The following is a 57,009-nucleotide window of genomic DNA, read 5'->3' on the forward strand; positions in this document are numbered from 1 at the left end:
AATCTGCCATCACATGCCTGACAACGAACCGGAGCCGGAACGATGAAACGTCTGTGGACCGCCCTTAGCCTTGCCGCCTTGCCCGCATGGGCCGGTGATCTCGAACCCCGCGAAGGATGGCAGGTGCATCCGACGAACAAGACCTATGACGAGCTGGTCCAGGACACGGCGGTGGCAATCAAGGACAACGGACTGATCGTTGTGACGCAGGCCGGGCCGACCAAGGCGGCGGCGGCGCGCGGCATCACCATTCCGGGCAATCGCGTTATGGGCGCTTTCAACAACGACTATGCGGTCCGCGTTCTGGAAACTTCGACCGCGGCCATGATCGAAGCACCGATCCGTTTCTATGTGACCGAAAACGAGGACGGCAGTGCGACGCTGTCCTATAAGACACCCAGCCACGTCTTTGCGCCCTATCTGGATGAGGGCGGCGATGCGCTGACGGTCATCGCACAGGAACTGGACGAAAAGTTTCAATCCGTCGCGGAATCGGCGTCAAAATAGTCACACCGGCGTGAAGTCGCTTGCACCTTCCTGCGCACTCCGCAATCTGCCAGTCGTGAATGAACGGAGCGTTCGAGATGCAGGAAACCATGCCCCGCGCGGCGGATCTTTTGGCGAAACGGCTGTATGAGGCGGGCTGTCGTCACGCTTTCGGCATGCCGGGCGGCGAGGTTCTGACTCTGGTCGACGCCCTGGAACAGGCTGGTATCCGGTTCCATCTGGCCAAGCACGAAAATGCCGCCGGTTTCATGGCCGAAGGGGTTCATCACCGTGACGGCGCGCCTGCAATTCTGGTGGCCACGCTCGGCCCCGGCGCCATGAACGGCATCAACGTGGTCGCCAATGCGTTTCAGGATCGGGTTTCGATGATCGTGCTGACCGGCTGCGTCGACGCGGATGAGGCGCTGACCTATACCCATCAGGTGATGGACCACGGCCAAGTCTATCGCTCGATCACCAAGGGAACTTTCATGCTGACCCCGGACGGGGCCGATATCGTCGCCGACAAGGCGGTGTCGCTTGCAACGCAGGCCCGCCCCGGGCCGGTGCATATCGACGTGCCGATTTCGGTGGCCGACGCCCGCGTTACGGTCCCCAAATTGCGGCGGCGGGCCCCGGCCGCGCCGGTCCTGCCCCGGGGAACCTGCCTGGAAAAGGCCCGCCGTTGGGTGGCCGAAGCCGAACGCCCGATTGCGATCATCGGGCTGGACACACTTTATGACGGATCGCGTCCGGTGTTGCGGGCGTTTCTGGAACATTTTCAAATACCGTTCCTCACCACCTACAAAGCCAAGGGCATCCTTCCCGAAGATCACCCGCTGTGCCTGGGTGGCGCAGGCTTGTCGCCGCTGGCTGACAAACACCTGCTGCCGCTGGTCGAACGATCCGACCTGATCCTCTGCCTCGGCTACGACCCCATCGAAATGCGGCCCGGCTGGCGCGAGGTGTGGGATCCGGATGAGCAACGTGTCATCGACATCTCTGCAGTTCTGAACGATCACTATATGCATCAGGCCAGTCTCAGCTTTGTGGCGGATACCGCCGCAACGCTTGAGGAGATGGCCAAGGGCGTCCCGGCACACGACACATGGCCCAGCGGCGAGCCGGACCAGACCCGCAAGGCGCTCGCGCTCGCGTTCCCGTCCGATGACGACTGGGGGCCGGCGGGCGTCATCGCCGAGACGCGCGCCGCCCTGCCCGCGAATACACTCGCCACGGCAGACAGCGGCGCACACCGCATCCTTCTGTCACAGATGTGGACCTGTTCGGAACCGCGCGGGCTGATCCAGTCTTCGGCGCTCTGCACCATGGGGTGTGCGGTACCGATGGCGATCGGGCTGAAGCTGGCCGAACCCGACCGCCCCGTGATCAGCTTTTCAGGAGATGCCGGTTTCCTGATGGTAGCCGGAGAACTGGCAACCGCCCGCGAAATGGGCGCCAACCCGATCTTTCTGGTTTTCGTCGACGCCTCTCTGGCTTTGATCGAACTGAAACAGCGCGGCCGCCAGATGAGGAACCGGGGCGTGGATTTCGGCCACCACGACTATGCCGCGATGGGCCGCGCCTTTGGCGGTTATGGCCACACGGTACGCAACCGCGCCGAGTTGCGCGTTGCTTTGGAAGACGCGAAGCAGGCCGACCGCTTTACCGTCATCGCGGCGGAAATCGAACGCGGAGGATACGATGACCGCATCTGAAGGACCGCTGAAAGGCGTCAAGGTTCTGGATCTCAGCCGCATTCTGGCCGGGCCGACCTGCACGCAATTGTTGGGCGATCTGGGCGCGAGCGTCATCAAGATCGAAAACCCCGCGACCCAGGGCGACGACACCCGCCAATGGGGGCCGCCATATGTCGCGGATGCCCAAGGCAACCGCTCGGATCTCAGCGCTTATTTCATGTCCGCCAACCGCAACAAGAAATCCGTAGCCATCGACATTGCAACGCCCGAAGGGCAGGCCGAAATCCGGAGGCTGGCGGCGCATGCGGATATTCTGATCGAAAATTTCAAACCCGGCGGTCTGGCGAAATACGGGCTGGACTATGACAGCCTGTCCAAAGACCTGCCCGGGCTCGTTTATTGCTCCATTTCCGGCTATGGGCAAACCGGTCCCAACTCGGCCAAGCCGGGCTATGACTTGATGGCGCAGGGCTATGGCGGGATCATGTCGCTGACCGGAGATCCGGACGGCGCCCCGATGAAAGTCGGTGTCGGCATCGCTGACGTGATGTGCGGGATGTACGCGACAGTCGGCATTCTGGCGGCGCTTCGTCACAAGGAACGAACCGGCGAAGGGCAACAGATCGATCTTGCGCTGGTCGATGCGCAGGTGGCCTGGCTGATCAACGAGGGCGTGAACTATCTGACTTCGGGCCAGGTGCCGCAGCGCCGGGGCAACGGGCATCCCAATATCGTGCCCTATGATGTCTATGAAACTTCGGATGGCCACGTGATCCTCGCGGTCGGCAACGACGGCCAGTTCCGGCGGTTCTGCGGCTATGCCGGGCTGGACGCACTGCCCGACGATCCGCGTTTTGCCACCAACCCGGCGCGGCTGGAAAACCGCGAGGCCTTGAACGCCCGGCTGCGGCCCGAACTGGCGCGGCGCAGCACCCGCGACGTCATCGCCGGCCTCGAAGCGCTCAGGGTCCCGGTCGGGCCGGTCCGGTCGCTGGATCAGGTATTCGGATCGGATCAGGTCGCCGCGCGGGGGATGCGGGTCGACATGCAAGCCGAACCCGCCGGGGTGCATCTGATCGGCAATCCGCTGAAGCTTTCGCGCACTCCGGTTTCCTATCGACACGCCCCTCCGGTTTTCGGGGCCGACACCGATCGCATCCTGAACGCCGAAAACCCGTTCGAGGATTGAAACACAAATCCCCTCATAAGCAGGGGTTCGCTGAAACATGCCGTTGAATCGGCGGATTATTTCACGAATTCGACACACGTCCTTTCACCAATTCGCGAGCGGCGTCGATACTGGTACGGGGGTCCAATAGAGTTTGTTAAGGCAATCACAGCCCTAACACGCAATTGGATTGGACCCTCGCATGAAACAAGACGTATTTGGACAAATGAACAGCCTGCACCACGCGGACAGCGTCGAGGCGTGGGATGGCGTTCTGCTGGGGTTCATGTCGCATGCGGCGGTCACGCCGCAACATCTGGGCAGGGTTCTTGAACTGGAACCCAACTTTGCGCTGGGACATGCGGTCAAGGGTCTGTTCATGCTGCTTCTTGGGCGGCGCGAGTTGTTTTCCATCGCTTCCGATGCGCTGGCCACGGCCGAGGCCGCAATGGCCGCGCAACCGGTTTCGGAACGTGAACGTCGTTTTGTTGAGGCGTTGCGCCTGTGGCTGGCCGGAAGCCCGTCCCGGGCGATCGGCGAGTTCGAAGCCGTTCTGGGCGATCACCCTCAGGACACGCTGGCGATGAAGCTGAGCCACGCGGTACGATTCGTTCTGGGCGATCCCGAAGGCATGCGCCGCTCGATCGAACGTGTGATGCCCGCATACGATCCGGACCATCCGGGCCGCGGTTATCTGCTGGGCTGCCACTCGTTTGCACTGGAAGAAACCGGCGCCTACGAAAAGGCCGAGATTGCCGGCCGGCAAGCGCTGTGGATGGTGTCGGACGACGCCTGGGGTCTGCACGCGGTGGCCCACGTTCACGACATGACGGGCAACGCCTCGCAGGGGCTGGAATGGCTGTCGGGGCGCGAGGCGGCCTGGGAACACTGCAACAACTTCCGCTATCACGTCTGGTGGCACAAGGCGTTGATGCATCTCGATCTGGGCCAGATCGATCAGGTCCTCGAACTTTATGACACCGAGGTTCGCAAGGACCGGACCGACGACTATCGCGATATCTCGAATGCCACGTCGCTACTGACCCGCCTGGAACTGGAAGGTGTCGATGTAGGGGATCGTTGGCAGGAATTGGCCGACCTCAGTGCAGCCCGAACGGAGGATGGCTGCCTGATTTTCGCCGACCTGCATTATTTACTTGCTTTGACAGGTAATAATCGTGATAGCGCAATCTCGAAAATGCTTCAGCGAATCCACCGAGATGCAAAGCTGGCCAATGATGATACAACACGCCGTATGGCAGACCCGGGAGTCGCGGCAGCGCATGGGTTGGAAGCTTTTGGGAACGCCCAATACGGGGTTGCCTTCGATCATCTGGCGGCCGCCCGTGGCTCGATGATACTTGCCGGCGGGTCGCATGCTCAGCGGGATGTGTTCGAACGGATCACCATCGACGCTGGACTTCGAGCAGGCAGACTGGATGCGGTCGAGCGTATTCTTGACGACCGCCGCGCCAAAAGATCAGGGGGTGAGGACAATTACGCCCTTGCCCGCCGCGCCTTGATCGACGCGGCACGTGGCGGAGAAGACGCGCAAAGCGTTCCCGCCGAATAAACCAAAGAACCTGGAAGGACAAGGAAGGCATGGCGACAATTTCGCCCGCAACTGACTTTGCACCGGCTGTGGCCCGTTCCAATGCCGTGGCCGGAACACGCGACCCGCGACTGGATTTCTATCGCGGCATCGCGATGTTCATCATCCTGATTGCGCACATACCGAATGATCCTTGGGCAAAATGGATTCCGGCGCGGTTCGGGTTCTCGGATGCCACCGAAATCTTTGTGTTCTGTTCGGGCATGGCCTCGGCCATCGCATTTGGCGGCGCCTTTCTGCGCAGGGGCTGGTGGATGGGGACTGCGCGCGTCGCGTTCCGGACCTGGCAGGTTTACTGGGCGCATATCGGCCTGTTCTTCTTTGTCGCCATGTCCATGGCCGCTCTGGACATGTCCGGATACTTCGAAAGCAGCTATGTCGAGTCGCTGAACCTGCAGCATTTCTTCGACGACCCGATGCCGCAGATTGTCGGGATGTTCACCCTGACTTATGTGCCGAACTATTTTGACATCCTGCCGATGTATCTGGTGGTTCTGGCGATGATGCCGCTGATGATGGGGCTGAAACAGATCGGGTTCTGGGCGGTTGCGGCAGCGTCGGTGGGCATCTGGCTGATCGCGCAGACCGGGGCGCTGGCACTTCCGGCCGAACCGTGGTCGGACCGGCAGTGGTTCTTCAACCCGTTCGGCTGGCAATTGCTGTTCTTCACCGGTTTTGCCTTCATGCGCGGCTGGATTCCGGCGCCGCCCGTGTCAAAAACACTGATCTGGATCTGTGCTCTGTTCGTGATTTTGTCGGCCCCCTTCGGATCGTGGAAAGTGTTCCTGTGGGTCGATGCCTGGAACGGCGATCTCGCCGACCAGATCCGCAAGACCTGGCCGCTGACCGAAGAGTTCCGCAGCAAGACCGAGTTCGGCCTGTTCCGTTACCTGCATTTCCTGTCGCTGGCCTATCTGGGCTGGGTCGTGGCCGGTGAGCACGGCTCACGGCTGGTCGCCACGGGCAACAGCCTTGGCGCGCAGGTCTGGCGTTTTCTGCTGACCGTCATCACCAAGGTGGGACAGCAATCGCTGGCTGTGTTCGTATTTTCGATGGCCGCTGCGCGCCTGATCGGTGTGGTCATGGATCAGACCGGGCGGGATATCGGCTCGGTACTTATTCTCAACTTGATCGGCTTTGCCATGATCATCGGCGTCGCTTACGTCGCCGCCTGGTTCAAGTCGCATCCTTGGAAAGCCAAGCAATGAATTTCTCGCGTCGCGCATTTCTGGCCTCGACCTCGGCTTTTGCCCTGTCCCCGGCTGCCTTTGCCGCCGGTCTGGCGGCACCTTTCAACCACGACATGGTTATTGACGAGGCCCGGGATCTGGCCAGCCGCCCCTATGGTGAACGCGCCACGGTGCCCGGGGCGTGGCAGAAGCTGAGCTATGAGCAATACCGCTCGATCCGGTTCCGGCTCGATCATGGTTTGTGGTACGGAACGGACACGCCCTATAACGTGGATTTCTTTGCGCCCGGTCTCTATTTTCCGCGTGCGGTCAAGGTTTTCACGGTCGAAAACGGCATGGCCTCGCCGGTTGCTTTCGATCTGTCGATGTTCGACAAATCCGACGAAGTTCCCGAACTTCCGGTGGACGAAACGCTCGGGTTTTCGGGCCTGCGCCTGCGCACCGAGATGCACCGCCCCGGCAAAACGGACGAATTCTGCGTGTTTCAGGGGGCCAGCTATTTCCGCGCCATCGGATTGAACGAGGCCTATGGCCTGTCGGCGCGCGGACTTGCGTTGAAAACCGGCGATCCGGATGGCGAGGAATTTCCCGAATTCATCCGGTTCTGGCTGGAACGCCCCGCCGTGGGTCAGCGCAACATGGTCGTTCATGCGCTGATGGACAGCCCCAGCGTGACCGGGGCCTATCGGTTCGACATCACGCCCGGACAGGACTGCGGCATGGAGGTCAGCGCGACCCTGTTTGCGCGCGAGGAACTGCCCCATGTGGGCATCGGCCCGCTCACGTCGATGTTCCTCTACGATCAGACCAACCGCACCCGGTTCGACGATTTCCGCCCCGCCGTTCACGACAGCGACGGGCTGATGATCCGCAACGGCGCCGGAGAGGTGATCTGGCGCCCGCTGGCCAATCCGAAAACCCTGCAGGTTTCGTCCTTTGTCGATATGAACCCGCGCGGTTTCGGTCTAATGCAAAGGGCGCGCGAGTTCTCGGATTTCGCCGATCTGGAAGCGCATTATCACAGACGCCCCGGTGTCTGGGTCGAACCCATGGGAGACTGGGGCAAGGGAACGGTGACGCTGGTCGAAATCCCCGCGGATCAGGAAATCTATGACAATATCGTCGCCTATTGGCGACCCGCCGAGGCCTATGCCCCGGGCAGCCGGATCGAGCTGTCCTATCGTCTGATCTGGGGCGAGGAGCCCGAGCGCACACCGATACCGCGCGTGATCAACACGGCGATGGGCGACAAGACATTCGGGTCGGGCCGTCTGGTGGTGATTGATTTCGAGGCCAGCGAGATGTTCGACGACCTCGACGCCGTGCGTGTCATCGTGCAGTCCCCGCATGTCGAAACTGCGCCTCCGGTGCTGCAGCGCAACCCCGATACCGGCGGCGCGCGCCTGGCATTCTCGTTCGAACCGGGCGAGCGCGACCATGTCGAGCTGCGCGCGCAACTGCGCCTTGACGATGCTCCCGCCTCCGAGGTCTGGCTGTACCGGTGGACCGCATGAACCGCGACCTGCAAATCATGACGCCCGAGGCGCCGCTGCCGATGCCGGCGCAGGATTTCGGCAGCGACTTCCGCGATGCCAAGGCGCCCGGGGATCGGCCAGCGCGGTCCATCGCATTGTGGCGGGCGCTCGCGTTTTCACCCGCAATGGCGGCGACGCTTCTGTTGTTGTGGATCATGCAGGACTGGTTTTCAGGCGAAGGCATCAGCGTGACCGAGGCCGTCCTGCTGGCCCTGATCTCTTTCAATTTCTTCTGGATCACCTTCACCGTCAGCACCGTGATCCTCGGTATGATTTCATTGGCACGCCAGGGCACGCCGAAGAGACAGACCAGGCCACAGCCTTTGCGCGTTGCGCTGCTGATGCCGGTCTATAACGAGGTTCCCTGGTATGTTCTGGGCAACGCGCGTTCAATGCTCGAAGAGTTGCGCGCGAGCGGCGGGGCGCACCGGTACGCGATGTTCATCCTGTCCGACACCCGCGACCCTGCCATTGCCTCCGAAGAGCAGGCCAGCATCGAGGCGCTGCGCACGACGCTGGCCCCCGATCTGGAACTGTACTATCGCCGCCGCGAACAGAATACCGACCGCAAAGTGGGCAATATTGCGGACTGGGTCAGCCGCTGGGGTGGCGACTGGGACGCGATGCTGGTGCTGGACGCCGACAGCCTGATGACCGGCCGCGCCATCGCCCGCCTGACCAACGCACTGTCCCGCGACCCGGGCGCGGGTCTGATCCAGAGCTTTCCGCAATTGATCGGCGCGCAGTCGGTCTTTGCCCGGATGCAGCAATTCGCCAACGGCGTCTATGGCGTGGCCTTTGCCGAGGGCCTGTCACGCTGGTGCGGGCAGGAAGGCAACTATTGGGGCCATAACGCCATCATCCGGACCGAAGCTTTCGCCAGCAGCGCCGGGCTGCCAAAACTACGCTCGCTGACCGGTGGTGAAAAACTGATCATGAGCCATGATTTCGTCGAGGCGGGCCTGCTGCGCCGCGCCGGGTGGACCGTGCGCTTTCTGCCGCGCATTCGCGGTTCCTACGAAGAAACACCCCCCACCCTGATCGACCATGTCCTGCGCGACCGCCGCTGGTGCCAGGGCAACCTGCAGCATCTGAAACTGCTGGGCTCGCGTGGGTTCCGTCCGATCTCGCGCTTTCACATGTTCCACGGCGCGGTCGGCTATCTGATGTCGCCGCTTTGGTTTGCACTGCTATTGATGTGGGCGCTGATCGGCGAAGGCAGAGACGCCTCTGTCCTGCACTATTTCAGTCCCGACAACCCGCTGTTCCCGCAATGGCCCGAGATGACCGAGACGCGTCATGTGCTGATCATTCTGGTAATGTACGCGATGCTGCTTGCCCCCAAACTTCTGGGCATCGCCGCCCTGCCACTGAGCGGGGCGCGTTATGCCGATTTCGGCGGCGGCTTGCGCTTTGGTGTTTCGTTCGTGTCGGAACTGATCCTGTCGATCCTCTATGCGCCGATCCTGATGGTGCAACAGATGATCGCCGTCTTCCGCACCGCGTTGGGTCTGCAAAAGGGCTGGTCGCCACAGGCCCGCGACGGTGGCAGCTACAGCCTGAAAACGCTGCTGATCTGCCACGCGCTGGAATCCGTTAGCGGTCTGGCGCTGAGTATCGGCATCCTGTCTGGTCTGGTGTCGGTCTGGCTGGCCCCCATCGCCATCAGCCTGGCGCTTGCCGTGCCGCTTTCGGCGCTCAGCGGTGTATCGGCCGGCTCTGCGCGGCGCCTGCTGAGCATGCGTGAGGAATTCCGCGAACCGGCAATCACCCGCACCGCGCGCCGTCATCGCGGGGAACTCAAGGCGCTGCTGGAAGGTAAGGGCAATATGGCCCCGGCGGAATGATCAGCCGCCCGGCAGCCCTTCGTACCAGTCGACCATCATGTCCGCCCAACCTTCGGGCACGGTATGCCCGCCGGGAAAAAGCGCCAGCTCCAGCGCGCTGCCCTCGGCGCAACGGCTCCATTTGCGGCGCAAGAACTGGCCGGTCTTGCTGAAACCATCGGGGATGTTGTCCACGCATTCATTCGCCGCGCGCCAGATCTCCAGCCCGGCGAAAATGTCGCCCTGCTGAAAACGCCCGCCGCCCAGAAATCGGCCCTCCAGCGGCACCACGTTGTCGGTCCAGCCGTGAGTGTGAAACAACCGAACAGGCCCTTCGCAGCTTTCCGGATGCGGGCGCCAGAACCCGCCCGACACCGGAGCATAGGCCGAAAACGTGTCCGGAGCATCGCACGCCAGGTAGTTGACCAAAAACCCTCCGGCGGAAAACCCGGACAGTACCACGCGCTCATCGTCGACGCCAAATCGTTGGCCGGCATCCTCGACGGTCGATGTCAGGAACGCGGCCTCGTCGCGCCCCTCCGGATCCCGGCCGGGATAGAAATTCCAACCGCGCCTGCGATTGGGCCGCTCTTCTCCCATCGGCGCCATGACCGCAAAACCTCGCTCAAGAAGCGGCTCGACCATATGTCTGATTTTCATGACGCTGCTGCCGCTGCCGCCATAGCCGTGTAGAAAGATCACCAGGGGCGGGTTCTGTTGTTCCGGCAATTCGATGAGATAGTCACCCAGTTCGGTTTTACACACGCCCACTTCGGGACCGCAATCGGCCCGGGCCGACGATGCCGTCAGCGCAAGGCCCATAGCCAGACCGAGCGCCCGGATCATCCAGTCTCTCCGTAATATTTGCGAACCGGCAAACCGGACCGGACCCAGCCGGGACCTGCGCGCGAGCCAAGCATGCCTTCGGGCACGTCGAGAACCATGGAAAATCCCGCCTGCGTCAGCATGTTGCTCAACCGGGCCGAACGCACACCCCGCGCGCAAATCAGGGCGATGGGGCGAGTTTTCCTGCCCGCCGCGATACCGGTCAAAGCGTCGATGAAATCCGTACGCCGCATGTCGAGCGGGATGGCCCCTTCGGCGATGCCCGATGCACCCCACTCGCCGGGGGTTCGAATGTCTATCAGCAATATCTCGTTGTCTGTCGCCTTTTGATGAGCCTCGGATACGCTGAGTTGTCCACCACCATAGTCTTCGGGAATCAGTCTGTATTCACGCACGCCCCAGCCAACCGCCAGCGCTGCAACCACCGTCAACACAAGGCGGCGCGACAATTTCGGGGACCTGATCATTTCAAAACCACATCTGAAACTCGGCTTTTCCGTCAGTCTTTATCTAGCACATCCAAAATCCGCGCGCGCCCGAACAACGCCATTCTACGATCAAGAACGCGTCATCAACTCCGGCTTGGTTGGACTCATCCTCCTGCCTCCTTGGCTCTAGAAACCCCGGCGTTTCCCTTCGAAACTGGACACTCGGGCAAAAATCTTTACTGATTTCCTTAAATTTGCGCGCAACACCCGGAGGCTATCGTTGTCACTGTTTCTCATCGCGGCCCTTCCCTTTCTCGGAGCGGTCTTTCCAGCATTGCTGATCCGCGCCGGCCGCAACGCCGCCGCGTCGAGCGCAGGGCTGACCAGCTTTCTGGCCCTGACAGGGTTGTTGATTCACGTACCGTCGGTGATGCGGGGGGAATTGGTGACGGCCCGGTTCGACTGGATACCGGGCCTGGGACTGAACGCGAATTTCATGCTGGACGGGCTGGGATTGCTGTTTGCGTCCCTGATCCTCGGGATCGGCCTGCTGATCATCCTATATGCGCGATTCTATCTGTCGCGCGAAGACCCGATGGGACAGTTCTATTCCTATCTTCTGCTGTTTCAGGGCGCGATGGTCGGTATCGTCCTGAGCGACAACATATTGTTGTTGATCGTGTTTTGGGAGCTTACCTCACTCAGTTCCTTCCTTCTGATCGGGTATTGGAAACATCTGCCCGCAGGCCGTCAGGGTGCGCGCATGGCGCTGGCGGTAACCGGATCGGGCGGGCTGGCGATGATCGCGGGAATGCTGATTCTGGGCAATATCGTGGGCTCCTATGACCTGAGCACGATCCTGCAGAACAAGGATGCCATCCAGTCGTCACCCCTCTACCTGCCTGCGCTGATTCTGATCCTGCTGGGCTGTTTCACCAAATCGGCGCAGTTCCCGTTCCATTTCTGGCTGCCGCACGCCATGGCCGCGCCGACGCCGGTTTCCGCCTATCTGCACTCGGCCACGATGGTAAAGGCGGGTCTGTTCCTGATGGCGCGGATGTGGCCGGTTCTGGCGGGCACGCCCGAATGGTTCTATATCGTCGCGACCACCGGGCTTGTGACAATGGTGATCGGTGCAGTGATCGCGCTGTTCAAGGATGATCTCAAGGCGCTTCTGGCCTTTTCCACCGTGTCTCATCTGGGTCTGATCACCATGCTTTTGGGCTTTGGCACCCAGATCGCTGTCGTCGCCGCCGTATTCCACATCATCAACCACGCCACATTCAAGGCCGCGCTTTTCATGACGGCAGGCATCGTCGATCACGAGGCCCACTCGCGCGACATCAAGCGGCTGGGCGGGCTGCGGCACCTGATGCCGATCACCTTTACCATCGGCACCATCGCCGCCCTGTCTATGGCGGGTCTGCCACCGCTGAACGGATTTCTCAGCAAGGAAATGATGCTGGAGGAAACCGTCCACACGGTCTGGTACCACTCGCATTATCTGGTTCCCGGACTCGCACTGTTGGGCGCATTGTTTTCGGCGGCCTATTCGTTCCGTTTCATCGTGCATGTGTTCCTGGGCCCCGAACGCGACGACTATCCGGCCAAACCGCACGATCCCGGTGTCGGCATGTGGCTGTCACCCGCGTTTCTGGTGGTGCTGGTCATCGCCATCGGCCTATTTTCCAAGGCGATGGTCGGCCCGCTGGTGGCAATTGCCTCGATCGCTATTATCGGCGATGATCACCTGCCCTACTATTCGCTCAAGATCTGGCACGGCTTCACCCCTGCGCTGTACATGTCAGCCGTGGCGACGGTCGGCGGTCTGGCCCTGCTGTGGCAGCATGGAACGCTGGAGCGAATCTGGAACGGGCTGCCGCGCCCCGAAGCCAAAACTATATTCGACGCGGTTATCGGCGCTTTCACCGCCCTGAGCCGCAGGATCACCGACGGGCTGCACAATGGTGTGCTCAGCCGCTATGCCGTCATCTTTGTCGTCTTCACGGTCGGGCTTGGGTATTATGCCTATTCCAGTGGCAGTATCGGAGCGCCCACACGTGTGCCCCTGCCCGCCCCGATCATCCCGATCATCGGCTGGGTCTGCCTTATCGGCGCGACGATGGCGATCATGTATTTCCATCGCAACCGCCTGCTGGCGCTGGTCCTGATTGGCGTCGTGGGCCTGATCGTGTCGATGGCGTTCAACTATCTTTCTGCCCCCGATCTGGCGCTCACCCAGATCTCGGTTGAAGTGGTGACGATGATCCTGCTGCTGCTGTCGCTCAACTTCATGCCGACGGTGACGCCCTGGGACAGCTCGTCCCAAAGACGATGGCGGGATGCGGCGATATCAGTCGTGGCCGGGCTTGGAGCGGGCGGTCTGATCTATGCGATGATGATGCGCGATTTCGCCTTTCCGACCATCTCGGAGTTCCACCTCGCCAATTCCTACAAGGGCGGCGGCGGCACCAATGTCGTCAACGTGATCCTGGTGGATTTCCGCGGTTTCGACACGTTCGGCGAGATCATCGTGCTGGGCATCGCGGCCCTAGTGATCTATGCCCTGACCGAGGCCGTTCTGGCCACCAAGGTTCGCGCCTATCTGCTGAACCGCAAACCGCACTGGCCACAGTCGGGCGACTCGCACCCATTGATGATGGTGGTAGTCACCCGCGTGATGATGCCCATCGCGCTGATGGTCGGTGCCTATATCTTCTTTCGCGGCCACAACCAGCCCGGCGGCGGCTTTATCGCGGGTCTGATCGTCGCGATTGCCTTCCTGATGCAATACATGGCCAGCGGTTTCACCTGGGCGGCCGAGCGGCAGCGGTTCTACTACCATGCCACCATCGGCTGGGGTGTTCTGATCGCCGCAGCGACCGGCCTTGGTGCCTGGTTCAACGACATGCCGTTCCTGACCAGCGACTATGGCTATCTGCACTGGCCGCCGCTGGAAGAGTTCGAATGGGCCACCGCCATGCTGTTCGACATCGGCGTGTTCCTGGCCGTTCTTGGGGCGGTCATGCTGGCGCTTGAAAGCCTGTCACGCTTTGCCTGGCAGCCGGGCATCGCCCAGAAATACCCGATGGATATCAACCCGATGCGCGACGAACTTGAAAACACCCAGGGATCGATTGAAAGGGAGGAGGCCTGACATGGAAGCTCTAGTCGCATCCGCCGTGGGCGTCATGACCGCCGCAGGCGTTTTCCTTATCCTGCGCCGGCGCACCTTCCCGATGATCCTTGGGCTGTCGTTTCTGAGTTATGCGGTGAACATCTTTCTGTTCACCACGGGCCGGCTGGCAGTGAACGCCCCGCCGGTGCTGAACAAGTACGAAGAGGTCACTTATACCGACCCCCTGCCGCAGGCGCTGGTGCTGACGGCCATCGTGATCTCGTTCGGGATGACGGCGGTGATCGTCATCATTTCGCTGGGTGCCTATCTGTCCTCCAGGGACGACCATATCGACATGACCGCTCAGGACAGCGTGGACGCGGCAGGAGAAGAGGCATGAATCACTGGATCGTCGCCCCGATCGTTCTGCCCGCGATCCTGGCCCCGTTCATCATCATGGTCCTGCGTCACCATCTGGATCTGCAGCGTATCTTTTCCATCGCGGGCGCGGTCGGCCTGCTGGGCATCGCCCTGACGCTCACCGCCCAGGCCGCGACCGGAGACATCCAGATCTACGAGCTTGGCAACTGGCCCGCCCCTTTCGGCATCGTGCTGGTGCTGGATCGGTTGTCGGCCATGATGGTTCTGCTGACAGCGGTTCTGGCGCTGCCGGTGCTGCTCTATGCCATCGGCTCCGGCTGGGACAAGCGCGGCAGGCATTTCCATCCGCTGCTTCAGTTTCAGCTGATGGGGGTCTGCGGCGCGTTTCTGACCGGCGACGCCTTCAACCTGTTCGTGTTCTTCGAGGTGCTGCTGATCGCCTCTTACGGCCTGATGGTGCATGGGGGCGGCCCGGTCCGGCTGAAAGCGGGCGTGCAATACGTCACCTACAACCTGCTGGGTTCGACCCTGTTCCTGTTTGCGCTCGGAACGCTCTATTCGGTGACCGGCACGCTCAACATGGCCGATCTGGCGGTGAAGGTCGCCGAACTGCCGGTGGAAGACACCGCCCTGCTGCGGGTCGGCGCGGTTTTGTTGTTGTTGGTATTCTGCATCAAGGCCGCCGTGCTGCCGCTGCATTTCTGGCTGCCCGCCAGCTATGCCAACGCGCCGCTGCCGGTCGCCGCGCTGTTTGCCATCATGACCAAGGTCGGAGCCTATTCGATCCTGCGCATCTACACGCTGGTATTCGGCCCGGAGGTGGCAATCACCAGCGGGCTGGTGGGCGACTGGCTGTTGCCGGCGGCGGTGCTGACGCTGGCAATCGGCACCATCGGCATTCTCGGCGCGCAGCACATCGCGCGCCTTACGGCCTTTGCGGCCATCGCCTCGATGGGAACCCTGCTGATCGCCGTCTCGCTGTTCAACGCCGAAGCGGCGGCCTCCGGGCTGTACTATATGGTGCATTCGACCTTTGCGACCGCCCTGCTGTTCCTGGTTGCCGATCTCGTGATGGAGCGCCGCGGCGGTGCCATCGATTGCAAAGCGCCCATGCCACAAAACGGTCTGATCTCGTCTCTGTTTTTCGTTGGCGCGATTGCCGCGGCCGGCATGCCGCCGCTATCTGGATTCGTGGGCAAGCTGCTGGTGCTGGACGCAGTGCGTGACGCCACCGAATACGCGCTGATCTGGACGGTGATTCTGATCAGTTCCTTTGTTACCATCGTGGGACTTGCCCGCGCAGGTTCGCTGATCTTCTGGAAAAGCTATGAGGCAGCGGGCCTCGACGAGGCGGCACCGGACCCGCAAGCCGAGCCGGAAGTGCCCGCACCGAATGCGCCCTCCTCAACCGGGCTCGCATTCACCTCGGTGTTCGGAGTGCTGGCAGCGCTGATGTTGCTGACCCTGTTTTCGGGGCCTGCGCTGGATTATGCATCTGCCACGGCAGCGCAGCTTTTCGCGCCGCAAGGCTATGTCGATGCCGTTCTGAATGGAGGCCAGGGATGAAACTGTTGCGCCGGATATTTCCACACCCGCATATGTCGATCCTCCTGACCATCGTCTGGCTGTTGCTGGCCAACGAACCGTCACTGAACTCGCTGTTGTTCGGCCTGTTTCTTGGGGTCGTCATTCCGTTCATCACGCAACCCTACTGGCCCGACCGTCCCAAGTTGCGGAATTGGCCAATGGTGGCCGAGTACATCCTTGTCGCACTCTACGACATTATCATGGCGAACATCGCGGTCGCCCGGATCGTGCTGTTCAAGCCTGACGCCGACCGCCAGCCCGCCTGGATCTGCATCCCGCTGGAGCTGCGCACGCCCGAGGCGATCACGGTGCTGGCGGGCACGATCACCATGACTCCGGGCACCGTCAGTTCGGACCTTTCAGCGCAGGGGCACTACCTGCTGGTTCACTGCCTGGACGCCCCCGACCCGGACGCGGTGCGCGACGAGATCAAGCACCGCTATGAACGCCGCCTGAAGGAGATTTTCGAATGATCACCTATGCAGTCTACTTCACCTTCGCCTGTTTCGGCGCGGCCACCATAATGTGCCTGTGGCGCATCATCACCGCCGACGGGGTGGGTACGCGGGTTCTGGCACTGGACACGATGGTCATCAACACCATCGCGCTGCTGGTGCTGTATGGCCTGACCCTGGGCACCGAGATCTTTTTCGAAGCCGCCATGATCATTGCCATGCTCGGCTTTGTTTCCACCGTGGCCTATGCGCGCTTCATGCTGCGCGGCAATATCATCGAGTGAGGCGGCCATGGCATCCCTGTTTGAACTGCTGATTGCACTTTTCCTGATCGTCTCGGGTATTTTCGGTTTTGTCGGCTCCTACGGCATGATCAAGCTGAAAGACCCGATGTCACGCCTTCATGCGCCGACCAAGGCGACAACGCTTGGTGTGGGTGGCGTGCTGCTGGCATCGATCTTTCACTCGATCCTGATCGAGCACCACCTGTCGCTGCATGAGCTGCTAATCACCCTGTTTCTGTTCCTGACCGCACCGATCACGGCCCTGTTCATTGCCAAATGGCACATACACCGCCATGAACGTCCCGAAAGCCTGCCTTCCGTCGGCGAGGATGGCGTCTGGGCCACCCATGCCATCGCGCAAGACGAAGACGCACAGGACCGGACAACCAACTGACGCCCATGCAAACACCGCATCTGCCCCTGACCCGCGATCTGGTTTTGATTGGCGGCGGGCATACCCACGCCCTCGTTCTGCGCAAATGGGGCATGAACTCTCTGCCCGGCGCGCGGCTCACGGTCATCAATCCCGGCCCGACCGCGCCCTATTCCGGTATGCTGCCCGGATTTGTCGCCGGCCACTATGAGCGGTCAGAGCTGGACATCGATCTGATTCGTCTGGCCCGGTTCGCCGGGGCGCGGGTTATTTTGGGCCATGTTCGGGGCATTGATACCAAAAGCGGCGAAGTGCACGTGCCGGGGCATTCGCCCGTCGGATTCGACGTGGCTTCGGTGAATGTGGGCATCACCTCCGGCATGCCGGCCCTGCCCGGGTTTTCGGATTTTGCCGTTCCCGCCAAACCGCTTGGCCCGTTTGCGGCGCGGTGGGCCGAGTATCTGAAGGGCAGCGGTCCCGCTTCGGTTGCCGTGATCGGCGGTGGCGTGGCCGGGGTCGAACTGGTGATGGCGATGGCCTATGCCTTGCGCAGCCGTGACCGTACGGCGAAGGTCACGCTGGTCGACGCGGCAACGGCCCTGACCGCGACCCGCCCCAGGGCTGCCTCGCAAATCCGGCGCGCCATGGCAGATCTGGACATCGAAGTAATCGAGAATACCGGTGTCGAACGCGTCGAACAGGGTCACCTGACGCTCACCGACGGGCGCAGGATCGAGGCCGAATTCGCGACCGGCGCGGCGGGCGCGCGTGCCTATGGCTGGATCGCCGAAACCGGGCTGGCCCTGCATGACGGATACATCTCGGTAAACGGCTATCTGCAATCCAGCGAACCGGCCATTTTCGCGGCGGGCGACTGCGCCCATCTGGCCGAAGATCCGCGCCCAAAGGCGGGCGTTTATGCGGTGCGCGAGGCTCCGGTTCTGTTCGACAATTTGCGCGCCGCGCTGGGGTCGGGCCGGATGCGCCGCTATGTACCGCAAAAGGACTATCTCAAACTGGTGTCCCTGGGCGGCAAATCGGCGCTTGCCGAGCGGTTCGGAACCTCGGTCAACGGGCCGCTGATGTGGCGATGGAAAAACCATATCGACCAGAAATTCATGAACCGGTTCCGCAACCTGCCTCAAATGCCGCTGCCGCCCCTGCCGCGCCGCCACGCGGCGGGTCTGCAAGACGCGCTTGGCCAAAAACCGATGTGTGGCGGCTGTGGGGCTAAGGTCGGGCGCGGCGCATTGCGAGAGGCGCTGAGCCGGCTGCCGGCCTCAGAACGCCGGGATGTGACGCCCCTGCCCGGAGATGACGCCGCCCTGCTGGCAACCGGCGGAGCGCGTCAGGTCATGACAGCAGACCACCTGCGCGCGATGACCAAAGATCCGGTCCTGATGACGCGCATCGCGGCGGTGCACGCATTGGGCGACATCTGGGCGATGGGGGCGCAGCCGCAGGCAGCCACCGCCACCCTGATCCTGCCCCGCATGTCTGCCGGGTTGCAACGGCGTACCATGGCCGAGATCATGGCCACCGCAAGCAGTGTCATGCGTGACGCCGGGGCCGAGATCGTCGGCGGCCACAGTTCGATGGGCGACGAGATGACCATCGGCTTTACCGTGACCGGTCTGTGCGAGCGCGACCCCGTGACCTTGTCCGGCGGTCGCGCGGGCGATGCGCTGATCCTGACAAAGCCGCTGGGCAGCGGCGTGCTGATGGCGGCCGAGATGGCGGGAAAGGCCGATGGCGCCTGGGTTGCCGCCGCCTACGATCAGATGGTCCGGCCGCAGGCCGACGCCTCCCGCATCCTGACTTTGGCCCATGCCATGACCGATGTGACCGGGTTTGGCCTTGCCGGGCACCTGCAGGGCATGTGCGAGGCTTCGGGCTGTGGCGCCGAGCTTGATCTGAACGCGATTCCGGTCCTTCGGGGCGCGCCGGAACTGTCTGGCCTGGGAATCAGATCCACCCTGTTTGCCGACAACCGCGCCCTGACCCCCGAACTGCCCGAAGGCGGCAAGGCCGATCTGCTTTACGATCCGCAAACAGCGGGCGGCCTGTTGGCCGCCGTCCCGGCGGCGGACGCTGAAAGATTGCTGCACGAGTTGCGGCAGGCCGGGTATCCCGCGACGATTGTTGGTCGTTTGACCGACAGGCCGGGTCTGACGCTTCAAAGCTGAGACACGATTTGCGCGATCTGTTCGGCGGCCCGGTCAAGACCCGTCTCGTCCAGCGATTGCGCCGTGACCCGTGCCAGTGCCTCGCTGCCGCGCGCCTTGCGAGACTTTGAATAAGCCGGGTCATAGTGCTGTTCCATCAGCAGGCGCGTCAGCCCGCGCCTGTCGCCCACGTCGATCAGGTCACACCATGCGTCCACCACATCATGCCCCCGGTGATACCGCAACGGGCTAAGGCGGTCGCGCAACCGGTCGGCATCCGAAAGGATGTCGTCATAGGCCTCGACCAGATAGGCCGTTCGTACCTCGATCGGGGCCAAAACCTCGATCCTGGGCGCGGCGCACAAGGCCGACCAGAGACTGGGCGGCAGGATTCGTTCGCCCACCTTGGACGATTCCGCCTCGACCACCACCGGACGCGCAGGGTCCAATGCGCAGAACGCTCCGGCAAGGGCGGATTCGAACGCCTTCTGGCTGGGTTGTCCGCCGGGCATTTCCCCCAGCAGCGATCCCCGGTGATTGGCCAGACCCTCCAGATCGACCACCTGCACGCCGCGCGCGCCAAGCCGCGCCAGAAGCTCGGTCTTGGCGGTACCGGTATACCCGTCGAGCGCCACCAGCCGGTGCGGCAGCGGATCGTCATAAAGATAGCGCTTCACCAGCCGCCGATAGGTGCGATAGCCGCCCTCGATCACCTCGGCCCGCCAGCCGATCTGCTGCAGCATCCAGGTGAACGAGCCCGACCTCTGCCCGCCCCGCCAGCAATAGACCAGCGGGCGCCACTGGCCTTCATGGTGGCTGAGATGCTGTTCCACATGGTTTGCGGCATTGCGGAACACCAGTGCCGCGCCCAGCTTGCGGGCCAGAAACGGGCTTTGCTGCTTATAGATCGTCCCCACCCGCGCGCGTTCCTCGTTGTCGAGCACCGGCAGGCTGATGGCTCCGGGCAGGTGATCCTCGGCGTATTCAGCCGGGCTGCGCACGTCGATCACGGTGTCGAAACCATGGGCGTATAGCTCGGGCAGGGAGTTGAATTTCAGCGCCATGCTGTCGGTCTATCCCGCTTGCCGGCAAAGGAAAAGAGGCACTTGGCCGCGCGTCAGCCGGCGTCGGCCCCCAGCGGTTCGATCAGTTCCGGCCCGCTGGCCCGGTTTGAGTTGACGGCAACGTCAACCCGATGAAAATCAAGCACATTATCGCCCGCCGGCTGCATCAGGCGCGCCGCGCCCTTGCCCGTTTCACCCAGCCACAAGGGCCAGCTTTCGCTTTCCAGAACAACAGGCATCCGGTGGTGAATGGCGCGCATACGTGAGTTGGCGGGCGTAGTGACGATGGCGCAGGTGCTTTCGCGGGCCTCGTCCGGCCCCCAGTCTTGCCAGACCCCGGCAAAGGCGACGGGGGCGCGGTCCCGGCGATGGATGTACCACGGCAGGCGCCGACCCTCTTCGGTCTTCGTCCATTCATAGAATCCGGTGGCCACGATCAGGCAGCGGCGCTGGCGGCAGGCGGCGCGAAAGGCGGGTTTCTCGGCAATGGTCTCGGCGCGGGCGTTGATCAGCAGTGGACCCGAACTGTGCGATTTGTACCAGTGCGGGAGGAAACCCCATCGCATTTGTACCAGTTGCCGGCCGGTTTCTGCGGCGCGGACCACATGAATTTGATTGGTCGGGCAGACGTTGAAATTCGGCACATGCGGCAGCGCGTTCGCCGGCTGCGCCGCAAACAGCTGCGCCATCGCGTCGCTTGGCAGGGTTATGGCAAATCGACCGCACATCCCCGCAGCTTAGTGCCGGAAGCCGCGAATGCAATTCCCCGGCTCACAGGATTTCTCTTGCACCCGCCCGTGATTGCCGGTGTAACCCGTGTCATGACACTCGATAACGATCTGAAATCCACTGTGATGCTGCTCAACCAGGGGCGGCTCAAACCTGCTCTCAAGGGGGCGAAGGCGGGTATGAAGCGGCACAAGTCCCACCCGGCCTTCCCAAATATCGCGGGCATCTGCCTGTCGGGGCTGGGCAAGCACAAGGATGCGGTGCCGTATTTCAAAAAGGCGCTCAGCCTTGATACCGGGTTTCACGATGCCCGCAAGAACATGGCGCAAACGCTGGTGTTTCTGGGGCGGGCCGAAGCCGCGATGCCGATGCTGGACAAGGTTTTGCAGGCCCGGCCCAAGGATACCGGTGCGCTTTACATCAAGGCGCAGGGGTTGATGGCGCTGGGGGACAACACCGGCGCGATGGAATGCGTTACTGCGGCGCTGCGCCTCGACAAACGGAACGCCCGCGCCTTGCGGCTGCGGGGGGTGCTGCGCAAGGCCATCGGCGACTACGAGGGCGCTGTTGCCGATTTCGAGGCGCTTTTGGCGATGAACGCCAATGATGTGGAAACGCTGATCGATATCAGCCTGCCGCTTGCCCGCCTGATCCGCAGCGACGATGCGACAGCAGCTGCACGCAAGGCCGTGGCGCTGGCCCCTGACAATATCGAGGCACGCCATCGGCTGGCGACGCAGTTGCTGGCCAATGGGGACACTGAAGGGGCACGAGCGGAATGCGAAGCGGTTCTGGCAATGGCCCCGAATGATCCGGTGGCGCTGGAAACACTGGCGCGGATGAACAGCGCCGCCGAAAACGCGGAACTTGGCCCCCGGATCGATCAGGCGATCCAGACCTTGTCCAGGGACGCCTCCGACCGGCCCTATTTGCATTTTGCCCGCGCCCGGGTTGCGCAACAGGCGGGCGACATGCCGGGTTTTGCCGAACATCTGGGCAAGGCCAACGCGGCGATGGCGGCGAAAACCCCATACGACGCCACCGAAACGGCGCGATCTATGGCATCGGTGCAACAGCGGTTTCCGGATGAAGGCTCTACGGTCTCACCACTGGAATCAGCGACCCCCCATCCGGTCTATGTTGTCGGCATGCCGCGTTCGGGCACGACCCTGACCGAGGTGCTGCTATCTGCCCATCCCGACGTGGTGTCTTTGGGAGAGCGCGCGGTGCCTGCCCTGCTGCTCGACCGGTATTTGACTGATGAGGCCCCGTTCGATGCGGACGCGGCCCGCGCCTATGCCGAGGCGGACAGCGCGCGCCTGCCGGATTTTGCGCGCAAGGCGCAGGTCTATGTGGACAAGATGCCGGAAAACTACCGCCTGTTGGGCTTTCTCGCCAAGGCGCATCCCGAGGCGCGCATGGTCCAGCTCAGGCGCGATCCGCGCGATGTCGCGCTGTCGATCTGGCAGGCGCATTTCGGCGGCGCCTCGATGACCTATGCCTATGATCTGGCGGCGATGGCCGACAGGTTCAACTTTCACGCCCGCGTCATGGCGCATTGGCATCAGGTGATGCCGGGCCGGATACTGGAGCTGCGCTACGAGGATCTGGTCGCCGATATCGAGGGCCAGACCCGCGGGCTGGCGGAATTCTGCGGTCTGGACTGGGTCGAGGACATGGCCCATCCCGAACGCCACGAAGGGCAGGTTCTGACTTTCAGCGATACGCAACTGCGCCAGAGCGTGCATTCCCGCTCGGTCGGAAAGTGGCGCAAGCATGCGGACATGCTGGCGCCGTTCATCGACGGGCTGGACCCCGGGCTGTGGCCCGAGATCCAAGGATAAGATCGGGATCTGTTGATTTTCCTGCGATTGCCTGTTTCGAGGCTCTAGTCATTTACTGATTGTGAATCTTGACCCAAAATTAGCAGTCTTTTCTTTCAAGGTAGTGATGTTCGCTATTTATTACTTTTTGCCAGTCCTTTTTGAGAATAATATCGCGGAGAAACGGGGCATGACACTCGCGGGGTCTCGCATAAAAATTGCGGCGATTTATCGCATATATCGGAAACAGTGTTTCATCATTCTCAAACTCAACCGTCATCACAACAATGTATGTATACTTACCTTCTTCTGGCAAATCTTCAGGACCAAAGCCAAGTTCTACTACCAATTCGCTTTCCAGCACCTCAATAAACTCATCCACCAAAAATACCATTAGGTCGAAATCAGAGAGGCGTTCTGAAGGGTGGCTAAAATCTATCTTAGAACCCGCATCCAAATCTGACGTTTCCTGCGCGAGCTGTTTAGATACTCCGGTAATAAGAACCCTAACCGGTCGGCCGAGCTCGATTGAACGATCAGTGCTTTCGGATGCAAGAACATCATTAGCCCCTTCAAAAAACACCCCCCAGAAAATGGCAAGTGCAACAAATTTTGATTTCAAAATCGTTAACGTGAGACTGTGCAACTGATACACTCCCCAAAAATTCTAATAAAGATTATTCTTCTCACTCATTTCACTGTTCATCTTTTTCCTTTGAGTATCTTTTTATCCAAAAATATTGTACCCAACAAATAAACGGGCGGCCCTATCCAGATAAAGATCGGCACAACTTTGCTCGCAAAACTTCCAATGTAGAAATCGGGTTCGAAAATTTCATAGTACAGCAAACCCAAGAAAGATTTCAGAACCCAAATAGTCGGTCTAAGCGGGCTCTTTTTATATGGCTTGTCAAAGAAAAACTCTTTGCACTCTGCTATGAACGACTTCGATTTAGCCATGAACTGCGTCTATGCTCCGCCTTTAAAAACATCGACTTACCGGTCGACGCCTGCTTATAGTCCTCGCGCTGCTTGCCATGTGACTTCGGGAAGATGCGGAAAGCTCGGCGATCTGCTTGCCACCCAGCCAGCAAAGATCGCTCGTGCAACGGCTCCATATTTCGGAGCCGTGCAACAAATTCGATGCATCCTGAACCAAAATCACTTCTGAATGATGCGCCCGTCCACATAAGGTTGATAGGGCGCGTTTTTCGCCAGGTACTCCGCCGTCACATCAGCCAGATCGGGACCGAAGTCATATGCGTTCTTGTCGTCGCCCGCGAACATGTCATAGCCGTCGCCGCCGTTGCGGACATAGTTGTTGGTCACGACAAGATAGGTCGCCGCCGGATCAATCGGCACAAAGCCGTCGCCGCTGGCCACCATCACCTCGACCACCCGGCCCTCGTTCGGTGCGATGGACGGGTCCCAGGTAAAGGTCATGCCTGCCACCTGCGGGAAGCGGCCCTTGACCTCTTCAACCTGGCTGACGCCGTTTTCCAGCGCGTCGATGATGCCCTGGCCGCTGATCCGGAAGGTCGACAGCGTGTTCTGGAACGGCAGTACCGTCAGCACCTCGCCCATCGTCACGTCACCGGGATCGATCGAGGCGCGCAGCCCGCCCGAGTTGGCGATGGCGATGGTCACGCCCTGATCGGCGACCCGGTCCAGCATGGCGTCGGCCACCAGATTGCCCATCTCGCATTCCTGCACACGACAGACCGAACGGTCGCCCTGAATCGGTGCGGCGGCGCTGGCGACGACCTTGTTGCGGATCTCGTCCAGCGGTTGCGCCAGTTCGCCGATACGCGCGACTGTTGGCTCGTCCTCGGTCACTGTGGCGTCCATGACCAGCGGCTCGCCCACGGCCTCGGTCACGTTGCCTTCGTCGTCGAAGGTGACGTTCAACTCGCCCAGAAACTTGCCATAGGCATAGGCCTGAACGATCTGCACGCCGTTGACCACGGTCGGATAAGGACCGACCGCCTTTTTCGACACGTTGGACAGCAATGTATTGGAATGCCCGCCCACGATCACGTCAACGCCGCTGGTTTCCGCAGCGATGCGCTTGTCGGCGGCATAGCCGGAATGGCTGAGCACGACGATCTTGTTGACGCCCTCGCCCGTCAGCCTGTCCACCTCGGCCTGCACGGCGGGCACCGGATCGGTGAAGGTGATGTTGGGACCCGGCGAGGCGATCTCGGGCGTGTCGATGGGCGTGAGGCCGATCAGGCCGATCTGTTCGCCGCCCACCTCGATCACGGTGGATTTCCTGAGCACGCCTTCCAGCAGTTCCTCGCCACTGAAATCGGCGTTGGACATCAGGATGGGAAAGTCGATCGCGTCGATGAAGCCGCGCAGCACCTCGGGGCCATCGTCGAATTCATGGTTGCCCACGGTCATCGCGTCATAGCCCAGCTTGTTCATCATCTCGGCCGCGACCTTGCCCTTGTAATAGGTATAGAACAGCGACCCCTGGAACTGGTCGCCGCCATCGACAAGGATCGAGTTTCCGGCCTGCGCCCGCGCTTCCTGAATCGCAGTCACAAGGCGCGCGGTACCGCCAAAGCATTTGCCCTCGGCATCGTCCTCGGCATCACAGGCGCTGTCATATTTGTTGATCGGCTCGAAACGCGAATGAAAATCGTTGGTGTGCAGAATGGTCAGTTTGTATTCGGCGGCTGCCATGCCGGCGGTCAGGCCCAGCGCGGCAACCGAGGTCAGAAATCGGAAAAACATGTGCATGACTCCCTATTTTCGTTTTCCTTGGATCGTGCGCCGGGTCTTTGGCAGAGTCAAAGGGTCTGTGCGGGCGACGTAGGGGGAATTGCGGCTTGATATTGCCCCGGCCCCGAGGCATCAGGGCGCCATGCTGATCTACAAGATTTTCCGGGCCGAGGAATGGGCCGCGTTGCAGGCCGAAGGCGAAACGTCCGGTGCGCCGGTGGATGTGGCCGACGGATTCGTACATTTCTCAACTGCCGCGCAGGCTGCCGAGACCGCGGCAAAGCACTTTGCCGGGGCCGAGGGCCTGACCCTGCTGGCATGCGATTCGGATGCCATGGGCGATGCGCTGAAATGGGAGGTCTCGCGCGGCGGCGCTCTGTTTCCGCACCTGTACCGGCAGATCAGAATGAGCGATGTGATCTGGTCGCGCGCCCTGCCTTTTGACGGGGAGACCCACCAGTTTCCCGAAGGGATGCAATGACCCTGCGCGCCGAAATTCAGGGCAAAGGACCACACGGATGAAACTGACCGAGAAACTGGGGCTTGCCGCCCTGCACCGGATGGATCCGGAAACCGCGCATGGGCTGTCCATCAAGGCCCTGAAGATGGGGCTGGCGCCTGCGCCCGGGCCGGTGACCTCATCCCGGCTGCGCACATCCGTCGCCGGTCTCGATCTGCCCAACCCGGTGGGGCTGGCGGCGGGGTTCGACAAGAACGGTGAAGTGCTGGGGCCGCTGTCGCGCGCCGGTTTCGGCTTTATCGAGGTCGGTGCGGTGACGCCGCGCCCGCAACCCGGCAACCCCAAACCGCGCCTGTTCCGGCTGAGCGAGGACCGTGCCGCGATCAACCGTTTCGGCTTCAACAACGACGGCATGGAGGTCATGGCCAGACGGTTGGCGGATCGGCCCCGGGACGCCGTGATCGGCCTCAACCTCGGGGCCAACAAGGACAGCGACGACCGCGCCGGCGATTTCGCCAAAGTGCTGGCCCACTGCGCCGAATACCTTGATTTCGCGACCGTGAACGTGTCGTCCCCCAACACCGAAAAGCTGCGCGACCTGCAGGGCAAGGCGGCGCTGAGCGCATTGCTGGCCGGGGTGATCGAAACCCGCGACGGGCTGGCGCGCCCGTTGCCCGTGTTCCTCAAGATCGCCCCGGACCTGACCGATGACGAGTTGCAGGACATCGCCGGGGTGGCGTGCGAAACCGGGGTGGATGCGGTGATTGCCACCAACACCACCCTGTCGCGCGACGGGCTGCAAAGCGCCCACAAGGGCGAAACCGGCGGTCTGTCGGGTGCACCACTGTTCGAGAAATCGACACGTGTTCTGGCCCGGCTCAGCCAGTTGACCCAAGGCAGCCTGCCGCTGATCGGGGTCGGCGGTATCAGCAGCGCGGAACAGGCCTATGCCAAGATCCGTGCGGGCGCGTCGGCGGTGCAGTTCTATACCGCGATGGTCTATGGCGGCCTGTCGCTGGCCGCCGATATCGCGCGCGGGCTGGACGAATTGCTCAAACGCGACGGGTTCGGCACCGTGGCCGAGGCCGTGGGCACCAAAACAGAGGACTGGCTATGATCGAATACTGGCACAATCCCCGCTGTTCGAAATCCCGCGCCGGGCTGGCGTTGCTGGAGGAACGCGGAGTGGAAATCACCGTGCGCAAATACCTTGAGGACGCGCCCAGCCCTGATGAGTTGAGGGCGGCGCAATCTGCGCTTGGGCTTCCGGCCATCGCGATGATGCGAACCGGCGAGAAGGTGTTCAGAGAGCTTGAGCTGTCGAAAACGGATGCTGACGAGGTTCTGCTGGCCGCGATGGCGGATCATCCGATCCTGATCGAACGCCCGTTGGCGCTGGCGGGCTCCAGGGCCGCCATCGGCCGTCCGCCCGAGGCGTTGCTGGACTTGCTGGACGATCCGTCCGCCTGACCCAGGGCGACAGTTACCAGAGTTCGGGTTTGTTCAACGCCGCCACGCAGCGCGACGGGCCTGCCAGCGGCACCTCGCCCCGCCCCGTCAGGGATTGCCCCAGCCAGCCATGCGGCTGAGACAATTCAAGCGGCGCCTGCGCGAAATCTTCGGTGATCCGCCGGAACCCGGCCTGTGAATAATAGTCAGGATCGCCATAGGTCGTGACATAATCGACACCCCGCATGCGCAACTGGTCCAGCCCGTGTGCGATCAGCCGCTGTCCGATGCCCTTCCTCTGCTGGTCCGTCCTGACCGCCACGGGCGACAGGATGAACACCGTGTGCGGATCATCCGCATAGAACAGACGGGAAAAGCAGATGCAGCCGACCAGCGCCTCGTCCGTATGGGCGGAAAAGACGAACAGGTCTTCGCCCGGTGTCGTGGCCATCAGATCGGTCACCAGCGCGCCGATGAGCCTGCCCTCTTCCTCGCCCTCGGAAGCGGCGAAGGTGGATTGAAACAGATCGGCAATCTGCCGCTCCCGCCCGGTATGGCCCGATTGAAATTTCATAACCGATTTCCTTTCCCCGACCGGTTTTCGGCAAGAATGCCAATGTTCTCGGCGCTTTCCATCACGCCACCTGCGCCTCCAGACGCGGATACCGAAGACCCAGCGTCAGGCCACGGCTGATGTTGAGCACCATCAGCGCGGCCCAAAGCCCGTGATTGCCCAGCAGCGGCACCAGCAGAAACAGCGCCAGAACGTAGATGATGACCGACTGGATCATGGCGATGCGCATATCGCGGGTCCAGGTCGCGCCGATATAGATGCCGTCGAACATCCAGCTCGCCACCCCCAGGACCGGAGCGAGCGCCGCCCAGACCAGATACTCCCGGGCCGCCAGACGCACCTCGGGCGAGGTGGTCATGACATCGATGATCGTCGGCCCGGCGGCAAAGAACGCAATGCCCAGCACCAACGCGCCGCCCACCCCCCATTGCGAGGCGATGACCCCGGCGCGGCGAAGCTGGTAGCGGTCTTTCGCGCCCACCGCGCTGCCAACCAGCGCCTCGGCGGAAAAGGCGAAACCGTCAAGCGCAAAGGCGGTGATTTCGAGGAATTGCAACAACACCTGATTGGCGGCGAGGTTGACGTCGCCCAGATCGGATCCGACGAACAGAAACGTCGTGAAAGAGGCCGTCAGCAGTACCGAGCGCACCATGATGTCGGCATTCACCCGTACCATGCGGCGCAGGCGCGCGGGGTCAAAGATGCGCGCCCAGTCGCGCCACTGCTCGCCCGAAAACGCCTCGCGGCACAGCCAAAGGCCCAGCGCCAGCCCCGTCCATTCGGCGATCAGGGTGGCAATTGCGACCCCTTCCACACCCCAGCCCAGCCCCAGAACGAACCACAAGTCCAGCAGGATGTTCAGGCCGTTCATCCAGACCTGCAGGATGAACACGCCCCGTGTTCTTTCGATGGCGATCAGCCAGCCGGTGACGGCAAAAAGCGCAATGGTGGCCGGGGCGCCCCAGATGCGGATCTCCAGATAGTCTCGGGCCAGCGCTTCGACCTCGGCGCTGGCGGGGGCCAGCGCGAATGCCCCCCAGAACAGCCCCGCCTGCGCCGCAATGAAAACCAGCCCCGCCGCGAAGGCCAGGATCAGCCCGCGCATCAGCAGCGCCCCGGCCTCGGCCACTTCGCCCGCGCCGCGCGCCTGCGCCACAAGCCCCGTGGTGCCCATGCGCAGAAAGCCGAACACCCAATAGACAGCGGCCAGAATCACCGCGCCGATGCCGACCGCGCCGATGGGCGCCGCCGTTCCCATCTGACCGACCACGCCTGTATCCACCGCCCCGAGGATCGGCACCGTCGCGTTTGACAGCACGATCGGCAAGGCGATCTTCAGCACCCGCCGATGTGTGATGGGTGCCGAGGCGTCTTTCATCCGTCGTCAGGCTTTCTCGGATCGCGGTTGCGGCATCAGGAAATGGCCGGTCGCCTGCGCGAACATCCTGGCATGATTGTCCTGCCACGCCTCGACCCGGACCGAGGCATAGCGCCGGCCCGAACGGCTGATGAAAGCGCGGGCATAGGCATCGCGCGGCAGCCCCGAACGCAAATAGTCGACGGTAAAGTCGATGGTCTTGGGAAAGCGCAGGTTTTCATCGGTCAGAATTTCTTCCGGGTCGATCTCGCCGCTTTCGATCCTGGGAAACAGATGCGACCAGCTGAGCGTGATTACGGCGGTCACTTCAAGAAACGCTGCCGTCACACCGCCGTGGATGGCGGGCAGGAATGGATTGCCGATGAGCTTTTCGTCGAAATTCAGAACTCCGGTCAGCTCGTCTCCGCGGCGGTCGAAACTGATGTCGAGAAAGCGGATATAGGGCACGCCTTCGACCAGCGCCTTGAGCGCGGCGTCACGGCGTTGCTTGACCACTTGCATCGGTTCGGGACGGGCACGCGCCATATCAGCGGCCCTCCACGGTAAAGGCGCCCGAGGCGGTGGCCACGGGCCGGTCGGCGTCGTCGTCGGTCGCGGTGGCGCGGACAAAGGCGACATTGCGGGTAATGTGATAGCAGGTCGCCCGCGTCGTGATCCGCTGGCCCGGCGTCGCCGCGCGCATATAGTCGATGCGCAGGTCGATCGTCGCGGTGCCGCCGGGTGCGGACGGGTGACTCATCACCGCCGCGCCGCAGCAGGTATCCAGCATGGCCGACACCGCCCCGCCATGAATGACCCCGGTCCGGGGATCACCGATCAGTTCCTCGTTGTAAGGCATGGAGATTTCGGCCTCTCCGGTCCCGATATGGTCAAGCTCCAGACCCAGCGCCTTGGCATGCGGGATCGCTTCGATGAACTGACGGGCGAGTTTTGTTTTATCGACCATGGCTTGGGTCCTGTTGCTGAGCATCCCTTTATGGGCCGCCGCAACAGCAAAGAGCAAGACCGCCTGTTGCGCTTGACGAAACGACAACATAGGTTTCCCGACAAGGAGAGATGGAATGTCCGACACCCGTTTGTCATTCAAGGAAATGTGCGCGGAATTCGACGTGACGCCGCGTACGCTGCGGTATTACGAGTACATAGAACTGCTGCAGCCCGACCGCGAAGGCCGGTCGCGATTCTATGGCGCGCGCGAACGCGCCCGGATGAAGTTGATTCTGCGCGGGCGCAGGTTCGGCTTCCCACTGGAGGAAATTCGCCAGTGGCTTTTGATTTACGAAGACGAAGGCAACGAGGCGCAGATGGCGGCCTTCATTGAAATGGCCGACCGCCAGATGGAGGAACTGCGCCAGCAACGCGAACAGCTGGACGAGGCAATGGACGAATTGCAGAGCCTGCGCGACCAGACCGCCAAAAGCCTGGCCTGAAGCCGGGGCTGCCCCTCACTCACTTCATCGTCATGGACGCGCGATCCTGGTTGCCGGATCGCGCAGATGCCGCCAAGCATTGTGCATGTATCGGCTGGGGGCGAACGTGACGGATCCACATTGTCCGTACCTGCCGCATGCCGTTCAAAGGCATCTATGTCGCCCTATTCAGGTTGACCTTGGGGAAATTTTATTTCGTCCAAACAAGTTGACGCGAATTGATCTTACGTCATCGAAAATGTGACGCAGCGTCCATCTTACGTAAACGTAAATTGCATGTTGTAAAACGCATGACGCCCGACAAACTCCCTGTCACCACGCATGTGATTTGAGAGATTGAGACATGAACGAAGAACTGAAGACCATCCGTGAGATGTGCGAAACCTACGACGTGACTCCTCGCACCTTGCGGTTCTACGAGGCGAAGGAATTGCTGTTTCCGATCCGTGAAGGTCAGAAACGGCTGTTTACCAAGCGCGACCGGGCCCGGCTGAAGCTTATTCTGCGCGGCAAGCGGTTCGGTTTCAGCCTGGAAGAAATCCGACAGCTTCTGGACCTGTATCACACGGGCGATCAGCAACTGACGCAGCTGACCCGCACCTATGAGATTGCCTGCGACCGTCTGGCCGATATGGAGCTGCGTCGCGATGAACTGACCCAGGCCATCGAAGATCTGAAAGCACAACTGAAATGGGGCGAAGACGTCATCGCCTCGATGAAAGAAGAAAAGAAAGCGGCCGAATAACGCAAACCCGCCGCCTGCCCAATCGGTAAACTGAAACAACCCGGAGCCTTCCATGCCCGTCTACCACGCCCCGACCAAGGATACCCAGTTCATCCTGCACGACGTCCTGAACATTTCTGCATCCGACGTCCCCGGCTATGCGGAACTGGAACCTGAATTCACGCAGGCGGTATTGGACGAAGCGGGCAAAATCGCCACCAATGTGCTGCACCCGCTGAATGTGGTCGGCGACACCGAAGGTTGCCGGCTGGAAAACGGGATCGTCTATACCCCGACCGGTTTCAAGGAAGCGTTCGGGCAAATGAAGGAAGGCGGATGGCCCGGTCTGGACATGCCCGAGGATTTTGGCGGCCAGAACATGCCCTATGTCATCGGCACCGCCGTGGGCGAGATGTTCTCGGCCGCCAATCAGGCATTCACCATGTATCAGGGCCTGACCCACGGCGCGGCCTCGGCCATTCTGGCGCATGGTACGACTGAGCAGAAGAACACCTATCTGCCCAACATGGTAAGCTGTGAATGGACCGGCACCATGAACCTGACCGAGCCGCATTGCGGCACCGATCTGGGCCTGATGCGCACCAAAGCGGAACCGCAGGGCGACGGCAGCTATAAAATCACCGGTCAGAAGATTTTCATCTCGTCCGGCGACCACGACATGGCCGACAACATCATCCACTTGGTACTGGCCAAGATCCCCGGAGGTCCCGAGGGCATCAAGGGCGTGTCCCTGTTCATCGTACCCAAATTCATCGTGAACGAGGATGGCTCGCTGGGTGAGCGCAATGGCGTGTCGGTCGGCAAGATCGAGGAAAAGATGGGCATCCACGGCAACTCGACCTGCGTGATGAACTATGACGAGGCCACCGGCTGGTTGCTGGGCGAAGAACACAAAGGCATGCGGGCCATGTTCACCATGATGAACGAAGCGCGCTTGGGTGTCGGCATGCAGGGCCTGTCTCAGGCCGAGGCCGCGTTCCAGAACGCCTTGGAATACGCCAAGAACCGCCTGCAGGGCCGCGACGTCACCGGCGTGAAGAACCCCGACGGCCCCGCCGACCCGCTGATCGTGCACCCTGATATCCGCCGCAACCTGATGGATCAGAAAAGCTTCACCGAAGGCGCGCGCGCCTTCATTCTGTGGGGCGCAAGCATGATCGACAAGGCGCACCGCGCAGGCGACAAGGACGCGGACGGGCTGATCTCGTTGCTGACGCCCGTCATCAAGGGCTTTCTGACCGATCAGGGCTATGACATGACCGTTCAGGCACAGCAGATCTATGGCGGCCATGGCTACATCGAGGAATGGGGCATGTCGCAATACACCCGCGATGCCCGTATCGCGATGATCTATGAGGGCGCAAACGGCGTTCAGGCGCTGGATCTCGTGGGCCGCAAGCTGGCTCAGGACGGCGGCAAACACGTCATGGCGTTTTTCGAGATGGTCAAGGCTTTCTGCAAGGAAAACTCCGGTCAGGACGAGGCTTATGACAAAGCCTTCATCGAGCCGCTGAAGGCAGCCTCCAAGGATCTGCAGGCGGCCGGGATGTATTTCATGCAAAACGGCATGAAGGATCCCAACAATGCGCTGGCCGGGTCCTATGACTTCATGCACATGTTCGGCCATGTCTGCCTGGGGCTGATGTGGGCGCGGATGGCCAGGGCCGCAGCGTCGCAACTGGCGGCGGGTGCTTCTGACGTAGTGTTCTATGAGACAAAGATCGCCACCGGGCGCTATTACATGGCACGTCGCCTGCCGATGACCGCCACGCACCTGGCCCGAATCCAGTCAGGCGCCGACTCGGTCATGGCGCTGGATGCCGCGAATTTCTGAGCGGCGCGGCAGGGCGCGCCCTGCCCGCCAAACGAAGGGATACAGATGCCGAAACGTTTTCGCCTGACCCGCCGCTTCCCCGTCGCCATGACGGAAGACGCCTATCGCAAGCTCCGGAGCTTTGCGAAGGATGCGGGTCTGGATGAGGGCGAGGCGCTGTCCTTTCTGTTCGAGAATTTCAACTCCGTGATCGACGAGGAAAACATGATCCACCGCCTGCGTATCTTCAATTCCGAGCTTGAGGCCCGCAAGCGGTGAGGGCCGGATATGAACTCCAGACCAATACGGATTTCGTAATCGAATGCTTCCCGCGGGAGTATTCGGGAAAGGGTGAAAACAAACGCGCGACCGGACGCATTCGCCATCGGGACACGGACTGCTTCATCTTTTCGCAAATACTCAGTTTCCTGATCCAATCACACACGCCACGGGAGGGGCGTTCGCATGACCATTAAACTTCACTGCTTCGGAGAAAGCGGCAATTCTTACAAGGCGGCGCTGGCGCTGGAGATCTCCGGGCTGGAATGGGAGCCGGTTTTCGTTGATTTCTTCAGCGGCGAGACCCGCACGCCGGAATTCCGCGCTGAAGTCAACGAAATGGGCGAAGCGCCGGTACTGGTCGACGGCGATTTCCGAACCAGCCAGTCGGGCTGTATTCAGGCCTATGTGACCGAGAAATCCGGCAAGTTCGGCGGCAGGACACATGCAGAAAACTATGACATCCTGCGCTGGGTACTGTGGGACAATCACAAGCTCAGCTCGATGGCCGGGCTGACTCGGTTTCTGATCAACTTCCTGCCGGAAAAGCACCGCGACCCAAATGTGATCGCCTTCAATCAGGGCCGTCTCAAGGCGGCCTATGGTGTGCTGAACGCGCATCTCGACGGGCGCGACTGGATCGTCGGCGACGGTGTGACCAATGCCGATCTCAGCTGCTGCGGCTATCTATACTACCCCGAACCCTTCGGCTTTGACCGTGCCGAGTGGCCCCATATCGACGCCTGGCTGACCCGTCTCAGCGAACAGCCGGGCTGGAAACACCCCTATGACCTGATGCCCGGCAACCCGTCGGATCGAGCTTGAGGAGAGACCCATGACCGAAGCCTACATCTATGACGCCCTGCGCACCCCGCGCGGCAAGGGACGCAAGGATGGCAGCCTGCACGAGGTGACCTCGGTGCGGCTGTCCGCCCTGACCCTGAACGCGGTCAAAGCGCGCAACAATCTCGAAGGGCATGCGGTCGAGGACGTGATCTGGGGCAACGTCACGCAGGTGATGGAACAGGGCGGCTGTCTTGCGCGCTCGGCGGTGCTGGCCTCGGATCTGGACGAATCCATTCCCGGTCTGGCGATCAACCGGTTCTGCGCGAGCGGAATGGAGGCGGTGAACCTGGCCGCCAATCAGGTCAAGGGCGGCGCGGGCGAGGCCTATATCGCCGGTGGCGTCGAGATGATGGGCCGCGTGGCCATGGGCAGCGACGGCGCGGCGATCGCCGTTGATCCCTCGCTGGCGATGGAGACCTATTTCGTGCCGCAGGGCATCTCGGCCGACCTCATCGCAACCGAATATGGGTTCAGCCGCGATGACGCCGATGCGCTGGCGGTGGAATCCCAAAAACGCGCCGCGCAGGCATGGGCGGACAACCGGTTCGAAAAGTCCGTGATCACCGTCAAAGACCAGAACGGCCTGACTATTCTGGACCGCGACGAGTACATGCGCCCTGGCACGGATATGCAGAGCCTTGGCGCACTGAACCCGTCCTTTGCGATGATGGGTGAGCAGATGCCGGGTTTCGACAAGGTTGCCATGCTGAAATACCCGCATCTGGAGAAGATCAACCATATCCACCACGCAGGCAACAGCTCGGGGATCGTGGACGGAGCGGCCGCCGTTCTGATCGGCAACAAGGAGTTTGGCGAGAAACACGGGCTGAAGCCGCGCGCCCGCATCAAGGCAACCGCCAAGATCGGCACCGATCCGACCATCATGCTGACCGGCCCGGTCCCGGTGACCGAAAAGATTTTGGCCGAGAATGGAATGACCATCGGTGATTTGGACCTGTTCGAGGTGAACGAGGCCTTTGCCTCGGTCGTTCTGCGCTTCCAGCAGGCGTTCGACGTCGATCCTGCGCTGGTAAATGTCAACGGCGGCTCGATCGCGATGGGACATCCGCTGGGCGCGACCGGTGCGATCATCATCGGCACGCTGCTGGATGAGCTCGAGCGTCAGGACAAGGAAACCGGGTTGGCAACCCTGTGCATCGCATCCGGCATGGGTGCGGCAACGATCATCGAGCGTGTGTGAGCGGCGGAGCAGGAGAACACGACAATGACTGATTTCACACTGACCACCGACGCGGACGGTGTCGCCGTCATCACCTGGGACGCTCAGGGCAAATCCATGAACGTGATGACTCGCGAGGCCTTTGAACAGGTCAGCGCGCTGGTCGATCAGGCGCTGACCGATGATGCGGTCAGGGGCATCGTCATCACCAGTGGCAAAGAAGGTTCCTTTGCCGGGGGGATGGACCTGGGCACGCTGGCCACCATCCGGCAGGAGGCAGGCGACGAACCGGCACAGGCGCTGTTCGATTTCGTGATGGGCGGTCACCGTATCTTGCGCAGGCTGGAACTGGCGGGCATGGACCCCAAGACCAAAAAGGGCGGCAAGCCGGTGGCCTGCGCCATCAACGGCACCTGTGCGGGTATCGGCACCGAGATCGCTCTGGCTTGTCATTACCGCGTCATGACCTCGAACCCCAAAGCCAAGATCGGTCTGCCGGAAATCATGGTCGGCCTGTTCCCCGGCGGCGGCGGCACCACCCGGTTCAGCCGTATGGTCGGTGCTATGGCAGCGGCTCCGGTGCTGTTGGAGGGCAAGATGCTGGACCCGGCCAAGGCCAGGGGCGCACAGCTGATCGACGCGGTGGCGGACGATCCGGTCGCCGCGGCCAAGGAATGGGTGCTGAATGCCAAGGATGCCGAACTGGTCAAGCCGTGGGATGCCAAAGGCTACAAGATGCCGGGCGGCGCGCCCTATCATCCGGCGGGTTTCATGACATTTGTCGGCGCATCCGCGATGGTGAACGGCAAGACCCAAGGCGCCTTCCCGGCGGCCAAGGCGCTGCTGAGCGCGATCTACGAAGGCGCGCTGGTTGATTTCGACACCGCGTTGCGGATCGAGGCGCGGCACTTCACCTCGATCCTGATGAACCCGTCCTCTTCGGCGATGATCCGGTCGCTGTTCCTGAACAAGGAAGCGCTGGAGAAGGGCGCCGTACGCCCGCAGGGCGTGCCGGACCAGTCCGTGAAGAAAGTCGGCGTTCTGGGCGCGGGCATGATGGGCGCAGGCATCGCGCTGGTCAGCGCGCAGGCCGGGATGGAGGTGGTTCTGATCGACCGCGACCAGGAAGCCGCCGACAAGGGCAAGGCCTATACCGAGGCTTATCTGGACAAGGGCATCAAGCGCGGCAAGGCGACGCCCGAAAAGAAAGAGGCGATTCTGGGCCTGATCAACGCCACCCCCGATCTGGACGCACTGAAAGGCTGTGACCTGATCATCGAGGCGGTGTTCGAAGACCCCAAGGTCAAGGCCGAGATGACCCAAAAGGTCGAGGCGATCATTTCCGAGGACTGCATCTTTGCCTCCAACACGTCGACCCTGCCGATCACCGGTCTGGCCAAAGCCTCCGTGCGCCCCGAACAGTTCATCGGCATCCACTTCTTCTCGCCGGTCGAAAAGATGTTCCTGGTCGAGATCATCAAAGGGCGCGAAACCGGAGACCGCGCGGTGGCCAAGGCACTGGATTATGTGCGCCAGATCAGAAAAACCCCCATCGTGGTAAACGATGCGCGTTTTTTCTACGCCAACCGCTGCATCATCCCCTATATCAACGAGGGGTTGCGGATGATCACCGAAGGTGTGGCGACGCCACTGATCGACAACGCGGCGCGGCAATTGGGTTTCCCGGTCGGGCCAATCCAGCTGAACGATGAAACCTCGATCGATCTGGGAGCCAAGATCGCGCGGGCGACCAGGGCGGCGATGGGCGATGCCTATCCTGAAAACCCCGGCGACGATCTGATCTTCTGGATGGAGGAACAGGGCCGTCTGGGCCGCAAGGCGAATGCGGGCTTTTTCGAGTATGACGACAAAGGCAAGCGCGTCGGATACTGGAAGGGCATGGCTGAGAAATACCCGCTGGCCGAGGATCAGCCCGACCTGATCGAGGTTCAGGAGCGCCTGATGTTCTCGCAGGTTCTGGAAGCGGTGCGCGCGCTGGAGGAAGGCGTGCTGGAAGACATCCGCGAAGGCGATGTTGGCGCCATTCTGGGCTGGGGTTTCGCGCCCTGGTCGGGCGGGCCGCTCAGCTGGCTCGACATCATTGGAACGCCCTACGCCGCCGAGCGTTGCGACCAGTTGGCCGAGAAATACGGGGATCGTTTCGCCTGTCCGCCGCTACTGCGCGAAATGGCGGAAAAGGGGCAAAGCTTCTATCACCGGTTCGACCCTGACGCAAAAGCGGCCTGAGACACCGGACCGGCGCGCGTCCGGGCGCGCCGGTCACTCGAACCGGTAACCGAAGCGTTCGATATCCTCGCCGCACGCCTGCGCAATCGCATCGACCGAGGCAGGTGAATAATACCGGCGATAGTCGGTGTCGCGCTCCGAGCGGTTCAGGTGCGGCATCCCGATGGCGAACCCCAGATGCCGGATCAGCGGTTCGGCATCCTGCGCGAAATGCTCCAGCCGGATATAGGCTGCGCACTGCTCCACCCCGTCGGCGCGCCGCATATATGACCGCGCCGGGCTGCCACGGAACGCGGCCAGCGTGTGCGGGTGCTGCACGAAGGGCTCGAATTCCAGTTCCCGCGCCAGCGACACTGCCGGATGGTCAAAGGATTGCACCCGCAGCCAATGGTAATAGCTGACGATCCGGTCCCACGGGTTACGCACCAGGGTAAAGGTGAAAAGGCCGTTCAGAACCTCGGGCGTCACCAGCCCGTCGATATCGGCCAGCGTGGAGTGTTTCCACAGCCGCCCCCGGCTTTGCACGCCCTGCACGCGCTTGCGGCGCTTTTGCGCCTTGGGGGTGTCACCCAGAAGTATGTCATCCTTCATTGCCCGGTTTTCCAACGCCAGCGCCAACGAGGTTCCCCCGGTTTTTGGAATGTGGACAAAAACATAGGAACGGCCGGTCGAGATGATCATGCGGCCACGCTATCCGGATTTGCCTGCAAGCTGAACCCTCAACCCGAGCGCAGCGCGATGATGATTCCCGCAGTGGCGATCAGCGCGACACCGACGATCTGATAGGCCCCGAGCGTCTGACCGAACGCGACCCAGGCGAACAGGGGGCCGAAGATCATGATCGAGTACTCGAACACCGCCACATAGGACGGCTCGCCCAGTTGGTAGGCCTTGATCAGCATGAACACCGCCACGGATGCCCCGCACGCCTGGACAAGCACCCACGGTATCGCCTCGGTCATCGGCCAGACCCATCCCCGCGTCACGAAACCGGCAGGGCCGGTTTCGGGGTCGACCGGGAAGATGGTGAAGCCGAGCAGGCCCAGCGCGCCCGCGCCACCAAGCGCCAACGCCAGACCGCCCAAAAGCACGACCGTGCTTTCGCCTGCGCAATAGCTGCGCGTGACGATGACGGACATGGCATAGAACAATCCGCCCGCAACCGGGACCAGAACCATGAAATCAAAGGCGCCCGGATCAGGTTGCAACACAAAAAGAATGCCCGCGAACCCGGTCAGAACCGCCAGAATGCGCCAAGGACCGATCCTTTGCCCCATCCCGAGGGCCGAGATCAGCAAAACGAAGATCGGCGAGGTGAAAAGCCCCGCCAGCGCCTGCGCGATAGGCATGAAGGCCAGCGCACTGAAATAAAACAGCATGGCCAGCGCCATCAGGAAACTGCGCAAAGCGACCACACCCGGGCGGATCGGTCGCATGTGCCCCAGCCCCAGCAACGACAGGCCGCCGATCAGCGGCAGCATCACCAGCGCACGAACGAAATGGAACTGCCACAGACCGATGGTTTCGGCCACACGCACGACGAAATTGTCGATCACGCCGATGATCGCCATGGCGGCGACCATCAATATCGAAGCTGCCACCGGCGCGGTTCTGAGTTCCGTCTGCATTTCCTTTCTCTAACCGCCGGGCAGGTGATGCGCTGAATTCTCTGCGACACGTGATGCCGGTTTTTGACCTGGCGGTAAAATTGGTCACCAAACCCTCTAGCCGTTTGCCGTGTCCGATTTTCCCGTGCTAGGATTGCGAAAAACAAGGACGAGCAGATCCAATCCGAATGACGGCGCTGAAACAGTATGAGCGGATCGAGGCCACCGGTCTGTGGCGACCCTCGCCCGAGGAGCAGCGGCGCGAGGTTCTGGTCTCGATCGGCGAGGCGACGCTGACAATTTCGGATTTCAGAGACACCGCCCTGACCCACTGGTCGCTGGCCGCGCTGGAGCGACAGAATCCGGGTGAATACCCGGCGATCTACAACCCGGATGGCGACCCCGGCGAGACGCTGGAACTGCCCGACTCCGAAACCACGATGATCGAGGCCATCGACCGGTTGCAACGCGCCATCGACCGTGCGCGCCCGCATCCGGGCCGCCTGCGTTGGTTCAGCGTGGCCGGCGTCGCCGCGGCCGTTCTGGCCCTACTGATGTTCTGGCTGCCCGGCGCATTGCAGCGCCATGTCGTGGCGGTGGTGCCGGACATCAAGCGGCAGGATATCGGTGAAACCATCCTGCGCCATATCGAGCGGGTTTCGGGACGCGCCTGCACATCCGAGGATGCGCGCCCGGTTCTGGACCGGCTGGCGCAAAGGACCGGCATGCGCAGAATTGCGGTGCTGCCCGGCGGCGTGGCGGCAAGCCTGATCCTGCCGGGCCGACTCGTCGTGCTCAACCGTGCCCTGATCGAGGATTACGAAGATCCGGCGGTGGCGGCGGGTTTTGTTCTGGCCGAACGCGCACGCGCCGCGCAGACGCCCCCCCTGGCCGAGCTGCTGGACCGCGCCGGCGCGGTGGCGGCCTTTAGGTTGCTGACCACCGGCGAACTGACGCCCGAGACCCTCGACCGCTATGGCGAGCAGATTCTGGCCGAGCCGCGCCCCGACATCGCCGACGAAGATCTGCTGGCCGTGTTCGGTCAGGCGGCCCTGCCCTCGACCTCCTATGCCTATGCCCTTGACGTCACCGGCGAAACCGTTCTGGGCCTGATTGAGGCCGACCCGATGGCGGGCCGCACCGTGGAACAGGTTCTGCCCGACCGCGAGTGGGTGCTGCTGCAGAACATCTGTGGCGGATAGGAAGTTCGCTGCGCCCGGATCGCAGGCAACGCGGTTTCTCGTTCGGATGATCCGCGACGATCCAGGCACCCCAATTTGGACTTGTTGCGAATGGCGGTTATTGCGGACAAAACCGACGTTCAACCTTTGGCTATTCTATCTTGGGCTAGATCCGCAATAGTGGGTCATGGCTTCGTCGCATTGTCCTATCCTATCGGTCCAGCACCGTTTATCAGAGCTCCAGTTACTTCGATGGAAATCCAACCCCCATCGACGCGCGAACCTGGAGCCAATCAAGGGAACTTCCGATGAACCCATATCAGAAATTGTCGTTGTGGATTTGAGCGAACGTTCATCAATGTTCACAATTCTAGGATAACTCACCCATGCAGCGTCAGTTTGAAAGAACTTTTCGCTTAGCCGATTGGGCAGTCTAAAGGAGCAATACAGCTTAAGTTTGGGAGCAACGACGAACATATCGCTACCATCAAGCTTTAACGGCATGTCGTCGGTGTCTGTTCGGAATGCCTCAACGCAAAGCTGGTACAAATCTATGTACAGGGTAGCGCCAGTTGGAAAATCCGCTTCTAGGCTCTCGAACCCGACACTTGTCGGCGTTCTTCCAGTCCTTGGTGCACCATTTTTTAATGTCCATGGCCGTGCAAAGTGACCTTGATAGCAAATTATGTCCGACTCTAGCTTCTCAACGCCACTCGTTGTGCGAAGTTCGGCCTCCACAGTCACAACACGGGCAATACCTTCCTCCCAAACCCGCTCGTTCTTCGCATCCATTCGATGAACATTCAAAGCGTGCTTGGCCGGATAAAACACAAAAAGCATGAATGCACCGAGCGCAACAACCAAAATTGGCACGCCAATGACAATGCCAATTATCCAAAGAATGGCTCTTCTCATAAGCCTATGCTGAGTTCAGTATGTTTCTGATTCAAGTTGGGAAAACCGTACTTTGCACCCACTAGCTGTCACTAAGGGGCTCTTTGCCGACCTACGAAAGTGTCTGAAAACCCGGCTTTCTGTGGCGCCAAGCGCCGTTCGCGACAGATGGTGGCCCCATCAGGGGCCATCCCCCACATTCGACTTCAACTTTCCTATTTCGTGCCGAACATCCGGTCCCCGGCATCGCCCAGCCCCGGCATGATATAACCCTTGGAATTGAGTTGCCGGTCCACCGAGGCGGTGACGATCGGCACATCGGGATGCGCCTCTTTCATCCGGGCAACGCCCTCGGGCGCGGCCAGCAGGCAGAGAAAGCGGATATTGTTCGCGCCCGCCTCTTTCAACAGCTTGACCGCGGCGGCCGAGCTGTTGCCGGTTGCCAGCATCGGGTCGACCACGATCACCAGACGATCCTGCATCCCCTCGGGCACCTTGAAGTAATATTGCACCGGCTGCAGCGTCTCCTCGTCGCGGTAAAGCCCGACAAATCCAACGCGCGCCGAGGGGATCAGTTCCAGCACCCCGTCCAGCATGCCGTTGCCTGCCCGCAGGATCGATACCAGCGCCAGCTTCTTGCCCGCGAGGATCGGGGCATCCATTTCCTCAAGCGGCGTTTCGATGCTGCGCGTGGTCAGCGGCATCTCGCGGGTGATCTCGTACGCCAGCAACTGCGTGATCTCGCGCAGAAGCTGCCGGAATCCGGCGGTCGACGTGCCCTTGTCCCGCATGAGCGACAGTTTGTGCTGCACCAGGGGGTGATCGACGATTGTCAGATGTTCGCTCATGTTGTCTCCAGTCTTTTTCTGACCCGCGCACGGGTGTCTTCATCGCAAAAGGCCGCGTTCAAAGCAGTTTCGTTGAGCGCGGCGAAATCTTCCGCCCCCCAGCCGAATGCCTTGTGCAGCTTCTCATATTCGCGGCGCAGGGTGGTATGGAAAAACGGCGGATCGTCGGTCGAAACCGTGACCCCGACCCCGGCGTCGCGCAGCCGCGCAATGGGATGCGCCGCGAAATCCTTGTACAGGCCCAGCGCCACGTTCGATCCCGGGCATACTTCCAGCGTGATCCCACGGTCGGCCAGTTCGTGCATCAGATCGGGGTCTTCGACGGCGCGTACGCCATGACCGATCCGTTCGACGCGCAGGTCGCGCACTGCCGCGCGCACGCTGTCCGGCCCGCCGAATTCACCGGCATGGGTGGTCAGGCGCAGCCCCGCCTCGCGGGCGCAGTCAAAGGCCCAGGCGAAATCGCCCTGCTGCCCCACGCTCTCGTCGCCGCCCATACCAAAGCCGGTGATCCAGTCGCCAGCAGTTTCGGCGGCGCAGATGGCGGCGCGCCTGGCCTTGTCGGGGCCGAAATGGCGAACGCAGGTCACGACCCCGCGCAGGGTGATGCCCAGCCTGCGCTCGGCCTCGTCGGCGGCATCCCGGATCGCATCCAGATAGTCGCGCCACGCTGGTACATCGCCGCCACCGCAGAAATCGGGGCTGAGAAAGGTCTCGGAATAGACCACCCCGTTCCCGGCGCTCTGTTCAAGGATGGCAAGCGTCAGGCGGCGAAAATCCTCGGGCGTTTTCAGCACCTCGCACGCGGCTTCGTATATCCGCAGGAAATGGTTGAAATCGCGGAAGTCATATGACCCGTCCGGTTTGAAGATCCCGCTCAGATCGATCTTCTTTTCAAATGCCAGCTGGCGGATGAAAACAGGCGGCGCGGCGCCTTCGTGATGCAGGTGCAACTCGATCTTGGGCAGGTCGGCAACGCTCACAGAAAGCTCCTCCCGGGTCCATGCGACGGGATGCCGAGATGCGCCGCGACGCTGGCCGCAACATCGGCATAGTTCACCTGTCCGATTTCGCCTGCACCACACCCGGCCACCAGCACCGGCACCTGTTCGCGGGTGTGATCGGTGCCGCTCCAGGACGGGTCATTGCCGTGATCTGCGGTCAGCACCAGCATGTCGCCGGGGTGCAGTTTGGTCAGGATCGAGCCGATTTCGGCATCGAACCACTCCAGCGCGCGCGCATAGCCCGGAATGTCGCGGCGGTGGCCATAGAGGCTGTCGAACTCGACGAAATTGGCGAAGGTCAGGCTGCCCGTCTCGGCCTCGTCCACCAGCCGTGACAGGTGACCCATCAGTTCGGCATCGGTGCCCTTGCTCAGCGTGTCGATCCCCTGCATCGAAAAGATGTCGCCGATCTTGCCGATCGCGTGCACCCGGCGGCCTGCATCCTGCACCCAGTTGGTCAGCACCGGCGCGGGCGGCACGATAGCGAAATCCTTGCGGTTGGTCGTGCGGGTGAACCCGGTTTCGGCTGAGCCGACAAAAGGCCGCGCGATGACACGGCCCACTTTCATTTCGTGCAGACGCGGGGCCAGCGCCCTGCACAGATCATAGAGCCGCCCCAGCCCAAAGGTTTCCTCATGCGCGGCGATCTGGAACACGCTGTCGGCCGAGGTATAGCAGATCGGCCAGCCGGTGCGCATATGCTCCGCCCCCAACCGGTCGATGATCGCGGTGCCGGGGGCGTGGCAGTTGCCAAGAATGCCCCCGGTCCCCGCTGCGTCTGCGGCGGCGCGGCTCAGGGCATCGGGAAAGGCCGGATGTGCGTCGGGAAAATAATGCCAGTCCCACGGCACCGGCAGACCGGCCAGTTCCCAATGGCCCGACGGCGTATCCTTGCCGATACTGTGTTCGCGCGCGCAGCCCCACAGGCCGGTGGGCGTCATATCCAGCCCCGGTGTCGCCGCACCCGAGGCCAGCCGTGTCGCAGCCCCCAGACCGAGCGCATCGAGATTGGGCAGGTCAAGCGGGCCGGAACGACCCACTTCCGCGCGGTCATCGGCACAGGCCTGCGCGATATGGGCCACCGTATTGGCCCCGGTATCGGGCAAATTGCCGTTGAAGAACCTGTCGGCATCCGGTGCGCCACCGATCCCCACCGAATCCATCACCACTAGAAAGGCGCGGCTCACCGGCTGATCCTTTCGTGAACGAGTTCGGCCAATTGGGTGGGCTGCGGGCCGATCCGGATTGCCTTGCGCACCGCCGCCACCGCCTGTCGTGCCGCATCCTCGCGCGCGGCGTGAACCACCGCCAGCGGCGCGCCTTTCGACACCTTGTCGCCAAGACGCAGAATATCGGAAATACCGACCGCCGGATCGATGACGTCGCTTTCCACCTGCCGGCCGCCACCCAGCGCCACGACGGCCAGCCCCAGTGCCTCGCCGTCGATCCCGGTGACATATCCGCTTTCTTCGGCCGTTACTTCCTGGATGACGGTCGCTTCGGGCAGAAAACGGGCCCAGTTGTCGACGAAATGCACCGGCCCTCCGACTGCCGCCATCATCCGTCCGAACCGCTCGGCGGCGCGGCCATCCCCAATCACGTCCATGACCATCGCCTGCCCCTGCGCGGCGTCGGCGGCAAGCCCGGCATCCGACAGAACGACACCACCCAGAACCGCCGAGATTTCGGCCAGAGGCCCGTCGGCCTTTGCGGTCAGAACTTTCATCACCTCGGCCACTTCCAGCGCGTTGCCCAGCGCCGGGGCCAGCGGCTGGTTCATGTCGGTGATCACGGCGGATGTCCTGCATCCCGCCGCGTTGGCGGTTTCGGTCAGCGCCGTTGCCAGGTTCCGGGCCTCATCGATGGTCTTCATGAACGCGCCGCTGCCTACCTTGACGTCCAGCACCAACGCATCCGGTCCGGCGGCAAGTTTCTTGGACAGGATCGAGGCAGTGATCAGATCCAGACTTTCGACCGTCGCGGTGACGTCGCGGATCGCGTAAAGGCGCCTGTCGGCGGGGGCGATGCTGCCCGTCGCGCCGACAATCGCCGCGCCGGTGTCCTTCAGGATCTGCGTCAGGCGTTCGTTTCCAATTTGCGTGGTAACGCCAGGAATAGCCTCAAGCTTGTCCAGTGTGCCACCCGTGTGACCCAGACCACGCCCGGAAATCATCGGCACATAGGCCCCGCATTCGGCCAGCGCCGGGGCCAGAATCAAGCTGACGCAATCGCCCACACCGCCGGTTGAATGCTTGTCGATCACCGGGCCCTCAAGATCCCAGCGCAACACTTCGCCGCTGTCGCGCATCGCCAGCGTCAGCGCGGCGCGCCCGTCGGCCCCCAGCCCGCCCATGCAGACGGCCATGGCAAAGGCCCCGGCCTGCGCGTCGCTGACGCCGCCATCGGCCAGCCCTTGGGCAAACCAGGCCAGTTCCTCGGCCGAGGGCACCTGATGACGCCGCAGCTTGGCGATGATCGAACGGGCATCCATCGCTCTAGCGTCCCGCGATATGCGAGGTGTCGAAAGCTCCGGGCAAAAGTTGCGAAATTGTCATCCGTTGTTCCGCCCCCGCCACGGTGGCCATGGTTACGACAACTTCTCCGCTTCCGAATTCAGCCAGTTTTTGACGGCACCCGCCGCAGGGCGTTACCGGTTCACGGCATTCGGCGACGACAAAGACCTCGGTCAGTTCGGTCTCTCCGGCGGCCACCATGGCGGCAATCGCCCCGGCCTCGGCACAGGTGCCTTCGGGATAGGATACGTTTTCAACGTTGCACCCTGCATAGATGGTTCCCGAAGCCCCCCTGATCGCTGCCCCCACCTTGAAATTCGAATAGGGCGCGTGCGCGTTTTCACGAACCTTCAATGCGGCATCCTTGAGCGACATGGCGATTCCCCATTTTTTGATCATCCGGTCAGAATAGCCCACCCTAATGGAATTCGCCCGGCGATTTGAAGCCCCCGGAACCGGATTTCGGCAGCTTGTTTCCGCCTATCCCAGCACCGTGTTGAAACTGCCCGGCAACGTCACCTCAAGCAGCTCGACATCGCTCGACGGATCGCTCAGCCGGGTACGCATGCGTGGCGGTATGACAAAGGCGTCGCCCTGCTCAAGCCGGTAAGGCTCGCGCCCTTCGCCTTCAAGCGTGACCTCACCATTCATGACGAAGGTGAAATGGATATCGGTATCATGCGCGGCCCATTGCGGATCGCCCTCGCCCCGGCGCATCACCTGCACCCCGGCCACACCTTTGGTATTTTCGGCAATCGTGGTGTCGCGGCAGATGTATCCGGGCAACCGGGAGGGACCCCATTCCGCGTCCCTGGCCTGATTATAGACGAATCTCTGCCCCTGCCATTCCCGCTCGGGCCGATAATGCGGCGTCGGCAAGGCCATGTCATGGTCAATCTCGGTGACATGCTCAGCCGGGACGCCGATCTCGATCACCTGCACGTTGTCGCTGGCCTCAAGCACGCGGTGGCGGATCTCGGGTGGCTGGATGAAACAGTCGCCGGCGGTCAGACGCATCCTGTCGCCCTGATCCTCATAGACCACATCCACCCAGCCGTGGATACAGAAGATCAGCTGAAAGCCGACCTTGTGGAAATGCACCATGTCGGGCACCGGGCCACCGTCCGGAATGCGGATATGGCTGGCGATGATCGAACCGCCAAGGCGCGAGGGGACCAGATCGCGATAATGCATCCCCGCCCGCCCGATGATCCACGGGGCCTGATCCTTGAGGCGACGCACCACAAACGAATGCACCGTGTCCGGCATGACCAGCGGCGGGTTGCGCTCTCCGATCTCGATCCGGGTTCCGTTCGGCGCTTCGAGGCAGCGCTGGCCACCGGCAAAGTCATCCGGATATTCCGTCAGGATACGGATCGTTCCGGGCGGCTCGTCTGCCCCCTTTTCAACCCTCACCCGCAGGCCGTGACCCGAAAACACCGCGATACGGGGATCGTCCGCCGGATATATCATGTCCATCCGCATCCCCAGCACCCTGGTAAAAAAGGGAATGTCCTCGCGCAATTCGTTCGTCGGCAGGCGAATTTCGGCGATCGTACGATCGTCACTTGTGCTATCAGACATCAGGGGTCTCTGCTGTTTGTCGTGCGCGCAATCCAATCAGGAGTGCCGTCAAAAGGCCAATCGAAAAGTATAGCTCCAGGGTTTCTTCGATCACAAGAAAACGCGCCGACGCGGTGGCCGTAAGCCCGGCCTCGTAAATCTGACCGCATTTTTCGACCAGTTGCGCAAGAACAGCCGCCAGCCCCGAAACCGCAAATACCGGCAAAACCGGCGATCGTACTGACCAAGCGCGACGCAACAGTTCCGGCCCAAAACGCAACGCTCCCCCCAGTACGAACACTGCCAGAACGACCCGAACCAGCGTGACATCCAACATCACATCAATCCCGGAAAGCAAATTTTGAAGCAGGCTGCCAGCAGCATAGCTGCCTTCGTCCAGCTCTCGTTCCGCAAGAAGCAAGCAAACCAGGGTCAGATAGATCCGGCCAAACCCCGAAAGGCGGATAGCCGAGACCAATGCGGCAACCAGCAGCAAGACGGCCGAAAATGTCTCGATCAGGCCACCTTCACGCGCAAAGCCCTGAGTCGTTGCTGGCCAGAACGACAAGGTCACAAGACCGACGATGGCAAAGGCCAGAACCAGTGGCCATTCCAATCCCCTTGTGTTTTGCACCGCGTTCTGCCGCCGGGCCAGACGCTCGTTGGTGGCCTTGATGTGGTAGGTCATCCTGTATTCGTGTACCCGGTAACTGCTCGCTTCGTGCCAACAACACATGACAAAAACGGGGAAAATTCAACCGGCGATATTTCGCGACCTGAAAATCGGCATGTACACAAACCGCGATGGTCATTCCCACCGAGATAGTTTAGTATTAAACCAAATTCCTTCAGGGAGATGATTTGCCAATGTCCGACAACACCAGCCAGCGCCAGGCGGCACTTGAATATCACGAATTCCCCAAGCCCGGAAAACTCGAGATCAAGGCAACCAAGCCGATGGCCAATGGCCGGGATCTGTCGCGGGCCTATTCGCCCGGCGTCGCCGAGGCCTGCATCGAGATCAAGGACAGCGCCGACAATGCCGAACGCTATACCGCCCGCGGCAATCTGGTGGCGGTGGTGTCGAACGGCACTGCGGTGCTGGGGCTGGGCAATATCGGCGCGCTGGCCTCGAAACCCGTGATGGAAGGCAAGGCGGTCCTGTTCAAGAAATTCGCGGGCATCGACTGTTTCGACATCGAGGTTGATGAGGCCGACCCGGAAAAGCTGGCCGATATCGTCTGCGCACTGGAGCCGACCTTCGGCGCGATCAACCTGGAAGACATCAAGGCGCCCGACTGCTTCATCGTCGAAAAACTGTGCCGCGAGCGGATGAACATTCCGGTCTTTCACGACGACCAGCACGGCACCGCCATCGTCGTGGGCGCGGCCGCCAAGAATGCGCTGCACGTGGCGGGCAAGTCGTTCGAGGATATCAAGATCGTCTCGACCGGGGGCGGCGCGGCGGGCATTGCCTGCCTCAACATGCTGGTCAAGCTGGGGGTCAGGCGAGAGAATATCTGGCTGTGCGATATTCACGGGCTGGTCTATGAGGGACGCGCCGAAGACATGAACCCGCAAAAGGCGAATTTTGCGCAGGCTTCGGATTTGCGCACACTGGACGAGGTGATCGACGGCGCGGACCTGTTTCTGGGGCTGTCCGGCCCCAATGTGCTGAAACCCGAGATGGTCGCGAAAATGGCCGACCGTCCGATCATCTTCGCGCTGGCCAACCCGACGCCCGAGATTCTGCCGCAGGCCGCGCGCGAAGTGGCTCCGAACGCGATCATCGCGACCGGCCGCAGCGATTTTCCCAATCAGGTCAACAACGTCCTGTGCTTCCCCTTCATCTTCCGGGGTGCGCTGGATGTGGGTGCGACCGAGATCAACGACGCGATGCAGATCGCCTGCGTCGACGGCATCGCCGAGATGGCCCGCGCCACCACCAGCGCCGAAGCCGCCGCGGCCTACAAGGGCGAGCAACTGACGTTCGGTGCCGACTACCTGATCCCGAAACCGTTCGACCCGCGCCTTGTTGGTGTGGTGTCTTCTTCGGTCGCCAAGGCGGCCATGGCAAGCGGCGTGGCCAGGCGGCCCATCGCCGACCTGGAGGCCTACAAGGAAAAGCTGAACCAGACCGTCTTCAAGTCCGCCCTGCTGATGCGCCCGGTGTTCGAAGCCGCCGCCGCCGCATCGCGCCGGATTGTCTTTGCCGAGGGCGAGGACGAGCGGGTGCTGCGCGCGGCACAGGCGATTCTCGAAGAAACCACCGAAACCCCGATCCTGATCGGTCGCCCCGAGGTGATCGAGGCGCGCTGCGAGCGGATCGGCCTTTCGGTTCGCCCAGGCCGGGACTTCCAGATCGTGAACCCGGAAAATGACCCCCGCTACTATGATTATTGGACCTCGTACCACCAAATCATGCAGCGCCGGGGCGTCACGCCCGATCTGGCCAAGGCGATCATGCGCACCAACTCTACCGCCATCGGCGCGATCATGGTGCAGCGCGGCGAGGCTGACAGCATGATCTGCGGCACCTTCGGAGAGTATCGCTGGCATTTGAACTATGTGGAACAGGTGCTGAATGACGGCGACCTTCGCCCGCATGGCGCGCTGTCCCTGATGATCCTCGAGGACGGCCCCCTGTTCATCGCCGACACCCATGTACGCACTCGGCCCAGCCCAGAAGAATTGGCCGAAATCACCATCGGCGCGGCACGGCACGTGCGCCGCTTCGGGTTGGAGCCAAAGATCGCCTTTTGCTCACAGTCCCAGTTCGGCAATCAGGCCGAAGGGTCTGGCAAGCGCCTGCGCGACGCGATCCGGATTCTGGACAGCAGGCCGCGCGATTTCACCTATGAGGGCGAAATGAACCTCGATGCCGCGCTCGACCCGGATCTGCGCGAACGCATTTTCCCGAACTCGCGCTTTGAAGGGGCGGCCAATGTCCTGATCTTCGCCCATGCTGATGCCGCCAGCGGCGTGCGCAACGTGCTCAAGATGAAGGCCGACGGGATCGAGGTCGGCCCGATCCTGATGGGCATGGGTAACAAGGCCCATATCGTGACGCCGTCGATCACGGCGCGCGGCCTGCTGAACATGGCGGCCATTGCCGGAACGCCCGTGGCGCATTACGGTTAGGCCAGACGGCTGCATTTCCGGCCGTCCGTTCAGGGAGGTCAGAATGCAAGGGCATTGTCACTGCGGTGCGGTGCGCTGGCAAAGCGATGGCAAGGTTGCATGGAGCTGCTATTGCCATTGCTCGGATTGCCGCCGCAATTGCGCATCGCCCGTCACCGCGTTTTTCGCTCTGCCGCATGGGGCGGTGAACTGGTCCGGCGACGCGCCGAGGATCTACAATTCGTCCGTAGGCGTAGAACGGTTGTTTTGCGGCGCCTGCGGAACTCAGATGGCCTATCGCAACGCCCGCGACAGGGTGAACATCCACCTCTATACCGCGACACTGGACAATGCCGGCGATCTGGCGCCGAAATTCCATGTCTTCCATTCCGAGCATTTGCCCTGGCTGAATATCCAGGACACCCTGCCTCGATACGCCAGGACATCCGGATGATCGGCGAATCTCTGATCCGGGAATTTGCAGTGTTATCATTTGCAGTTTTGCAAAATTGGAAGTTTTTCCAGAAAATGGCGGTGAATTTAGTGACTTTGCAAAAATTTGCAGGCAATAAACCGCTCTTGTGCAAATTTTTTGCGATAAACTGACGCGCCGTCATTCGTGTCGCTTGCCCGGATGGCCCGGCGCGCCTAACACATCCCGCAAGCCGAACGTGAGGAGGACGTCATGACATACAGGGATGTTTACGAGAGCTGGAAGAACGACCCCGAGGCGTTCTGGATGGAAGCCGCCAAAGGCATCGACTGGGTTGAAGCCCCATCCAAAGCGTTGTTTGACGACAATGCCCCGCTCTATGAATGGTTCTGTGACGCCAAAGTGAATACCTGCTGGAACGCCGTCGACCGCCATGTCGAGAATGGCCGCGGCGATCAGGTCGCGATCATCCATGACAGCCCGGTATCGGGCGTCACCCGCCGCATCACCTACGTCAACCTGCGCAACCGTGTGGCTCAGCTGGCCGGGGCGCTGCGGGACAAGGGCATCGAAAAGGGCGACCGGGTCATTATTTACATGCCGATGATCCCCGAGGCGCTCGAGGCAATGCTGGCCTGCGCCCGTCTGGGCGCGGTGCATTCGGTCGTGTTCGGCGGATTCGCCAGCAATGAACTTGCCGTGCGCATCGACGACGCCAAGCCCAAGGCGATCATCGCCGCCTCCTGCGGGATGGAGCCGGGGCGCGTGGTCCATTACAAACCGCTGCTGGACGGCGCCATCGACATGGCCAGCCACAAGCCCGATTTCTGCGTCATCTTCCAACGCGAACAGGAAGTGGCGCAACTGATCCCCGGGCGCGACTATAACTGGCACGGCTTCCAGTATGGCGTCGAACCGGCGGAATGCGTGCCGGTCGCGGGCAACGATCCGGCCTACATCCTGTATACCTCGGGCACGACGGGCGCGCCGAAAGGCGTCATCCGACCGACCGCCGGGCATCTGGTGGCGCTGAACTGGACGATGAAGAATATCTACAACGTCGATCCGGGCGACGTGTTCTGGGCCGCCTCGGACGTGGGCTGGGTCGTGGGGCATTCCTATATCTGCTATGCGCCGCTGATCCATGGCAACACCACCATCGTGTTCGAAGGCAAACCCGTCGGCACCCCCGACGCCGGAACCTTCTGGCGGGTGATTTCCGAGCACAATGTCAAAAGCTTCTTCACCGCCCCCACCGCCATCCGCGCCGTCAAACGCGAGGACCCCAAGGGCGAGTTGCTGGCGAAATACGACCTGTCCGGCCTCAAGGCGTTGTATCTGGCCGGTGAACGCGCCGACCCCGACACCATCGAATGGGCGCAGGACGCGCTGAAGGTGCCGGTGATCGACCACTGGTGGCAGACCGAAACCGGCTGGGCCATCGCTGGCAACCCGCTTGGGATCGAGGAACTTCCGGTCAAGCTGGGCTCGCCCGCCAAGCCGATGCCGGGCTATGACGTGCAAATCCTCGATGAAGGCGGGCACCCGATGAAACCGGGCGAGCTGGGAGCGATTGCGGTGAAACTGCCGCTGCCTCCGGGCACCCTGCCGACGCTGTGGAATGCCGAGGACCGGTTCCGCAAATCCTACCTGCAGCAATTCCCCGGCTATTATGAGACCGGCGATGCCGGGATGATCGACGAGGACGGATACCTTTACATCATGGCGCGCACCGACGACGTCATCAATGTCGCGGGCCACCGCCTGTCCACCGGCGGGATGGAAGAGGTTCTGGCCGGTCACCCCGACGTGGCGGAATGCGCTGTCATCGGTGTGTCGGATCAGTTGAAAGGCCAGATGCCCGTCGGGTTCCTGTGCCTGAACGCGGGTGCGACCCGCGATCATGGTGAGGTCGTTCAGGAAGTCGTCAAGCTGGTACGCGAAAAGATCGGCCCGGTCGCCGCTTTCAAACAGGCGGTGATCGTCGACCGGCTGCCCAAGACCCGGTCGGGCAAGATCCTGCGCGGCACCATGGTCTCGATTGCCGATGGCTCGGAGTACAAGATGCCCGCGACCATCGACGACCCGGCCATCCTGGACGAGATCAAGTCGGCCCTGCAAACCATCGGCTACGCGCGGTAACCGGCGCGGTCAGCGCGCCGTGACGACATAGCCCTGCATCTTTGCCGCGACCTCGCCCGCACCAAAGCGGGCGCGGATTTCCTCGGTCGCGGCATCCACGATACGCTGCACCATCTCTTCGCCATGCGGCGCGACCTCTCCATACATCGGCGTGCCCCGCACATAGGCGATGGCAGGATGCGACGGATCGGGGGCCCGGCTGGTCGCGGTGATCATGTCGATGTCGACATGGGCAAATCCCGCCGATTGCAGTTCCGCCCGGATACGCTCGGGATTTCCGTGTCCGTGCGGCGTTCGGGCCAGGAAATGCGGCGGCGAGCCCGGCAGCAATGTCGAGGCCACGTCGGTTACGATCCGGGCAAATTCGTTGTGCTCGATCCCGTCCCAGACATTGAACAGGAACCGTCCCCCGTCACGCAGAACCCTGCGGGCTTCGCCATAGCCCCGCACCCGGTCGGGAAAGAACATCACGCCGAACTGACAGCACACCGCATCGAAACTACGGTCCTCGAAGGGCAGTTCAAGCGCGTCCGCCGGTTGCCATGTGATACGCGCGTCTTCGCCCTGCCTGGCCTCGGCGCGTTCCAGCATGGGCGGGTTCAGATCGGTGACGACGAACCGGGCGCCGTCGGGCAGCAACGGCGCCAGCGCCCGGGTCACCACCCCGCTGCCCGCCGCGGTTTCAAGCACGTCCGAGACCGGCTCGCTGACGACCCGGCGGGCAAGATCGGCCGCATAATGCTCGAAGATCAGCGGAACGAGGTAGGTGTCATAGATTTCGGGTATGTTACCAACGAATGTACTGTCGTTCTGGGGCATCCCATCCTCCGCGGAATATTGCCCCATCAGCATAGCACATTCGCTTCGGGACGGCTGACACAAAGGCCAGTTTGCAGGCGGCCCATGACGCCTATGCGGTCGTAGATGAACTGGCCTTTGCCGATATCGAAAACGTGCCTGACGGTGCGTGACCCGGGGCGAATTCGCTCGCCGGAGCTTGGATTTTCCGTCATCCTGCCCGTGACCCGCGGGCAGGAGATCCTGAGATGACGACACCAAACGACCTCTGGCGACTGGATGCGACCGACATTGCCAAACGCACTGCTTCGGGCGACCTGACCGCCGAACAGGCCGTTTCCGCCGCCGTCGATCGCATGAACGTGGTGAACCCGGCGCTGAACGCCGTGGTGGAAAGCTGCGCCGAAGCGGCGCTGGACCGGGCGCGCGAACTCGACAAGGCCCGCGCCGGCGGGGCAAAATCCGGGCCGCTGCACGGCGTTCCGGTTACCATCAAGATCAATGTCGACCAAAAGGGCCATGCCACGTCCAACGGCGTGCCCGCGCTGAAGGATCTCATCGCGCCCGACGACGCCCCCATCGTGCGCAACCTCGAAAACGCGGGGGCGGTGGTGATCGGGCGCACCAACACGCCCGAATTTTCCTTTCGCGCCGATACCGATAATCCCCTGCACGGGCGCACCCACAACCCCTGGGGCAGGCATATCTCTGCCGGCGGCTCCTCGGGCGGAGCGGGCGCTGCGGTGATGGCCGGTATCGGCGCATTGGCCCATGGCAACGATATCGGCGGCAGCCTGCGCTTTCCGGCGGCGGCCAACGGCGCGGTCACCGTCAAGCCCGGTCTGGGCCGCGTGCCCGCCTGGAACCCCAGCCAAAAAGCCGAGCGCGGCTTACTGGCGCAATCCATGTCGGTGCAGGGGCTGATCACCCGCTCTGCCCGCGACCTGCATCTGGCGATGCCCGCCATGATCTCGGCCGATCCGCGCGACCCGTTCCACGTTCCGCTGCCCTGGCGCGGCGAGGTATTGCACGGTCCGGTCAGGGTGGCCTTCACCAAGAACACCTTTGGCTATGACCTGCACCCGGAAGTCGAAGCCGCGCTGGACACCGCGCGGGATGCGCTGGCGGATGCGGGCTATGTCGTCGAAGACGTCGAACCGCCGGATGTGTTCGAATGCGGCCGCAATGGATACCGCGCATTGATGGGCGAGGTGTGGACGTTGATGAAGTCGGATATCGACGCCTGCGGCTCGGACACGATTCGCGACATATTCGAGGTCTACTTTCAGGAATTTCCGCCGTTCACGGATACAGAACTGGTCCGGATGATGGCCGCGCGCAGCCACTATGCGCGCCAATGGTCCCTGTTTACCCAGGACTACCCTCTGATTCTGACCCCGTTCCTGCCACAACCGTTCTTCAGGCCCGACCGCGACACCGAAGGCGCCGAAGGCGTGCACGAAGTGCTGGGATGCGCGGTCTATTCCTATGCCATGAACTTTCTGGGGTTGCCGGCGGCCTGCGTCCCCAGCCGGCTGGCGAATCTGCCCGGCGGGCAACAGCCCATCAACGTTCAGATCGTGGCGCGGCGCTGGCGCGAGGATTTGGCCGTGGACGCCGCCGCAGCAATCGAGGCGCGGGTGGGGTACATGTGTGATGCGCTCTGGACCCACATGGATCAGGATGCGCGCCAATTTGGGCTGGAGAAATAAGCCCCGGGGAATATGCAGAACTCTGCGCCCCGGGGCCTGTCGTTCTAAAATATTCCCGGAGTTTGATGACGGGCGCGGCGATAACCGCCCCCGCCAGCGCGAAACATTGCGCAATCATTTACTTAACGTCACTTCGATGGCCACTCACTCCCATCAGGACGTTTACTCCGGGTAAGTTCAGACTAGACCAAATGGCGCGCGCTGCATGTGATCCAGTTCACATAAGAGAAAATTTTCCCTGATCCTCACGTTTACGTGAACTGCTCCGAGATCAAGCGTTCTTCCAATCCGTGCCCCGGGTCGAACAGGATGCGGTGTTCAATTGCCGGTTCCGAACGGATCTCGACCCAGTCGATATCGGCGAAGGAAATCGAATCCGCGTCGGCCATGACCGGGCGCTTGTCGGCCTCCATCACATCAAACCGCACATGCGCGGTCTTGGGCAGCAACGCGCCGCGCCAGCGGCGGGGCCGGAACGCGGCGATGGCCGTCATCGCCAGAACATCCGACCCGATCGGCAGGATCGGCCCATGCGCAGAATAGTTATACGCGGTCGACCCGGCAGGGGTCGACACCAGCGCCCCGTCGCAGACCAGTTCGGCCAGCCGCAACCGCCCATCCACCGTGATCCTGAGCCGTGCCGCCTGCGGACCGGCCCTGAGCAGCGAAACTTCGTTGATCGCCAGCGCCTCGTGCAGCTTGCCGGACTGGTCCATCGCCGTCATCGCCAGCGGGTTGATGATCTCTTCCTCAGCCGAGGTGAGGCGCTCCATCAGACCGGTTTCGCTGTATTCGTTCATCAGAAACCCGATGGTACCCCGGTTCATGCCATATACGGGAACGTTCAGGTGCTGGGTGTTGTGCAGCGTCCGCAGCATGTAACCGTCGCCGCCCAGGGTGACGATGACATCCGCGTCGCGCGGCGCGGCATTGCCATAGCGGGCAACCAGTTCCGCCCGGGCGGTTTGCGCCACCGGTGCATCGCTTGCCAGAAAGGCGATTCTCTTAATCATGTTTTCAGGTTTCCGGTGCTGCGCATTTGGTTCCGAAACAAACATACCTTTCCGCAATAGACCAGACTTGACGCCCGCGCGGGCCAATTCGTCGCTTTACGGCCTTTTTCGACCCGGCAGTTTCCGATAGGAAATCTTCAAAATTCACCCCAAGCCTTGTGGAGCCCCCATGGACGCCAACACTCGTGATACCGGATTTTTCACCCAATCTTTGTCGGATCGTGATCCTGAGCTTTATGGCTCGATCACCTCGGAACTGGGCCGCCAGCGCGACGAGATCGAG

52 protein-coding genes are annotated in these 57,009 nt (G+C 61.9%); 30 read left to right on the forward strand and 22 right to left on the reverse strand.

The annotated features are described in order from the left end of the window. Nucleotides 1–42: 42 nt before the first annotated feature. The 7 genes from ACR0AO_RS18690 to mdoH all read left to right on the forward strand — a co-directional run bounded on the left by ACR0AO_RS18690 (nt 43) and on the right by mdoH (nt 9,538). Complete coding sequence (locus tag ACR0AO_RS18690; protein ID WP_480606890.1) at nt 43–507, forward strand: DUF302 domain-containing protein; 465 nt, start codon at nt 43–45, stop codon at nt 505–507. A gap of 77 nt (nt 508–584) precedes the next feature. Then, nucleotides 585–2,204 (forward strand): thiamine pyrophosphate-binding protein, encoded by a 1,620-nt coding sequence (locus tag ACR0AO_RS18695; protein ID WP_480607042.1) that lies wholly within the window; start codon nt 585–587, stop codon nt 2,202–2,204. Beyond that, on the forward strand, nt 2,191–3,375 hold the full coding sequence (locus tag ACR0AO_RS18700) for a CaiB/BaiF CoA transferase family protein (RefSeq protein ID WP_480606893.1): 1,185 nt from the start codon (nt 2,191–2,193) through the stop codon (nt 3,373–3,375). The genes ACR0AO_RS18695 and ACR0AO_RS18700 overlap by 14 nt, the downstream gene beginning before the upstream one ends. A gap of 181 nt (nt 3,376–3,556) precedes the next feature. Next, complete coding sequence (locus ACR0AO_RS18705; RefSeq protein WP_480606897.1) at nt 3,557–4,927, forward strand: tetratricopeptide repeat protein; 1,371 nt, start codon at nt 3,557–3,559, stop codon at nt 4,925–4,927. A gap of 29 nt (nt 4,928–4,956) precedes the next feature. After that, a complete protein-coding gene (locus ACR0AO_RS18710; protein WP_480606900.1) occupies nt 4,957–6,174 on the forward strand; it encodes an OpgC family protein in 1,218 nt (405 codons plus the stop codon). After that, the gene (locus ACR0AO_RS18715; protein WP_480606903.1) at nt 6,171–7,670 is read left to right on the forward strand and encodes an OpgD/OpgG family glucan biosynthesis protein; all 1,500 of its coding nucleotides are present in this window, start codon (nt 6,171–6,173) and stop codon (nt 7,668–7,670) included. The genes ACR0AO_RS18710 and ACR0AO_RS18715 overlap by 4 nt, the downstream gene beginning before the upstream one ends. Further along, nucleotides 7,667–9,538 (forward strand): glucans biosynthesis glucosyltransferase MdoH, encoded by a 1,872-nt coding sequence (gene mdoH / locus ACR0AO_RS18720; protein WP_480606906.1) that lies wholly within the window; start codon nt 7,667–7,669, stop codon nt 9,536–9,538. Before ACR0AO_RS18715 ends, mdoH begins: the two co-directional genes overlap by 4 nt. On the opposite strand, the gene ACR0AO_RS18725 is transcribed toward mdoH, so the two are convergent. Together ACR0AO_RS18725 and ACR0AO_RS18730 are read right to left on the reverse strand one after the other, a co-directional pair. Next, a complete protein-coding gene (locus ACR0AO_RS18725; protein WP_480606908.1) occupies nt 9,539–10,363 on the reverse strand; it encodes a CE1 family esterase in 825 nt (274 codons plus the stop codon). Continuing rightward, nucleotides 10,360–10,830, reverse strand: a complete 471-nt coding sequence (locus tag ACR0AO_RS18730; RefSeq protein ID WP_480606911.1) for a rhodanese-like domain-containing protein — start codon at nt 10,828–10,830, stop codon at nt 10,360–10,362. Before ACR0AO_RS18730 ends, ACR0AO_RS18725 begins: the two co-directional genes overlap by 4 nt. A 241-nt stretch (nt 10,831–11,071) precedes the next feature. Between ACR0AO_RS18730 and ACR0AO_RS18735 the strand changes: the two genes are divergently transcribed. From ACR0AO_RS18735 to selD, 7 genes are read left to right on the forward strand one after another with little or no spacing between them, the layout of a single operon-like run. Continuing rightward, on the forward strand, nt 11,072–13,948 hold the full coding sequence (locus ACR0AO_RS18735) for a monovalent cation/H+ antiporter subunit A (RefSeq protein ID WP_480606914.1): 2,877 nt from the start codon (nt 11,072–11,074) through the stop codon (nt 13,946–13,948). 1 nt (nt 13,949) lies between these two features. Then, entirely contained in the window at nt 13,950–14,309 is a 360-nt protein-coding gene (locus tag ACR0AO_RS18740) for a Na+/H+ antiporter subunit C (RefSeq protein ID WP_480606917.1), read from the forward strand. Next, nucleotides 14,306–15,856: a monovalent cation/H+ antiporter subunit D gene (locus tag ACR0AO_RS18745; protein ID WP_480606918.1), complete on the forward strand. Its 1,551-nt coding sequence runs from the start codon at nt 14,306–14,308 to the stop codon at nt 15,854–15,856. The genes ACR0AO_RS18740 and ACR0AO_RS18745 overlap by 4 nt, the downstream gene beginning before the upstream one ends. After that, on the forward strand, nt 15,853–16,350 hold the full coding sequence (locus tag ACR0AO_RS18750) for a Na+/H+ antiporter subunit E (RefSeq protein ID WP_480606921.1): 498 nt from the start codon (nt 15,853–15,855) through the stop codon (nt 16,348–16,350). The genes ACR0AO_RS18745 and ACR0AO_RS18750 overlap by 4 nt, the downstream gene beginning before the upstream one ends. Next, nucleotides 16,347–16,616 (forward strand): K+/H+ antiporter subunit F, encoded by a 270-nt coding sequence (locus tag ACR0AO_RS18755; RefSeq protein WP_480606924.1) that lies wholly within the window; start codon nt 16,347–16,349, stop codon nt 16,614–16,616. Before ACR0AO_RS18750 ends, ACR0AO_RS18755 begins: the two co-directional genes overlap by 4 nt. Nucleotides 16,617–16,623: 7 nt before the next feature. Beyond that, a complete protein-coding gene (locus ACR0AO_RS18760; protein WP_480606927.1) occupies nt 16,624–17,010 on the forward strand; it encodes a Na+/H+ antiporter subunit G in 387 nt (128 codons plus the stop codon). A gap of 5 nt (nt 17,011–17,015) precedes the next feature. Then, complete coding sequence (selD, locus tag ACR0AO_RS18765) at nt 17,016–19,175, forward strand: selenide, water dikinase SelD (protein ID WP_480606929.1); 2,160 nt, start codon at nt 17,016–17,018, stop codon at nt 19,173–19,175. Here selD and mnmH read toward each other — a convergent pair. Further along, nucleotides 19,166–20,218, reverse strand: coding sequence for a tRNA 2-selenouridine(34) synthase MnmH (gene mnmH, locus ACR0AO_RS18770; RefSeq protein WP_480606931.1), 1,053 nt, complete (start codon nt 20,216–20,218; stop codon nt 19,166–19,168). The genes selD and mnmH overlap by 10 nt on opposite strands. 53 nt (nt 20,219–20,271) lie before the next feature. Further along, nucleotides 20,272–20,946, reverse strand: coding sequence for an SOS response-associated peptidase (locus ACR0AO_RS18775; RefSeq protein WP_480606934.1), 675 nt, complete (start codon nt 20,944–20,946; stop codon nt 20,272–20,274). A 93-nt stretch (nt 20,947–21,039) separates the two neighbouring features. On the opposite strand from ACR0AO_RS18775, the gene ACR0AO_RS18780 reads away from it, so the two are divergent. Beyond that, nucleotides 21,040–22,791, forward strand: a complete 1,752-nt coding sequence (locus ACR0AO_RS18780; RefSeq protein ID WP_480606936.1) for a tetratricopeptide repeat-containing sulfotransferase family protein — start codon at nt 21,040–21,042, stop codon at nt 22,789–22,791. 79 nt (nt 22,792–22,870) lie between these two features. Here ACR0AO_RS18780 and ACR0AO_RS18785 read toward each other — a convergent pair whose 3' ends face one another. Continuing rightward, on the reverse strand, nt 22,871–23,416 hold the full coding sequence (locus ACR0AO_RS18785) for a hypothetical protein (protein WP_480606939.1): 546 nt from the start codon (nt 23,414–23,416) through the stop codon (nt 22,871–22,873). A gap of 515 nt (nt 23,417–23,931) precedes the next feature. Beyond that, nucleotides 23,932–25,509 (reverse strand): bifunctional metallophosphatase/5'-nucleotidase, encoded by a 1,578-nt coding sequence (locus tag ACR0AO_RS18790; protein WP_480606942.1) that lies wholly within the window; start codon nt 25,507–25,509, stop codon nt 23,932–23,934. A gap of 130 nt (nt 25,510–25,639) precedes the next feature. Here ACR0AO_RS18790 and ACR0AO_RS18795 point away from each other — a divergent pair, with 130 nt between their 5' ends. The 3 genes from ACR0AO_RS18795 to arsC are packed head-to-tail and all read left to right on the forward strand — an operon-like array spanning nt 25,640 to nt 27,427. Then, nucleotides 25,640–25,978 carry a DUF952 domain-containing protein gene (locus tag ACR0AO_RS18795; RefSeq protein ID WP_480606945.1) on the forward strand — a complete coding sequence of 113 codons (339 nt, stop codon included), beginning with the start codon at nt 25,640–25,642 and terminating at the stop codon, nt 25,976–25,978. Nucleotides 25,979–26,015: 37 nt separating this feature from the next. Continuing rightward, complete coding sequence (locus ACR0AO_RS18800; protein WP_480606948.1) at nt 26,016–27,074, forward strand: quinone-dependent dihydroorotate dehydrogenase; 1,059 nt, start codon at nt 26,016–26,018, stop codon at nt 27,072–27,074. Further along, nucleotides 27,071–27,427: an arsenate reductase (glutaredoxin) gene (arsC, locus tag ACR0AO_RS18805; RefSeq protein ID WP_480606950.1), complete on the forward strand. Its 357-nt coding sequence runs from the start codon at nt 27,071–27,073 to the stop codon at nt 27,425–27,427. Before ACR0AO_RS18800 ends, arsC begins: the two co-directional genes overlap by 4 nt. A gap of 13 nt (nt 27,428–27,440) precedes the next feature. On the opposite strand, the gene ACR0AO_RS18810 is transcribed toward arsC, so the two are convergent. The 4 genes from ACR0AO_RS18810 to ACR0AO_RS18825 form a co-directional block, all read right to left on the reverse strand. Further along, entirely contained in the window at nt 27,441–27,980 is a 540-nt protein-coding gene (locus tag ACR0AO_RS18810; protein WP_480606953.1) for a GNAT family N-acetyltransferase, read from the reverse strand. Between the two features lie 61 nt (nt 27,981–28,041). Then, entirely contained in the window at nt 28,042–29,358 is a 1,317-nt protein-coding gene (locus ACR0AO_RS18815; RefSeq protein ID WP_480606956.1) for an MATE family efflux transporter, read from the reverse strand. 6 nt (nt 29,359–29,364) lie between these two features. Then, on the reverse strand, nt 29,365–29,883 hold the full coding sequence (locus ACR0AO_RS18820; protein WP_480606958.1) for a PaaI family thioesterase: 519 nt from the start codon (nt 29,881–29,883) through the stop codon (nt 29,365–29,367). 1 nt (nt 29,884) lies between these two features. Continuing rightward, entirely contained in the window at nt 29,885–30,304 is a 420-nt protein-coding gene (locus ACR0AO_RS18825) for a PaaI family thioesterase (RefSeq protein ID WP_480606961.1), read from the reverse strand. A 115-nt stretch (nt 30,305–30,419) separates the two neighbouring features. On the opposite strand from ACR0AO_RS18825, the gene ACR0AO_RS18830 reads away from it, so the two are divergent. From ACR0AO_RS18830 to ACR0AO_RS18860, 7 genes are all read left to right on the forward strand, one after another. Continuing rightward, on the forward strand, nt 30,420–30,788 hold the full coding sequence (locus tag ACR0AO_RS18830) for a MerR family transcriptional regulator (RefSeq protein ID WP_480606964.1): 369 nt from the start codon (nt 30,420–30,422) through the stop codon (nt 30,786–30,788). Nucleotides 30,789–31,131: 343 nt separating this feature from the next. After that, nucleotides 31,132–31,533: a MerR family transcriptional regulator gene (locus tag ACR0AO_RS18835; protein WP_480606967.1), complete on the forward strand. Its 402-nt coding sequence runs from the start codon at nt 31,132–31,134 to the stop codon at nt 31,531–31,533. A 52-nt stretch (nt 31,534–31,585) separates the two neighbouring features. After that, the gene (locus ACR0AO_RS18840; RefSeq protein ID WP_480606970.1) at nt 31,586–33,367 is read left to right on the forward strand and encodes an acyl-CoA dehydrogenase C-terminal domain-containing protein; all 1,782 of its coding nucleotides are present in this window, start codon (nt 31,586–31,588) and stop codon (nt 33,365–33,367) included. Nucleotides 33,368–33,412: 45 nt separating this feature from the next. Next, entirely contained in the window at nt 33,413–33,625 is a 213-nt protein-coding gene (locus ACR0AO_RS18845; RefSeq protein ID WP_480606973.1) for a hypothetical protein, read from the forward strand. Nucleotides 33,626–33,811: 186 nt separating this feature from the next. Continuing rightward, entirely contained in the window at nt 33,812–34,450 is a 639-nt protein-coding gene (locus ACR0AO_RS18850; RefSeq protein ID WP_480606976.1) for a glutathione S-transferase family protein, read from the forward strand. Nucleotides 34,451–34,460: 10 nt separating this feature from the next. Next, entirely contained in the window at nt 34,461–35,672 is a 1,212-nt protein-coding gene (locus ACR0AO_RS18855; RefSeq protein WP_480606978.1) for an acetyl-CoA C-acetyltransferase, read from the forward strand. A 24-nt stretch (nt 35,673–35,696) separates the two neighbouring features. Continuing rightward, nucleotides 35,697–37,898, forward strand: coding sequence for a 3-hydroxyacyl-CoA dehydrogenase NAD-binding domain-containing protein (locus tag ACR0AO_RS18860; RefSeq protein WP_480606980.1), 2,202 nt, complete (start codon nt 35,697–35,699; stop codon nt 37,896–37,898). A 33-nt stretch (nt 37,899–37,931) separates the two neighbouring features. On the opposite strand, the gene ACR0AO_RS18865 is transcribed toward ACR0AO_RS18860, so the two are convergent. After that, nucleotides 37,932–38,579 (reverse strand): sulfotransferase family 2 domain-containing protein, encoded by a 648-nt coding sequence (locus tag ACR0AO_RS18865; protein ID WP_480606983.1) that lies wholly within the window; start codon nt 38,577–38,579, stop codon nt 37,932–37,934. 38 nt (nt 38,580–38,617) lie between these two features. Beyond that, complete coding sequence (locus ACR0AO_RS18870; RefSeq protein ID WP_480606985.1) at nt 38,618–39,526, reverse strand: DMT family transporter; 909 nt, start codon at nt 39,524–39,526, stop codon at nt 38,618–38,620. A gap of 167 nt (nt 39,527–39,693) precedes the next feature. Here ACR0AO_RS18870 and ACR0AO_RS18875 point away from each other — a divergent pair, with 167 nt between their 5' ends. Next, nucleotides 39,694–40,707 (forward strand): hypothetical protein, encoded by a 1,014-nt coding sequence (locus ACR0AO_RS18875; RefSeq protein WP_480606987.1) that lies wholly within the window; start codon nt 39,694–39,696, stop codon nt 40,705–40,707. A 135-nt stretch (nt 40,708–40,842) separates the two neighbouring features. Here ACR0AO_RS18875 and ACR0AO_RS18880 read toward each other — a convergent pair whose 3' ends face one another. The 8 genes from ACR0AO_RS18880 to ACR0AO_RS18915 all read right to left on the reverse strand — a co-directional run bounded on the left by ACR0AO_RS18880 (nt 40,843) and on the right by ACR0AO_RS18915 (nt 48,196). Beyond that, on the reverse strand, nt 40,843–41,601 hold the full coding sequence (locus tag ACR0AO_RS18880; protein WP_480606990.1) for a hypothetical protein: 759 nt from the start codon (nt 41,599–41,601) through the stop codon (nt 40,843–40,845). Between the two features lie 194 nt (nt 41,602–41,795). Next, nucleotides 41,796–42,428: a uracil phosphoribosyltransferase gene (gene upp, locus ACR0AO_RS18885; RefSeq protein ID WP_480606992.1), complete on the reverse strand. Its 633-nt coding sequence runs from the start codon at nt 42,426–42,428 to the stop codon at nt 41,796–41,798. Beyond that, entirely contained in the window at nt 42,425–43,411 is a 987-nt protein-coding gene (locus tag ACR0AO_RS18890) for an adenosine deaminase (protein WP_480606996.1), read from the reverse strand. Before ACR0AO_RS18890 ends, upp begins: the two co-directional genes overlap by 4 nt. Further along, nucleotides 43,408–44,619: a phosphopentomutase gene (locus ACR0AO_RS18895; protein ID WP_480606999.1), complete on the reverse strand. Its 1,212-nt coding sequence runs from the start codon at nt 44,617–44,619 to the stop codon at nt 43,408–43,410. Before ACR0AO_RS18895 ends, ACR0AO_RS18890 begins: the two co-directional genes overlap by 4 nt. Continuing rightward, nucleotides 44,616–45,923, reverse strand: coding sequence for a thymidine phosphorylase (locus tag ACR0AO_RS18900; protein WP_480607002.1), 1,308 nt, complete (start codon nt 45,921–45,923; stop codon nt 44,616–44,618). The genes ACR0AO_RS18895 and ACR0AO_RS18900 overlap by 4 nt, the downstream gene beginning before the upstream one ends. A 4-nt stretch (nt 45,924–45,927) precedes the next feature. Next, nucleotides 45,928–46,344: a cytidine deaminase gene (locus ACR0AO_RS18905; RefSeq protein WP_480607005.1), complete on the reverse strand. Its 417-nt coding sequence runs from the start codon at nt 46,342–46,344 to the stop codon at nt 45,928–45,930. An 81-nt stretch (nt 46,345–46,425) separates the two neighbouring features. Beyond that, entirely contained in the window at nt 46,426–47,529 is a 1,104-nt protein-coding gene (locus tag ACR0AO_RS18910; protein WP_480607007.1) for a cupin domain-containing protein, read from the reverse strand. Further along, nucleotides 47,522–48,196, reverse strand: coding sequence for a hypothetical protein (locus tag ACR0AO_RS18915; protein ID WP_480607010.1), 675 nt, complete (start codon nt 48,194–48,196; stop codon nt 47,522–47,524). Before ACR0AO_RS18915 ends, ACR0AO_RS18910 begins: the two co-directional genes overlap by 8 nt. A gap of 179 nt (nt 48,197–48,375) precedes the next feature. Between ACR0AO_RS18915 and ACR0AO_RS18920 the strand changes: the two genes are divergently transcribed. The 3 genes from ACR0AO_RS18920 (at nt 48,376) to prpE (ending at nt 53,203) form a co-directional block, all read left to right on the forward strand. Beyond that, nucleotides 48,376–50,649, forward strand: coding sequence for an NADP-dependent malic enzyme (locus tag ACR0AO_RS18920; RefSeq protein ID WP_480607012.1), 2,274 nt, complete (start codon nt 48,376–48,378; stop codon nt 50,647–50,649). A 43-nt stretch (nt 50,650–50,692) separates the two neighbouring features. Beyond that, entirely contained in the window at nt 50,693–51,082 is a 390-nt protein-coding gene (locus tag ACR0AO_RS18925) for a GFA family protein (RefSeq protein WP_480607015.1), read from the forward strand. Between the two features lie 231 nt (nt 51,083–51,313). Then, complete coding sequence (gene prpE / locus ACR0AO_RS18930; protein WP_480607018.1) at nt 51,314–53,203, forward strand: propionate-CoA ligase PrpE; 1,890 nt, start codon at nt 51,314–51,316, stop codon at nt 53,201–53,203. Nucleotides 53,204–53,212: 9 nt separating this feature from the next. Here the strand turns inward: prpE and ACR0AO_RS18935 are convergent, their stop codons facing one another. Further along, a complete protein-coding gene (locus tag ACR0AO_RS18935; protein WP_480607021.1) occupies nt 53,213–54,022 on the reverse strand; it encodes a class I SAM-dependent methyltransferase in 810 nt (269 codons plus the stop codon). Between the two features lie 227 nt (nt 54,023–54,249). On the opposite strand from ACR0AO_RS18935, the gene ACR0AO_RS18940 reads away from it, so the two are divergent. Then, nucleotides 54,250–55,713: an amidase family protein gene (locus ACR0AO_RS18940; protein ID WP_480607024.1), complete on the forward strand. Its 1,464-nt coding sequence runs from the start codon at nt 54,250–54,252 to the stop codon at nt 55,711–55,713. Between the two features lie 251 nt (nt 55,714–55,964). Here the strand turns inward: ACR0AO_RS18940 and ACR0AO_RS18945 are convergent, their stop codons facing one another. Further along, on the reverse strand, nt 55,965–56,726 hold the full coding sequence (locus ACR0AO_RS18945; protein WP_480607027.1) for an NAD kinase: 762 nt from the start codon (nt 56,724–56,726) through the stop codon (nt 55,965–55,967). Nucleotides 56,727–57,009: the final 283 nt, after the last annotated feature.

The organism is Ruegeria sp. AF8 (assembly GCF_056541825.1).

Bases quoted from the DNA above. Each gene is read 5' to 3' on its own strand.
- ACR0AO_RS18690 (WP_480606890.1), top strand. From the start codon at position 43: ATGAAACGTCTGTGGACCGCCCTTAGCCTTGCCGCCTTGCCCGCATGG.
- ACR0AO_RS18695 (WP_480607042.1), top strand. From the start codon at position 585: ATGCAGGAAACCATGCCCCGCGCGGCGGATCTTTTGGCGAAACGGCTG.
- ACR0AO_RS18700 (WP_480606893.1), top strand. From the start codon at position 2,191: ATGACCGCATCTGAAGGACCGCTGAAAGGCGTCAAGGTTCTGGATCTC.
- ACR0AO_RS18705 (WP_480606897.1), top strand. From the start codon at position 3,557: ATGAAACAAGACGTATTTGGACAAATGAACAGCCTGCACCACGCGGAC.
- ACR0AO_RS18710 (WP_480606900.1), top strand. From the start codon at position 4,957: ATGGCGACAATTTCGCCCGCAACTGACTTTGCACCGGCTGTGGCCCGT.
- ACR0AO_RS18715 (WP_480606903.1), top strand. From the start codon at position 6,171: ATGAATTTCTCGCGTCGCGCATTTCTGGCCTCGACCTCGGCTTTTGCC.
- mdoH (WP_480606906.1), top strand. From the start codon at position 7,667: ATGAACCGCGACCTGCAAATCATGACGCCCGAGGCGCCGCTGCCGATG.
- ACR0AO_RS18725 (WP_480606908.1), bottom strand. From the start codon at position 10,363: ATGATCCGGGCGCTCGGTCTGGCTATGGGCCTTGCGCTGACGGCATCG.
- ACR0AO_RS18730 (WP_480606911.1), bottom strand. From the start codon at position 10,830: ATGATCAGGTCCCCGAAATTGTCGCGCCGCCTTGTGTTGACGGTGGTT.
- ACR0AO_RS18740 (WP_480606917.1), top strand. From the start codon at position 13,950: ATGGAAGCTCTAGTCGCATCCGCCGTGGGCGTCATGACCGCCGCAGGC.
- ACR0AO_RS18745 (WP_480606918.1), top strand. From the start codon at position 14,306: ATGAATCACTGGATCGTCGCCCCGATCGTTCTGCCCGCGATCCTGGCC.
- ACR0AO_RS18750 (WP_480606921.1), top strand. From the start codon at position 15,853: ATGAAACTGTTGCGCCGGATATTTCCACACCCGCATATGTCGATCCTC.
- ACR0AO_RS18755 (WP_480606924.1), top strand. From the start codon at position 16,347: ATGATCACCTATGCAGTCTACTTCACCTTCGCCTGTTTCGGCGCGGCC.
- ACR0AO_RS18760 (WP_480606927.1), top strand. From the start codon at position 16,624: ATGGCATCCCTGTTTGAACTGCTGATTGCACTTTTCCTGATCGTCTCG.
- selD (WP_480606929.1), top strand. From the start codon at position 17,016: ATGCAAACACCGCATCTGCCCCTGACCCGCGATCTGGTTTTGATTGGC.
- mnmH (WP_480606931.1), bottom strand. From the start codon at position 20,218: ATGGCGCTGAAATTCAACTCCCTGCCCGAGCTATACGCCCATGGTTTC.
- ACR0AO_RS18775 (WP_480606934.1), bottom strand. From the start codon at position 20,946: ATGTGCGGTCGATTTGCCATAACCCTGCCAAGCGACGCGATGGCGCAG.
- ACR0AO_RS18780 (WP_480606936.1), top strand. From the start codon at position 21,040: ATGACACTCGATAACGATCTGAAATCCACTGTGATGCTGCTCAACCAG.
- ACR0AO_RS18790 (WP_480606942.1), bottom strand. From the start codon at position 25,509: ATGTTTTTCCGATTTCTGACCTCGGTTGCCGCGCTGGGCCTGACCGCC.
- ACR0AO_RS18795 (WP_480606945.1), top strand. From the start codon at position 25,640: ATGCTGATCTACAAGATTTTCCGGGCCGAGGAATGGGCCGCGTTGCAG.
- ACR0AO_RS18800 (WP_480606948.1), top strand. From the start codon at position 26,016: ATGAAACTGACCGAGAAACTGGGGCTTGCCGCCCTGCACCGGATGGAT.
- arsC (WP_480606950.1), top strand. From the start codon at position 27,071: ATGATCGAATACTGGCACAATCCCCGCTGTTCGAAATCCCGCGCCGGG.
- ACR0AO_RS18810 (WP_480606953.1), bottom strand. From the start codon at position 27,980: ATGAAATTTCAATCGGGCCATACCGGGCGGGAGCGGCAGATTGCCGAT.
- ACR0AO_RS18815 (WP_480606956.1), bottom strand. From the start codon at position 29,358: ATGAAAGACGCCTCGGCACCCATCACACATCGGCGGGTGCTGAAGATC.
- ACR0AO_RS18820 (WP_480606958.1), bottom strand. From the start codon at position 29,883: ATGGCGCGTGCCCGTCCCGAACCGATGCAAGTGGTCAAGCAACGCCGT.
- ACR0AO_RS18825 (WP_480606961.1), bottom strand. From the start codon at position 30,304: ATGGTCGATAAAACAAAACTCGCCCGTCAGTTCATCGAAGCGATCCCG.
- ACR0AO_RS18830 (WP_480606964.1), top strand. From the start codon at position 30,420: ATGTCCGACACCCGTTTGTCATTCAAGGAAATGTGCGCGGAATTCGAC.
- ACR0AO_RS18835 (WP_480606967.1), top strand. From the start codon at position 31,132: ATGAACGAAGAACTGAAGACCATCCGTGAGATGTGCGAAACCTACGAC.
- ACR0AO_RS18840 (WP_480606970.1), top strand. From the start codon at position 31,586: ATGCCCGTCTACCACGCCCCGACCAAGGATACCCAGTTCATCCTGCAC.
- ACR0AO_RS18845 (WP_480606973.1), top strand. From the start codon at position 33,413: ATGCCGAAACGTTTTCGCCTGACCCGCCGCTTCCCCGTCGCCATGACG.
- ACR0AO_RS18850 (WP_480606976.1), top strand. From the start codon at position 33,812: ATGACCATTAAACTTCACTGCTTCGGAGAAAGCGGCAATTCTTACAAG.
- ACR0AO_RS18855 (WP_480606978.1), top strand. From the start codon at position 34,461: ATGACCGAAGCCTACATCTATGACGCCCTGCGCACCCCGCGCGGCAAG.
- ACR0AO_RS18860 (WP_480606980.1), top strand. From the start codon at position 35,697: ATGACTGATTTCACACTGACCACCGACGCGGACGGTGTCGCCGTCATC.
- ACR0AO_RS18865 (WP_480606983.1), bottom strand. From the start codon at position 38,579: ATGATCATCTCGACCGGCCGTTCCTATGTTTTTGTCCACATTCCAAAA.
- ACR0AO_RS18870 (WP_480606985.1), bottom strand. From the start codon at position 39,526: ATGCAGACGGAACTCAGAACCGCGCCGGTGGCAGCTTCGATATTGATG.
- ACR0AO_RS18875 (WP_480606987.1), top strand. From the start codon at position 39,694: ATGACGGCGCTGAAACAGTATGAGCGGATCGAGGCCACCGGTCTGTGG.
- ACR0AO_RS18880 (WP_480606990.1), bottom strand. From the start codon at position 41,601: ATGAGAAGAGCCATTCTTTGGATAATTGGCATTGTCATTGGCGTGCCA.
- upp (WP_480606992.1), bottom strand. From the start codon at position 42,428: ATGAGCGAACATCTGACAATCGTCGATCACCCCCTGGTGCAGCACAAA.
- ACR0AO_RS18900 (WP_480607002.1), bottom strand. From the start codon at position 45,923: ATGGATGCCCGTTCGATCATCGCCAAGCTGCGGCGTCATCAGGTGCCC.
- ACR0AO_RS18905 (WP_480607005.1), bottom strand. From the start codon at position 46,344: ATGATCAAAAAATGGGGAATCGCCATGTCGCTCAAGGATGCCGCATTG.
- ACR0AO_RS18910 (WP_480607007.1), bottom strand. From the start codon at position 47,529: ATGTCTGATAGCACAAGTGACGATCGTACGATCGCCGAAATTCGCCTG.
- ACR0AO_RS18915 (WP_480607010.1), bottom strand. From the start codon at position 48,196: ATGACCTACCACATCAAGGCCACCAACGAGCGTCTGGCCCGGCGGCAG.
- ACR0AO_RS18920 (WP_480607012.1), top strand. From the start codon at position 48,376: ATGTCCGACAACACCAGCCAGCGCCAGGCGGCACTTGAATATCACGAA.
- ACR0AO_RS18925 (WP_480607015.1), top strand. From the start codon at position 50,693: ATGCAAGGGCATTGTCACTGCGGTGCGGTGCGCTGGCAAAGCGATGGC.
- prpE (WP_480607018.1), top strand. From the start codon at position 51,314: ATGACATACAGGGATGTTTACGAGAGCTGGAAGAACGACCCCGAGGCG.
- ACR0AO_RS18935 (WP_480607021.1), bottom strand. From the start codon at position 54,022: ATGCCCCAGAACGACAGTACATTCGTTGGTAACATACCCGAAATCTAT.
- ACR0AO_RS18940 (WP_480607024.1), top strand. From the start codon at position 54,250: ATGACGACACCAAACGACCTCTGGCGACTGGATGCGACCGACATTGCC.
- ACR0AO_RS18945 (WP_480607027.1), bottom strand. From the start codon at position 56,726: ATGATTAAGAGAATCGCCTTTCTGGCAAGCGATGCACCGGTGGCGCAA.